The sequence below is a fragment of the Anaerovorax odorimutans DSM 5092 genome, assembly GCF_000426305.1.
GTDB classification, from domain to species: domain Bacteria; phylum Bacillota; class Clostridia; order Peptostreptococcales; family Anaerovoracaceae; genus Anaerovorax; species Anaerovorax odorimutans.
In genome coordinates this window covers 1-40,495 of sequence record NZ_AUFC01000024.1, presented here as the reverse complement: position 1 = coordinate 40,495, position 40,495 = coordinate 1, and the positions used below count along the sequence as shown (strand labels likewise).

Genomic DNA, 40,495 nt, shown 5'->3' with positions numbered 1-40,495 from the left:
TCACTAAACCGAAGTGTTGTTCTAAGATTTCCCGCTCGACTTGCATGTGTTAGGCACGCCGCCAGCGTTCATCCTGAGCCAGGATCAAACTCTTAATTAAAGTTGTATTTAAAAGCCGAAGCTTTAAAATCTGGTTCAGTAAAACGCATCGCGTTTCATTTTCTATCTTCATATTTGGTTATACGAATCTAGAATTATTGTTTTTTAAAGAAATTGTACGTTGACTCATTCGTTTATGAATTCATCTTACCAATCTTTGCTGATTGTTTGTACTTTAGTCTTTTTTGAGAACTACTTAAAGTCCTCTTTGACTAAATTTCTACACTATGGAGTTTTCAAGGTTCTATGGATCATCTAAATTATATATCGAGTTTTAGAAGATCCCGTGTTAAAATAATAATTTAACACTTAGCTTTGAAGCTCTGTTGTTTTCTAACATAGTTCGTGTTTAGCGAACTTTCTTAGTATACAATGTTTCGATATCCTTGTCAACAATTTTTTTAAATTATTTTTAAATTTGTTTTTTATAAGATATTTTGTCGAAACAGCTTATTTAGAATATCAAAATAAACAACATATGTCAACAGTTTTATACAATAAAATTAAAATTATTTTCAAATATATATTTTATTATGAAAAATCCTGATATTTTAACACTCAATAATATTAGTTGAAAAATTTATATAAATAAGAATATCTAATATTTTAATACTTTTAGCAAAGTCAAATAATAATCTGAATTGTTACTTTGTAATCAGAAGTATTTTTAAATTAATTAGATTTCTTAACATATTATTGACGTATTTGCTTCTGTTGACGGAGACGCGCCCCCTTCACTTGTTTAGGAGTAAGCAAGAAAACAAAGGGCATTGCTATTATTAAAATAACAACTAGGATCATCATACTATCAATAATTGAATCCATGGCTCCCTGGCGAGTAATAAGCACATTTATAAGACTCAACGCCTGAGTCTTTGATGATGTATTATCAATACCTGTTGAAATCAGAAGTGACTGCAATTGCTTAATCATTTGACATGCAGGAAAGGAATCATAATTAATAAGATCCTGTAAAATATTCTGATGATAAGCTTGCTTAACCATAATAACATAATTCATAATTGCGATTCCAAGTGAACTTGCAATTTGGCGAACAGTATTCACAACTGCCGAGGCAGTGGATGCCAAAGATTTAGGTACTGCACCCATCGCCGCATTCGATATCGGCATTAAAGCCAGACCAAATCCCAGTGAACGTACAACCAGCATAATCTGCAAATTGCTATAAGACGTATTGAGACTTAAGTTTTTCAAGTTATAAGTAGTTATTATTGCAATAATCACACCAATGATTCCAATACAAAACGCCCCATACTTATCATATATTTTTCCACTGACCGGCATTAGAAATGCCGAAACCATGGCCATAGGCATCATTATGATGCCTGTCTTTAGTGGAGAATAACCTAACAAATTTTCACTATATAAAGGAACAATAAATATGACACCTAACATTGCCATAGTTAATAAAGACATGGACAATATACTAGATATAACGACTTTGTTTTTAAAAACTCTGATATCAATAAGAGGATTTGATATGGAACTCTCCCATACAACAAATGCCGCTAATGTAAATAAGCATATAATAAGAAGAGAAATAATGCTTTGGGACTTCCAGCCCCATTCTGTTCCCTTACTCAAAGCCAATAACAATGAAAAACAAGCAATCGCAATAAGCAGAGTTCCTAACAAATCAAATTTTATTTCCTTATTGATTGTTGTTTCCTTTAAATAGAATGGACAAAGCAAAATGGCAAGTAATCCTATGGGTAAATTGACAAAGAATATCCATTCCCAACTCAGGGTATCCAACAAATATCCTCCTAAGGTAGGTCCCACTGATGGCCCCATAATGGCAGCTAACCCCCATATTCCCATAGCTGTCCCCATCTTTTCACGGGGTGCTAAGGAATATACTATCGCCATACTGACAGGGATAATCAATCCTCCACCAATAGCCTGAATAATTCTGGCAGCAATCATAATGTTAAGGCTCCATGAAATCCCACACAAAGCAGAACCAACAGTAAAAATGAGCAATGAACTAATATAAATCCTGCGATGACCAAATCGTTCACAGAGAAACGCACTAGTAGGAATAACAATACCTGTTGTAAGCATATAAGCAATCAAAATCCATTGCATATCACTACTTGATACACCGAAAACAGACATCATATGTGGGAGAGCAACATTTACGATACTGCTATCAAGAAAGGCCATAAAAGCACCGATAACTACAATTGTAAGTGGAAGAACAGGAATTTTAGTTTGTTCATTCAGCGGTATAGATGAAGTCATATATATATCCTCCTACAAATAGATTTTTATCTTTGCATTCATTCCAGGAAGCAGCTTTTCCTCGTATTTTTCACTAAAGCTAATTTTTATCGGTATTCGCTGAGTAACTTTGATAAATGAATTCCCACTGCTCTGTGTAGACAATAAGGAAGAGACAGAGGTAGAAGCACTACCTATAGATTCAACTTTTCCTTTAAACCATACCTTTGGAAACGAATCTACTGTAAAATAAACTTCCTGTCCTACTTTAACCAATTCAATTTTATCTTCTTCAATATTGGCAGTTATGTATAGTTCATTTGGATTCACCATCATTGCAATAGGACTAGAAGGGCTTGCCATTTCACCAACACTTGCCATTTTCTTAATAATTTGACCGCTGATAGGAGCCCTTATTACTGTCATCTCAATATTTGCACCCGCAGCAAGTAATTCTTCTGACTGTCTGGCTATCATTTCATTCTCTTCTACGCGCTGATTTTCTTCAAAAGTAAGCTCCGTAATTTTTCCATTAATCTGAGGACTTACTTTAACAATTGTAGCATCAACCTTGGCATCCTCGGTTACAATATAATGATTTTTCTGATAGTCAAAATAAACCCATACTGCAGTTAATACTACAATTAATGAGCTAAGAATAATAACTACTTTTTTATTTTTCATTTTATTCCTCACCTCCTAGGCTTTTCATCTCATCACCATCTGTTGAAGACAAATATACCCGTGCAAACATTCCATCCTTTATCAAATGTTCAGGATTCTCAACAGTAATTCGTACTGGATAAGCTTTTGAAGCTGTATTTATTGCATCTGAAATATCTGTAATTTTACCATTGAATATCTTCTCTGGAATGGCAGAAAGTTCAATTTTGTAGTTTTGACCTATTTTTAAAGAATTTATTTTTTTTTCATTAACAAGAATTTCAATTTTAATTTGATCTAGATTTACAATCTTAAAAGCTTGAGTCTGAGCGCTAATTAATTCTCCAATCTCTACATTTGCTTCCGTTACAGTTCCATCCATTGGTGCAATAACAGTACTATCATTGTATACTATTTGCGCTTTGTCTAAATTTGCTTGAGCCAGATTAACTGCACTTTCAGACATTTCCAAAACACTAGCATAGTTATTATCATAATCAGAAATGCTCATAGCACCTTCTAATTTAAGCTCTCTTGCCCTTTTCTCATTTTCCAAAGCATATTTTTTATAAGCGACATTTGCTTTTTCCAGATTAGCTTTGGCAGCATCTACGTTTGCAGCAAGCTCCCGTGAATCTAAATGAAGTAAAACCTGACCTTTTTTTACCTCTGAGCCAATATTTGCTAAAACTTCTGCTACCTTACCCGTTGATTTGCTCACTACACTAACGCTCTCTCCTGCTTCCGCACGTCCACTCAATTCATTTTCCTCACTCCTAGAGTTATCTTTAAAATTTTCTTCTACTGATCCTTGCTTAGAACTAACCATTTTTGCTTCTTCCCTCATTGATATACATCCACTTAGCAAAAATGCCATTAAAAAAATTAGTAATACACAACACCTGAATTTATTCATTTCCTTCACGTCCTTTTATTCCATCAAATAATAAATCAGTAAGATCTCTTGATAAAGACTGTTCTAAAAACTTCTGTTTATGGGTATCTCCTAATAAATGCTGACTTTCTATTGAAAAAAGTATATAAGAGTAAAAAACATTTATTATAACCTCAGGATTTATCTTTCTAAATTCTCCTTTCTCCATTCTGCATAACAAAAATTCCTTTAGAATTTTACAAATAGGTTCGTAACCCCGCTTTAAATAGATATTGCGTAATCCTATGTCATATTGAATCTCAGTAAGAATAATTCGCATAAAGACTTTTGATGCGGAGATGGTTTCAAAGCGGTTTTGAATAATATGCTGCAAAGCTTCCCTTCCATCTAGATTATTGCAATCTTCTATGCATTCTTTTAGTGGTTCAACACCAATTAAAGGCACTACACTATTAACCACCTCATATAAAATCTCCGTTTTATTTTGAAAATGTCTAAAAATGGTGCCTTCAGAAATACCAGCAGCTTTTGCAATTTCTTTTGTAGTTGCTCCATTAAAACCTTTTTTACCAAATACTTCTACTGCTGCCTGAAGAATTGAAAATTTAGTGGGATGAATATTTTGTAACATAATTAACCTCCATATATATACGTATATAATTAATTTTCTATATCAGTAACGATTTGATGTAAGTAAGTACTTACTTACATACTAGCAAAAAAATAAATTCCTGTCAACTTACTATTTATGAGCATTTTATTTATTTTTTATAATTAGACTTTTAATCTAAGAAATTAAGAACACCAAGATCTTTTATCTCAGTTATTGAAATATAATATTGATGCAATTTAAAAAACTATACACTCAAATTTAAGAGATAGATTTAGGAAGTTTTTTTATTGATTTACACCAATTTGCCAATTTGATTACTAATATATTACTAAGATATATGAAATCAAGATTAACGTAAACGAAAAGACTGGTTCATCACCAATCTTTTTGTAAGCCAGAATATAACCAGCTTTAAATATATTTAATTTATGATTTATAACTCGATCTTGATTCGAAGGAATTACAATTGGATTAACAATTAAGAAAGTTAAACAAATATTATTACTATCAAAAATCCAACCGCAGCACCTAAACTTTTATACATACGACCTTTTGTTACTTTTTCCTGGTTTGCTTCACCCACTTGAATCTCTAGCAAAGTAAATGCTCTTGTAAATAAACTACTTTGACCTTCCATATCTGTTTTACCTAAGTCATATCCAATATCTGATATGATCTGTAAATCTTTTTTAGTTAAAGAACTATCCTTATAAACATAATCTACCGCTTCTTGCCAACAGCTTGAAAAATCAAAAGATGAATCAGATTTTAATATTTCACAAGTTTTAGCTAATAATTTATAAGATAATCCTTCATCTGTCTTACCAATTCGCTCAAATACTATTGGAAGAGGATCAAGTTTATACTTCATTTCTGATTGTAATATCTTAAGAGTGGAAATTAACGATTGCAAATGTGTAAGCCTATTTTCATAAGATTTTGCTTTTAATTGACCAGAAACAACACCTATTATAATAATTAATAAGCATAAAATCATCTTTATATAAAACAATTATAATATCCCCCCTCTATATGATTTTTCTTATACGTAACTTTTTATATAATAACATTATTTCTAAAATCCCTTACACTAGAAATCGAACCTACTGCGGGAACATTTGATAAATATATAAATCTTTGAAATACTCCTCTTTTTACAAGATCACCTATCCCTGATGCTAATATATCTTCATAATTATTGCCATGAATTGTTGTTAAAAGGCTTATACCTGCACAAACACTGGCTTCAATAGCATTTATATCTTGCTTTTTACCAATTTCATCAGTTACTATAATGTCAGGAGACATTGAGCGTATAAGCATAAGCATTCCTTGATCTTTGGGGCATCCATCTAATACGTCAGTTCTTGTACCTAAATCATAATTAGAATACCCATTATACATACCTGATATTTCAGAACGTTCATCGCATACTCCAACTTTAAATCCCATGTTACTTAAATTTCTTATTAAATCTCGTAATAATGTTGTCTTTCCGCATTTCGGTGGAGATACAATAACTGTATTATAAATTTGATTTTTATTTTTAACTAAAAATTTCATACAAGGATCTGAAACACCTATTATTTCTCTGCTTCTGCGGATATTTAAAGAAGAAATATCTTTAATAGTTTTTATTTTTCCATTTTCAACTACAGTACGCCCGCAAACGCCTACTCTATGTCCTCCTTCTATTGTAATATATCCATTTGACAATTCTTCTTGGTATGCATATGCAGAATGATTTAAAATATTATTAAAAATTTTATTAATTAATTCCTTATTAATTTTTAAGCCACTTTGGCTTTTTAATTCATATTCCTTGCCTTCAGAAAAAATTTTAATGTCACTTCCTATTTTTATTCGTATTTCTTCTAAATTTTGCAGTACATCATTGGAAAGGCTTCTTATTTGACCTCCTACTTCACCTGGTAATTTCATTAAAATATTATTTAAGTTATCCATGTAATACCTCATCCTCTTTATTTAGCTTTAAAATGTATTGATAATAAATAATATGGTTTGGACAAGATTTTATGACAAATAAAAAAATACTTTATATTAAATTTCAAACATAAACTAGCCATAAAATTCTAGAAATGCATATAATTAAATATAAAGTATTATAGTTTTTAATAATTATTGATCTTTTTATTCTTTAGCCTGCGCTTCTTCTAGTTCTTCCTCAAGTTCTTCTTCTTTTATCGGTATAATATAAAGCTTAACTTTTTCTATTCTCCGGTCTTTTACTGATTCAATTTTAATAACACAATTTTTTAGTTCTATAATTCTCTCTTCAGGTTCATTTTCTTCTGGAATTTCACCTAAAATATCAATTATAAGGCCACCTATTGTTTCATGTTCTTCAGATTCAAGGTTAAGATTTAATTCTTCATTTAAGTCATCAAGATAATATGCTCCGTCAATTAAGTAAGTATTCTCATCTATTTTTTCAAGCTTAGCCTCATAATCGTCATATTCATCATCAATATTACCCATTACTTCTTCTATTAAATCTTCTATAGTTACAATTCCTGCCATGCCACCATATTCATCTATGAGAATAGCTATATGGACTTTCGATGCCTGCATCTCTCTGAATAAATCATCTATATTTTTACTCTCAGGTACTAAATATGGCTTTCTTAGAAGATTTCTAATATCAACATTTTCAAACCCAAGTTTTCTTGCTTGTATTATAAAATCTTTCATATATATGATTCCAATTACATTATCACTGTCTTTTTCATATACAGGAATCCTAGAATATCTTTTTTCCAATAATTCATCAATATAATCTTCCACTTTTTCGTTTATATTAATCATATAAACGTCCGTTCGCGGTGTCATAACTTCATAAGCTAACTTATCATCAAATTCGAAGATACTCTTTATCATTTCTTTGCCGGCTTCTTTAATTAAACCTGTTTCTTGCCCTACTTCTAATATTGACTTAATCTCATCTTCATCGTATTCCTCAGTATTTGACTCTTCAGTCTGTCCAGTTACTTTCATTAAAAATGAAACTGAAACAGATAATAATGCTACGAAAGGTGCTGTAAGTTTGGAAATTAAAATTATAGGCTTTACAGAAATTAAAGCTAATTTTTCAGAATGCTGAAGTGCAATTCTCTTTGGATATAATTCACCAAAAACAAGAGTTATATAAGATAATATAACTGTAACAATTACTATTGCTGCCTGTGTACCATAAGGGATACCAAATTCAGTTAAATATTTACCAATAAGTCCCCCGATAGAAGTAGCTGCTGATGCACTTGCTAAAAACCCTGCCAAAGTTATAGCTACTTGGATTGTAGATAAAAATTTATTAGGTGTATCTAACAAATCTAATAATAGCTTTGCTTTCTTGTTTCCCTCCTGCATCATAACTTTCAGCTTATTCTTATTTGCTGAGACTATAGCCATCTCTGCTGAGGCAAAAAATGCATTAATTAAAATAAGTACTGCTAAAAATAATAATTGTAATACCAATCCCATACTGGGGTCAGGTGTTGTAGGCATTTTATTTTGTTCCTCCTTAGATTTTAAAAGAGCATTTGGGACATTATCCCATTTAATTTATATATTATACCATCTATTTATGTTTTCGTAACATAAATTTTTCAGAAACGGACTTTTTCATTTTAATTTTTACTATTTGTTGTGCATGAGGCGCCGAATCTATTGGATTATTTTCTTCATTTAAGAGTATTTCTATTTTTTGTGAAAAATAATCAGTATATGGTCCAAAAACTTCGATTTGATCTCCCAAACAGATTTTATTTCGTTGTTCTACTGTTGCCATTCCTGTATTTTTGTCATAATCTTTAACAATGCCAACAAAGGTATACTCTCTATTATATGCACTTGTTTGATAGTTCTGATCCTTATTTGTCGGTTTATTATAATAAAATCCTGTTGTAAATTCTCTATGGCTAACTTTTTTTAATTCAGCAAGCCAATCCGGATTAAAAACATAACCTTTTGGATTAGCATAATAGGTATCAATAGCTTTTCTATATACACTAACAATAGTAGCTACATAAAAAACACTCTTCATTCGGCCTTCAATTTTAGCTGAAGCAAGTCCGGACTCAATAATATCAGGAATGTGTTCTATCATACACAAGTCCCTTGAATTTAAAATATAAGTACCTCTTTCATCTTCTTCTATTGGAAAATACTCTCCGGGTCTTTGCTCTTCAACCAATTTATATTGCCATCTGCATGGGTGAGAACATTGACCTCTATTAGCATCCCTTTCTGTCATAAAATTACTTAAAAGACATCTTCCTGAATACGAAATACACATAGCACCTTGAATAAAAGCTTCAAGCTCTAAATCCTCAGGTAATTTTTCCCTAAGATATTTAATTTCTTTGAATGTAAGTTCCCGTGCCAAAACAATTCTCTTTACACCTTGTTTATACCAAAAATCTGCTGTCTTATAATTGGTGGTATTAGCTTGAGTACTCATATGAAGCTCCGCATTTGGAATCATTTCTTTAAGCATCATTATTATACCCGGATCAGATACAATAAAAGCATCAATAGGTATATTTTTAATTTTATTCAAATATGATTGCAATTGTTCAATATCTTCATTATGTGCAAAAATATTTAGTGCCAAATGAGCCTTTTTACCCTTTGAATGTGCATAATCAACACCTTCTTTTATATCTTCAATGCCAAAGTTCCTTGCGCTAGCACGAAGTCCGAACATTTCTCCTGCAAAATATACAGCATCTGCACCATAATCAATAGCAATTTTTAATTTTTCTAAATCTCCTGCCGGAGCCAAAAGTTCAACTTTATTCATTTTTACCTCTTAACATAATAATTTTACGGTTAATCTGCCAGTTTATTTAAATTGACTTATAGCTAACCCATCTCCAACAGGCAATACTGCTGTTGTTACATTATCTAAATTTGTAATATGAGTTAAAAATGCACGCATTCTTCTCATAATAGTTCCATTTCTTCTTGTAGAGAGAAATTCTTCTGATGCTGTAATAGCTTTATATAATACATTATCAGAAATAATAACAGCTTCATTATTAAGCATTTTTATACATTCATCCCAAAACACCTTATATTGTCCTTTTGCTGCATCAATAAAAACCATATCATACGGCTGAATTTTACCTTTTTCATAATCCGAAAATAATTCCGTTAAACTCATTTTTGCATCTCCAAAGATTACATCTATTCTATCTTCAAAGTTAAATTTTTTAATATTTTCCTTCGCAGACTTATACATATCTTCTTTAATTTCTAAAGTAGTAACTTGAACATTACTATCTACAGTTGCAAAACATAAAGCAGAGTATCCAATTGCAGTACCAACTTCCAATATTCTCTTTGGTTTTTTTAAACGTATATAATTTAAAATTAATTCTTCGGCATCTTTTAAAATAATAGGTATATGTTTATCTTCAGCATATTCTCTAAGTATTCTTAAATCCTCATTTAACGGCTTATATAATCCATTTAAGTATTCTGTTACTTGTGGTATTGTGATATACATTTTTTACTCCTTAAATGCATTTTTTATATAGTCATCTTTATCTTTTAAAAATTGATTATAATTATTTGAAAATGCATGTGTACCATCAAGAGATGGTTTTAAAACATAATAAAGATAATCAGTATCTGCAGGATATAAAGCAGCTTTTATGGAATCGATGCTTGGACAACAAATTGGTCCCGGCGGAATTCCATTTATTTTATATGTATTATAAGGAGATTCAACTTTCAAATCAGCATAAGTTAATCTTTCTTTGTGTTCACCTAATGCATATTGTACTGTTGCATCTATTTGCAGAGGCATACCAATCTCTAATCTATTTTTTATTACACTGGAAATAATTTCTTTTTCTCCAGTAACTCTAGTCTCTCTTTCTATCAATGATGCAATAGTAATCACTTCATTAATATTAAGGCCTATTTCCTCTGCTCTATTGTAATATTCTTCTGTAAACAAGCTATCAAATTGTTTTAACATTCTATCAATAATATCATGCTCTGTAGCTGAGGTAAAAACATCATATGTTTCAGGATACAAATATCCTTCTAAGCGATTTTCACCCACAGGAGCATCTTTTAAAAATTTATAATCAAAAATACCTGTTTCTATTTCATTTTTAAAGGTTTCATTATTAATCATTCCTTTTTCAGCAAGCCTATTTTCTATATCGTTAAGAGTATAACCTTCCGGTATGGTAAATCTCATCGTATTAGTATTGCCTTTTACTAAAGAATCCATAATTTCTATCATAGACATATTCGAGGATAAAACATATTCTCCTGCCTTATACCGCCCCTCATAACCTTTTGTTTTTGACTGTAATTTAAAAACTGTAACATTATCAATAATTTTATTTTCTTCTAAGATATTTGCTATATCTTCAGTCCCCGATCCTGAAGGTATCACAATATTTACAGCTTTATTATTACCTGGATTTAAAGCTTTTGACTCAGTATTTAAATAAACAGTAAAAGCAATAAAACCAATTAAAATTAATATTGCTACCGTTAATATAAATTTTACAAAACTTCTACCACCTTTGGATTTTCTCTTTTTTCCCATATTACTTCCTCTAATTTACTTATACTATTTATATAATTAATAAATCAACTAATAAAAATAATGCTTTTCATTTGTATATATTAACATATTTATAAAATTTTTCATTAATTTTTTATGTACTTTTTGATATTTACTCTATATTAAAAAAATCACCTAAAATAAACTTTAAATAAAGTTCTATAATCAAGAGATTTTTTATATTACATCATTTTTTAATAAATCTGCATATTAAAAAATAGCAGAGTATTTTAAAAAAGCAAATACCCTGCTATTTACATTATTTTGCTCTTGATAAATACTCACCGGTTCTAGTATCAATCTGAATTACTTCGCCTTCTTCTATAAAAATCGGTACTTGAATTACTGCACCAGTTTCAACAGTTGCTGCTTTTGTAACATTTGTAGCTGTATCTCCTTTAACACCTGGTTCTGTTTCTATAACCTTTAAGTTTACAAAATTAGGAGCTTCAACTAAAAATGCACTTCCTTTATAGAACTTAATTGTAGCCATATCATTTTCTCTTAAAAATTTCATAGCTTCTTCAACCTGATCTTCCATTAACGGAACTTGATCAAAAGTCTCCTGATCCATGAAATAGTAAAGTTCACCATCATTATATAAGTATTGCATTACTTTTGTTTCAATATGTGCTTTTGGGAATTTATCATTAGGATTAAAAGCTTCTTCTCTAGTAGCTCCTGTTAATATATTCTTATATTTAGTTCTTACAAATGCTGCACCCTTACCTGGCTTAACGTGCTGAAAATCCAAAATTATATGTGGTTCACCATTAATATCAAATGTTACACCTTTTCTAAAATCACTTGCATAAATCATTTATTATCTCTCCATTTCTTTTTTCAAGAATTTCTTTCATTATTTTTTTCTCTAAAAACTACTTAAAGAATAATTAGCTCTTTTTTCGACTTAACCTTGTTTATTATACCAAAACTTGTCACAATTGCCAAGTCCTCAATACGAACACCAAATTTATTAGGAATATAAATTCCTGGCTCAATAGTAACAACCATATTTTCTGCTAAAATTTCATCACTTTTTGAATTTAAAGTAGGTGATTCATGCACTAAAGTTCCAACTCCATGACCTAATCCATGAATAAAATAATCTCCAAAGCCAGCTTCTGTAATTATATCTCTGGCAACTTTATCTACATCAAAGCATTTAACACCGGATTTAATAGCCTTACAAGCTTCCGTTTGTGCCTTTAAAACTACTTCATAAACTTTCTTTTGTTCTTCTGTTACAGAGCCCATAGCAATAGTTCTTGTCATATCTCCACAATATCCATCAACGATCGCTCCTAAATCCATAGTCACGAAATCGCCAAATTCTATGATCTTATCACTAGGCTCACCATGGGGTAAATTTGTCCTCTCACCAGAAACACAAATGGTATCAAAAGCAAGTCCTGTTGCACCATGGGAAAATAAAAATCTTTCTATTTCATCAGCAACAGCTTTTTCTGTCATTCCTATCTTAATAAATTCCAATATATGTTCAAAACAGGCATCACCTATTTCCGCTGCTTTGGAAATACTTTCAATTTCTTTTTCTGTTTTAACCATATTACTCTTATTCAACTTTAATCACTTCTCCTAAAATTGTATATATGTCATTAATAAGCATAGAAAATCTCATTTCTGCTTGCATATATTGTGCAGCAAGAGGATCTTTCATAATAATTTCATAAAGTGATTGCATTTGACCTTTCATGTCTTCACTAATTTCTTCACCTATCATCTGTTTTGATTGAATTTCAAATTGCTTCGCCTGAAAATCATTCAACATCTCCACAAGCTCAGGATTTTTTGATGCAGTTTCTTTTAATTCTTTATAGCTTTTATATTCCTCTGATTCTTTTAATACTTTTGCTAAATTACGAGCCTCGTCATGAACATTCATTATTATACCTCCATAAATATTGGTAGAATTACCGGATTTCTTTTAGTTTTTTCATAAATAAAGTTTTTTAATTCTTCTCTAACTGCATTTTTTAATGCAGTCCAATCTCTTATTCCTTCAACGTAACATTTATCTAGCCTAATACTCACAACTTCTCTTGCAGATTCAATTAAGTCTTCATTTTCTCTTACATAAACAAAACCTCTGGATATTATATCAGGTCCTGAACAGATCATTCCTGAAGCTTTTTCAATTGTTGCGACAACTATAATAAGGCCTGATTCAGATAATAATTTTCTGTCTCTCAATACAATATTTCCTACATCTCCAACGCCTAATCCATCAACTAAAACAGCATTGGATGAAACTGCTTCTTTTGCCTTTACAACACTATTCCTCTTTAAATTTAATATCTGTCCATTATCTAAAATAAATATCCTATTTTTTCTCATACCTAAATCTTCAGCTATTAAAGCATGTTGTCTCAAATGTCTGTATTCTCCATGTACAGGCATAAAAAACTTTGGCTTTATTAAAGAATGAATAAGCTTTAATTCTTCAGCACATGCATGTCCAGATACATGTATATCTGCAATATCCGAATATATAACATCTGCACCTTTTTCAAATAATTTATTTACAATATTTGATACAGTCTTTTCATTACCTGGAACAGGGCTTGATGATAAGATCACCATATCACCTTTTTTTATTTGAACTGCTTTATGATCTGCAGACGCCATTCTGGATAATGCTGACATAGGCTCACCTTGGCTTCCTGTAGTTATAATAACAAGTTCTTTATCAGGTATATTTTTTGTTTTATTTATATCTACAATTACATTTGCAGGGATTTTAAGATAACCTAACTCTATAGCCAAATTTACTACATTAACCATGCTTCTTCCTGATATGGCAACTTTTCTTCCAAACATAACAGCAGTATTTATTATTCTTTGAACTCTATGCACATTGGATGAAAATGTAGCAATTAAAATTCTAGCTTCTGAGCCTCTGAAAATATTCTCAAGCGCTACTCCTACAGTTCTTTCCGATGCCGTGTAACCTTTCCTTTCAGCATTTGTACTATCTGCAAGCATTAATAAAACGCCTTTTTTCCCTATCTCTGCAAGTTTATGAAAGTCTATAGGCTCACCATCTACGGGAGTATAATCAATTTTAAAATCTCCCGTATGAAATATCACACCTGCAGGGGTATTAATTGCAAGTGCAATAGAATCGGCAATAGAATGAGTTGTTCTAATTGTTTGTATATTAAAAACTCCTATTTTTACCGATTGGCCTGCTTTTATAGTATTTAAATTACCTTGAAGACCATGTTCTTTAAGTTTATATCCTACTAATCCTAAGGTTAATCTTGTGCCATAAATAGGTACATTCAATTGTTTCAAAAGATATGGAATAGCACCAATATGATCTTCATGCCCATGTGTCAGTATCATACCTTTTATTTTTTCTTTATTTTTTATTAAATAACTAAAATCTGGTATAACGATATCTATTCCGTACATTTCATCTTCAGGAAAGGACAAGCCACAGTCAATGATCATAATTTCATCATTATATTCCAAAAGGGTCATGTTTTTTCCTATTTCGTTCAAACCACCTATTGGAATTACTTTAACTGGTCCGCCTCCTTTATTGTTTTCCAAAATTTTCAAATTTTAATTTCCTTCCTTCATTATTTTTTTCCGAACTATTTAATTACTAAGTTTAATAATTTATTAGGTACAGCAATTATTTTTACGATCTTTTTATCTTTTATTAATGCTTTAACTTTATCATTATTCATTGCAATATCTGTAAATTCATCTTTATTAAGTCCGTTTGCAATTTCAATTCTTTCTTTTACTTTACCATTAATTTGAATTACAATTTCAACAGTATCCTTTACAAGGGCCCCTTCATCATAGTCTGGCCAAGACACCTTATAAACAGATTCCTTATGTCCTATATGCTGCCACATTTCTTCACAAATATGAGGAGTAAACGGTGATAAAATTAAAATTAATTTTTCCACGCTGTCTTTTAATAATCCTAAATTAATATCTTCTAACTCTTTATATCTATATAATTCATTTACAAATTCCATAATTGAACTTATTGCAGTATTAAAATTAAATCTTCCGCCTACATCTTCTGAGACTTTTTTTATAGTTGTATTCATTACATAAGCAAGTTTTTTATCATCTGTACTTTCAAGTATATAATTGTTTTGTACGTTTGTAATAATATCTGTTAATTCAAAGACTAAACGGTGAACTCTATTTATAAAACGAAAACTCCCTTCAACTCCTGCATCAGACCATTCTAATTCCTTTTCAGGCGGAGAAGCAAAAAGGATAAATAAACGTGCAGTATCTGCACCATATTTATTAATAATCTCCTCAGGGCTTACTACATTACCAACTGATTTAGACATTTTCTTACCATCTTTTAGAACCATGCCCTGAGTAAGTAGATTCTTGAATGGTTCATCTGTTGGAGCAAATCCTATATCATATAAGAATTTAGTAAAAAATCTAGCATAAAGCAAATGTAAAATTGCATGTTCTACACCACCTATATATTGATCTACCGGCATCCAATATTTAGCCTTATCCTTATCAAAAATTTCTTCACTATTTTTTGCATCAGTATATCTTAAGAAATACCAAGATGAATCAAGGAATGTGTCCATTGTATCTGTTTCTCTTTTTGCCTTTTTACCACATTTTGGACATACAGTATCTTGGAAAGTCTTACTTGTAGTAAGAGGAGACTCTCCTTTTCCACTGAATACAACATCCGTAGGAAGCATAACTGGAAGATTTTCTTCCTTCTCAGGAACCCATCCACAATCTTCGCAATAAATCATAGGAATTGGTGTACCCCAATATCTCTGTCTGGATATCAGCCAATCTCTTAATCTAAAATTAATAGATTTTTTGCCTATTTTCTTTTCTTCCAAAAATTCAACTATTTTAATAATAGCTTCTTTATTATTCATTCCATTAAATTGGTCTGAGTTTATCATTGTTCCTTCTGCGACAAAAGCTTCTTTTAAATTATTTATGTCTATCTCAGGATTACCGGGATCAATTACAGGGATAACTTCAATGCCATATTTTATTGCAAAATCAAAGTCTCTCTGATCATGGGCAGGTACAGCCATAACAGCCCCTGTACCATAATCCATAAGTACATAATTTGCAATATAGATAGGAACTTTTTTCCCATTTAAAGGATTTATTGCATATTTACCAATAAATAGTCCTTCTTTTTCTAAATTAGTTGCACTTCTGTCAATATCATTTAAATACTGTAATTTATTCATAAAATCTTTTACTTTATTTTCGTATTCAGTATTTAAAGTTAATTCTTCCACATAAGGATGTTCAGGTGCCAATACCATATAGGTAACACCAAATAATGTATCAGGCCTTGTAGTAAAAACAGTGAGATTTTTATCAAATCCCTCAATTTCAAAATCTACTTCACCACCTACACTTTTACCTATCCAATTTTTTTGCATTAATTTTACTTTATTAGGCCAACCTTCCAGCTTATCAATATCAGTTAAAAGCCTGTCCGCATAATCAGTAATTTTTAAATACCATTGTTCAAGATCTTTTTTGCCAACAGGAGATTTACATCTCTCACAGATGCCATCTACAACCTGTTCATTGGCAAGTACAGTCTGACAAGAAGGACACCAATTTACAGGATTTTTTTTCTTATAAGCAAGACCTTTATTAAAAAATTGAATAAAAATCCATTGCATCCATTTATAATAATCAGGATGGCATGTTGCAACTTCTCTTTCCCAATCATATGAAAGACCCAATTCTTTTAATTGATCTCTCATTTCTTTAATATTATCCCAAGTCCAAATATTAGGATGAATACCATGCTTTATAGCGGCATTTTCCGCTGGTAATCCAAAAGAATCCCATCCCATTGGATGCAATACATTATACCCGTTCATTTTTAAATATCTTGTGGCAACATCACCTATTGAATAGTTTCTAACATGTCCCATGTGTAATTTCCCAGACGGATATGGAAACATTTCCAGAAGATAGTACTTTTTCTTTGTTTCATCATCATCTGTTTTAAATAATTTATTGTCTTCCCAATATTTTTGCCATTTTTTTTCAATTTCGTTGAAATTATAGCGTTCTATCATCTTCTACCTCCAATTCTACTTAAACTCCTAAATCAATGAACTCACAGTCGCTCCATATTTTTTCAATATTATATCTGTCACGTTGCTCTGCAGAAAAGATATTAACAATCACATCACCAAAATCCATTAAAATCCATCCCGAATTCTTTTGACCTTCAATACTTTTTATAAAAATACCTTCTTTTGCAAGTTGTTCTTCTACTTCTTCTTTTAAGGTTCCAATCTGCCTTTCAGAACTACCTGATGCAATTACAAAATAATCTGCAAAGGAAGACTGCTTTGTTATATCAATTACAACAATATCAATTGCTTTTTTTTCTGTAAGCACTGCTGCTGCTTTTAAAGCGATATCTTTATTTATCATTTATCATTTTCCCCTTTCTTGTAATTCTTTTTTTATAAAATCAATAGCTCTAACTGTATCCAAATCTAAATATAATTCTTGACTTTGAACATAATCAGCAACATGTTTTAATGACATTAAACAAGCCTTATCTAAATCAATATAAGCTAATTCCCTAAGTTCTTCTATACCAGGATATGATCGATTTGGTTCAATAGCGTCAGCAATATAAATGATTTTTTCTAATGTAGACATTCCGTCTCTTCCTGTTGTATGATAGCTAACTGCATTTATAATATCCTGGTCTTCAATATTATAATCACGTTTTATAATATTTGCTGCTATCTTCCCATGTGCTAAATTCGCATTTCCCAAATAATATGAATCTAAATTAAATTCACTTACATATGCATTTAAAACATCTTCATTAATTCCACGATAAAAATCATGAACTAAAGCTGCTAATTCTGCTTTATAAACATCTTCTCCATAAAGCTTTGCAAGTTTTTTAGCTTCCTCTGCCACAGCAAAAGTATGAATCCTGCGTTTTTCTGACATATTATTTTCTATATAATCATAAATACAACTTGGAATCATTAATATACTCCTCAACTTCTTTTGAAACTAAATATCGTATGCTCTTTCTGTTTTTGACTCTTTCCTTAATATCAGTGGATGAAATTTCAATTCTCCTATTATTTAATTGTATTATATTAGTATTATATTTTTCCCTTATATGTTCAATACAATTTAATAATTCATCTTCTTTATAACCCGGACGATAACCTACAATAAAAGAAAATTCTGTCAAAAGTTCTTTAGATTTATACCATTTTTCAATGTCTAAAAATGTATCCGTACCCATTATAAAAAATATTTCACTTGAAATTCCAAAGTCATCCCTGCATGATCTCAATGTATTTATAGTATATGAGATATTAGGAGAATCAAGCTCTTTTGAAGAAACTTTAAAGCTGTTATTTCCTTTTATTGCTCTTCGAATCATTTCATATCTATCACGAGATGAAGTAACTTTTTTATTAATTTTAAATGGCTGTATCATAGCAGGCATAAAAATTACCTGATCCAATCCTGCTTCTTCTTTGGCATGCTCTGCTAAGACAAGATGGCCCCAATGAATGGGATCAAATGTTCCACCTAAAATTCCGATTTTTTTCATACAATTTCCTTTTTATATATCTGTTAAATTTTCATTTTTTAATTGAATTCCAAGCTCATTAAGTTGTTCCTTTGCAACAACAGTTGGTGCCTCACTAACCATACAAACAGCATTCTGATTTTTAGGGAAAGCAATAACTTCTCTAATACTGTGCTGCCAAGACAATAACATCACTAGACGATCTAATCCATAAGCTAAGCCACCATGAGGAGGTGTACCATATCTAAAAGCTTCAAGTAAAAATCCAAATTTAATATTTGCTTCTTCTTCAGAAATACCAAGTACTTCAAACATTTTCTTTTGAAGATCCTTATCGTGAATTCTTATGCTTCCACCACCAAGTTCAACACCATTTAATACTATATCATATGCTTTTGCCTTTACTTTTGCAGGATCAGTATCAAGTAGAGGTACATCTTCTAAACGAGGAGAAGTAAACGGATGGTGCATTGCATAAAATCTTTCATCTTCATCATCATATTCATAAAGAGGAAAATCCACAACCCATAATAAATTATACTGGCTATCATCAAGTATTCCAAGTCTTCCTGCTATTTCTCTTCTCAAAAACCCCAAACTATCAAAGACAACTTTCCCTTTATCAGCAACAATTAAAATTAAATCGCCTTTCTTACCGTTAAAGACATCAGTTATTTCCTTCATTTTCTCTGGTGTAAAGAATTTATTAATAGAAGAAGTTGTTTCCTTTTCACCTATTTTAATCCAAGCCATACCCTTAGCACCATAATGTTTAATCTCAGCTTGTAGCTTATCTATTTCTTTCCTGCTAAATTTATCTGCTCCGCCTTCAATATTGATACCTCTCACATCACCACCGGCATCTAAAGCTTTCGTAAATACCTGGAACTCACAATCTTTAACAACACCATTTAATTTTTTAAGTTCAAATCCAAATCTTGTATCAGGTTTATCACTGCCAAAACGTTCCATGGCTTCATCATAAGAATATCTAGGAAATGGTATTGAAATATCTACATTCATAATATCTTTAAAAAGCTTTTGCAAGAATTTTTCCTGTACTTCTATAACATCATCAACATCTACAAATGACATTTCAAGATCTATTTGAGTAAATTCAGGCTGTCTGTCTGCTCTTAAATCTTCGTCCCTGAAACATTTAGCAATCTGAAAATATTTATCTGTTCCGCCAACCATAAGAAGTTGTTTAAATGTCTGAGGAGATTGAGGCAATGCATAAAATTTCCCCTGATTTACTCTGCTTGGTACAAGATAATCTCTTGCACCTTCCGGTGTAGAATTAACTAAAATAGGTGTCTCTACTTCAGTAAATCCTTCACTGTCAAAAAAATCTCTTGCTGCTTTTGTAATTTTATGTCTAAAAGTTAAATTTTGCTGCATTTTATGTTTACGAAGATCCAAGTATCTATACTTTAATCTAAGATTATCTGAAACCTCATCATCATCTTTGATATAAATTGGAGGTGTTTCTGCTTCAGAATATATTACAAGATCATCTGCAAAGACTTCTATATCTCCTGTCTGTAAATCTTTATTTTTTGATTCTCTCTCTTTTACTACACCTTTAACACCTACAACATACTCATTTCTCAGTTTGTCAGCTTTTTGAAAAAGTTCCTGTGGAATGTTATCATTAAAAACAATTTGTACAATTCCCGTTTTATCTCTTAAATCACAAAAAATTAAGCCACCCAAATTTCTTCTTTTTTGAATCCAGCCATTTAGCACTACTCTATCTTCAATATTTCCTGAATTTAATACTCCGCACATATGGGTTCTTTTAAAAATACTACTCATACTAATTATCCTTCTCCTCTTTTTATATAACAAATTTATTTCGTTATTTCTTCTATAATTTTATCTAATGCCACTTGCTTTTGCTCTGAAGTTGCCATTGTTTTTATTGAAACTACGCCTTCATTAAGTTCGTTGTCACCTATTACCAATGTATATTTTGCATTTAATCTATCTGCATATTTAAACTGACCCTTGATATTTCTTCCCATAATATCCATTTCAGCTTTAAATCCGGATTTACGAAGATCTCGCATTAACTTTAATCCAAAGAATTTTGCTTTTTCACCCATAACAGCTACAAAGACATCTACTCCATCAGGTTTTGGTATTTCAATACCTGAACTTTCCAACACAAGAAGCAGTCTTTCAATTCCAAGTCCAAATCCTACACCCGGAATTGGAGGACCTCCAATTTGTTCTATCAGATGATCATATCTGCCTCCGCCGCATACCGTTCCCTGAGCGCCTATTTTGTTTGATACAAATTCAAAAGCTGTTTTAGTATAATAGTCTAGCCCTCTTACGATTCCTGCATCAACAATATAGGATATACTCATTGAATCTAAATTTTTCTTTACATCAGAAAAAGCAGCTTGACATTCCTCACATAGATAATCAAGCATTACTGGAGCACCCTTTATTAAATCCTGACAAACTGAAGATTTGCAATCTAATATACGCATTGGATTCCTATCATATCTTCCTTTGCATGTATCACAAAGTGATTCATACTTTTCTTTTAAAAACTCTCTTAAAGCGTTTCTGTAATTTTCTCTGCATTTTGGACATCCTATACTATTGATTCTTAATTCTAAACCTTCTATTCCTAAACTTTCAAGAAAATCAGACGCAGCTCCAATTACTTCAGCATCTGCCATAGTATTATCTGTGCCAAATATTTCTATACCTAATTGGTGAAACTCTCTTAATCTGCCTGACTGAGGCTTTTCATATCTAAAACATGGAATAATATAAAAATATTTAGATGGCTGAACATCAGCATATAGCTTATGCTCAACAAAAGACCGTACTACTGGTGATGTCCCTTCAGGCTTTAGTGTCAAACTCCTCCCAGCATAATCATCAAATGTATACATTTGTTTTTCAACAATATCAGTAGTATCTCCCACTCCTCTTGCGAAAAGCTCTGTATGTTCAAAGACAGGTGTTCTTAATTCTTTAAAGCCGTATTTTTCGCATATTTTTTTAAACATATCTTCCACATAATGCCATTTATAAATCTGGCTTGGTAATATGTCTTTTGTTCCTTTCGGTGCATTTGTTAACATTATATTCCTCCTAAAACTGAGAAAGCTTATTTATATAACAAATCCTTTTTAACATCTATCTATGTATTAAAAAGACCTTTCTCTTTTCGCTCTAACATTTCATCAATTCTTTCTACATATATTTCATAATTAGAAACATTGGGAACACGCTCTAATCTATTTTCTTCCTGATAATATACTTTTGTAATACCTCCTGCCCCTAACGCAATAATTGTCTGCATTTCTTCCATAATGCGTATATTATATATATTTTCTGCATGAGGTTTCGCATATCCAATATTTTCAAAATTTCCCGTCATTTGTTTTTGCCTATATAGGTAGTACGGCTCAAAACCGGACTCAGAAAGCATCATTCTACTCTGCTCTAACATTTCTCTTACAATTTGGCTTTGTTTATAATTATAGTCACTATCAATCAATTTTAATCTTGAAGCTCTCTTTAATGCTAATGTATGAACAGTTATGTTCTCAGGTTTAAGTTCCAAAACAGATCTTAATGTATTTTTAAAATCATCAACATCTTCTTCAGGCAACCCCGCAATAATATCAGCATTAATAATTTTTATACCAACTTCTCTTGCCACTTTAAAAGCTTCAATAATATCTTCTGGACAATGAGAACGTCCAATAAGTTCAAGAGTTTTTGCTTTCATAGACTGAGGGTTGATACTAATTCTAGAAATTTCGTGTTTTTTTATTATTTCTAATTTTTCCCTTGTAATCGTATCCGGTCTTCCTGCCTCAACTGTAATTTCTTTAGTTTTACTCAAATCAATATTTTCTTTTACGTGCATTAATAACTTATCTAATTGTTCTTTTGAAAGAGTAGTTGGAGTTCCGCCTCCTATATAAACACTTTCAGGATATAAACCCCTACTTTGCATTCTTTTACCTACAAAAGATATTTCATAATGTAACGCTTCTAAATATGAATTAATTTGATTTTCCGATGCTTGATTTGATGTAAATGAACAGTATACACATCTTGTTGGGCAAAAAGGAATACCAATATACAATCCTACTGCATTAGTATTACTTCTACCAAGAATGCATTTTTGAATATTATTAATGTGCATAATCAAGTCTACTTTTTCTTGACTCATTCTATAATATTCTAATAATATTTGCTTAGCTTTTTCTTCACTTCCCTCTCGTACACTTAACTCAGAAGCTAATTTTACAGGTCTTACTCCCGTATGAATACCCCAATCCGGTTTTAATCCTGTGTGAAGACTCAAAGAATCAAAGATGAACTGTTTTATAACATTTCTGCCCTCTGGCTTATTAAAATTTAACGCCAAATCATCAGGTACAGTTATATTAATATAAGATTTATCATTATCTGTAATATCCAAATTTGCAAGGGTTTTTAAATTGTCAATAATAGTTCCATTATTAATAAGAACATAATCTGAAGGTCTTAAAAAAACCTTTATCAGTTCTTCAAATTCATGTATATTTTTTACATAATTTAATTCAATTCTATACAAATGGATTATTCCTCTTTTCAAAACCTATTGTTGTAGGCTCCATATGACCTGGATAAACTTGTGTATCATCAGGCAAAACAAATAATTTATTTCTAATAGAATCCTTAATTTCCTTATAGGATCCACCATATAGATCAGTTCTTCCAATAGATTGTGCAAATAAAGTATCCCCACTAAATAAATAATTATCTACTAAAATGCACATACCACCCTTTGTATGTCCAGGAGTATGATAAAATGTTAATTCCATTTTTCCAACGCTAAGCTTGTCTCCATCATCAACTAATATATTAGGATTAAGTGTAATTGGAACTCCACATGTTTCTGCAGAAAAATTCATGTTTGGATTCCTTAACAATTCAGCTTCATGTTTACATGCAACTAACTTACAATGAGGATGCTCATCTAAATAAGCCGTAACGCCTCCAATATGATCACCATGTCCATGAGTAAGTATAATATATTCAAGTTCAATTTGATTTTCTTTAATAAAATTTACCATAAGTTGATTATATCCGCCCGGGTCAACCATAAATCCTTTTTTCGTTTCTTCATCTGCAACAATATAACAATTTACAGACAATGGACCACTCATAAAATTTTTTAATATCATCTATACCCTCTTTTCCTTATTAATATTTTTGTATATATTTAAAAAGTTTTTTTACTATCCAATAATACTGTTACAGGACCGTCATTATATATTTTTACTAACATATCAGCTTGAAAAATTCCTTCTTCTACTTTAATATTCTTTTTTCTGCATTGATTAACAAATTCTATATATAATTTATTAGCTTTATCCGGTTTTGCTGCCTTTATAAAACTTGGTCTTTTTCCTTTCCTGCAATCACCAAACAATGTAAATTGAGATACTGCTAAAATATCTCCTTTTACATCTTGAACAGATAAATTCATTTTTTCATTTTCATCTTCAAAAATACGAAGTCCTGTTACTTTATCAACAATGTAAGAAACATCTACGATATCATCATTTTCTTCCACTCCGACAAGAACTACAAGACCTTTTTTTATAGCTCCGGTTATATTTCCTTCTACAGTTACATCCGCATTAATTACCCGTTGTACAACTGCTCTCATATTAAACTCCTATTAGATTATATTTAAGTAATTGACCTGTAAACATCTGCAACGCCCTGAACACTTCTAAGTGAACGAAGCACTTTCTCCATTTGACTTACATTGGAAATAGCTAAAGTCATTGTTATATTAACAATTTTATCTTTTGCACTTTTTGCATTAACTCCTGCAATATGAACATCCATATCTTCACATACCCTTGAAATATCTGAAAACATTCCTTTTCTGTCCTCTGCTAAAATATTAATGTCTACATTATAAGACATATTTTCTTTCTGCTTATCCCATTCAACTTCTACTAACCGTTCTTTTTCTCCATCAGGAAGAGAAATTATGTTTATACAGTCTGTTCTATGAATAGATATACCTCTTCCCTTTGTTATAAATCCTATAATGTCATCACCTGGAACAGGATTACAGCATTTTGAAAAACGAATTAGTAAGTTATCAACGCCTTTAACACTTACACCTGCCGCATCTTTATGTCTCTGTTTTTTCTTATTAACAGTAATTTTTTCATTCTTTTCTTTACGTTTTAATTCTGCTTGTTTTTCTTCATGATATAAACCAAGTAACATAAAAACCACTTTGCTGAGAATAATTCCTCCCGAGCTAATGGAAGTATATAAATCCTCAGAAGATGCCAAATTATAATTTTTTGCCACTTTATTAAGCCAATGGCTTCTAATAATTTGCTGAGATTCATAACCTTTTCTGCGGACATACTTTTCCAGCATTTCTTTTCCTTTGTCAACAGAATCTGATTTATTTTCTTTTTTAAGCCATTGTCTTATTTTATTTCTTGCATTACTACTTTGTGCTATTTTTAACCAATCTATACTTGGTCCCTTACTATTTGAAGAAGTTACTATCTCTACAATATTTCCATTTTTAAGAGTATAGTCTATAGGAACCATTTTTCCATTTACTTTAGCTCCAATACACTTTACACCTATAACTGAATGAATTTTAAAAGCAAAATCAAGAGGTGTTGATCCTGCTGGAAGCTCTATCACATCACCTTTAGGGGTAAATACAAATACCTGATTGGAAAAAAGATCAACTTTTAAAGTCTCCATAAATTCTTTAGGATCATTTAAATCTTTTTGCCATTCTAAAGTTTGTCTTAACCAAGCTAGTTTATTTTCTTCTTTATCAGTTTTAATGCCTTCTTTATATTTCCAATGAGCAGCAATACCGTATTCTGCAATTTTGTGCATTTCATAGGTTCTGATTTGTATTTCAAAAGGCTCACCACTATCTCCGATTACAGTGGTATGTAAAGATTGATACCTGTTTGGTTTTGGCATTGCAATATAGTCTTTAAATCTGCCTGGGATAGGTTTCCACATAGTGTGAACAATACCTAAAACGGCGTAACAATCCTTGACTGAGTCTACAATAATTCTCACCGCAGTTAAATCAAATATCTCCTCAAGCTGCTTGTTTTGATATTTCATTTTTCTGTATATACTATAAAAATGCTTATTACGACCTGTTATTTCATAGTTTATATTTAAATCTTCAAGGCTCTCTTTTATTTCGGTAATAACCCTGTTAATATTTTCTTCTCTTTCGTTTTTCTTTATTTTAACTTGAGTTACTAAATCATAATAAGCTGTAGGGTCCAAATGCTTTAATGCAATGTCTTCAAGTTCAAACTTTATAGTATATATACCTAGCCTGCTAGCTAAAGGAGCATAAATTTCCAAAGTTTCCAAACATTTTTCTTTTATTTGGTTTTCATTCATGTAGTTAATTGTCCGAAGATTATGAAGACGATCTGAAAGTTTAATAATTAATACACGAATATCCTTTGACATTGCAAGAAACATTTTACGCAAATTTTCCGCTTGTCTTTCTTCTTTACTCTCAATTACCAATGACCCCAGTTTAGTAACGCCATCCACAAGTAAAGCGACTTCTTCCCCGAAATCGTTTATTAAATCTTCTTGTGTATATGGGGTATCTTCTACAACATCATGAAGTAAGCCAGCCACTATAGTATTTTCATCCATGCCTAAATCTGTTAAAATTTTAGCAACCTCAACAGGATGAATTAAATAAGGCTCACCAGATTTGCGCAGCTGACCTTCATGCATTTGTGCTGCTTTTTCGTATGCTTTTTCAATTAACATAATATCTATATTTTCATTAATTGAAAGAAGATGCTGTAAAAATTGTTCCTTATTTTCCATAAGTAATTTCCTTCTCAAATAAATTTATTAAGCTCTTACTTTTTTCCCTTTATACTTTGATCTACTTGTTAATTGACACATTACATAATAAAGGGGACTGCATATAAATATTGAAGATGCACACCCAGCAGCAACACCAACAATTAAAGGTAATGTAAATTGTCTTATAACGTCACCACCTAAAATAAATAACGGAATAATAGCTAAAGCTGTTGTAAGTGAAGTCATTAACGATCTTACAATAGTCTGATTTATACTTCTGTCTATTAATTTATCTAATTGCGATTTTTTCATTAATCCCAAATTTTCACGTATTCTATCAAATACTACTATAGTATCATTTATTGAATATCCTACTACAGTAAGAAGGGCCGCAATAAATGGGTTATTAACAGGTACATGGAATAATCCGTAAAATGCAATCAATACTAATACGTCATGTAGAACACCTGCAATAGATGCAAGTCCAAATTTCCATTCAAACCTAATAATAATATATATAAGCATGCCAATACTGGCAATAATAACTGATTTAACTGCATTTTTCTTCAATAAATCTCCAATAGACGGACCAAATTGATCAATAGTAAGAACAGACTTTTCATTAATATCAAAAGTCTTATACATATCACTTAATACTTCTTGTCGTTTTTCATTATCAAGTGCTTGTATTGTTCTTATAATTATTTGTTCATTAGATTTACCCGCATGTACAATCTCTGCCTTAATATCATGAGATTTTAAAATATTTTGGACTTCAGCAGTCTTGACATTTTTACCCATATCAAGTTGAAGCATAGTTCCTCCAGTGAAATCAATTCCTAAATTAAATCCTCTTATTCCACCTACTAATAAACCTACTACAACCACAATAATACTAATAGAGAAAAATATCTTTCTATATTTAATAAAAGAAAATTCCTTTTTAAATTTAAATGTTGCTTCATTATTTTCTTTTATTCCAAATAGAATTTTCTTTCCAAACAACTTGCTTTCTGCCATAAGATTTAAATAAACTCTTGTTACGACAACAGCAGTAATAATACTTGCAACAATACCAAGCATTAATGTCATTGCAAATCCTTTTACAGAACTTGTCCCTAATTGATATAAAACAATAGACGCAATTAAAGTAGTAATCTGTGAATCAATTACTGTAGCCATAGCCCTTTTAAAACCTGAATCTACTGAAACTCTTAGAGATTTACCGTTTACCATTTCTTCTTTTATTCTAGAGAATATTATTACATTTGCATCTACTGCCATACCAATAGCCAAAATAATACCAGCTATTCCCGGTAATGTGAGAACGCTTCCCATTGCAGCCATAACCCAAAGAACAATAAGTACATAAAGTAATAACGCAATGTCAGCGGCAATTCCCATAACTCGATACATTAAAATCATAAAAATGAAAATAAGAGCAATACCTATAAGACCTGCAATAATACTCATTTGTAATGCACCAATGCCAATACTTGCAGCCTGTACAGAAGTTGTTACTTCTTCAAGTTCTACAGGCAAAGAACCCCCTCTTATAAGAGCTGCATCTTCTCTTGCCTTTTCTTGTGTATATCCACCTGTAATACTAGCTTCTCCATTGGAAATAATATCATTTACTACAGGTGCAGAAATTATTTGACCATCTAAAATAATCATAATTGCTTTGTCGTCTACACCATCAACTTTTGATACAACTTCACCATTAAGTGCTTTTCTTGTAGCTTCTTCAAAGGCTTTAGTACCTTCCGAATTAAATTTTAATGTAACTGCATATCCACCTTTTTCCTTATCTAAAGAAGTTCCTGCATCTTTAACCATACTTCCATCAAGTACTACAGTATTATCTGCCAATGCAAATTGAAGTTGTGCAGTTCTGCCTATAGCTTTTATTGCAGCATCTGCATCTTCAGCCCCAGGCAATTCTACTCTGATTCTATTTTTGCCTTCTATTGTTACAGTAGGTTCAGATAAACCCATACTGTTTACTCTTTTTTCAATTACAGCTTGTGTTTGATTCATTAATTTTTGTAATTCTTCACCTTTTTTGTCTGTCTGAGCTTCCATGACAACGTATACGCCGCCCTTTAAATCAAGTCCTAGCTTCATATCTTCCGATATAGGCTTAATTTTTCCAACCCCAAATATACTAACATACCAACCAAAGGCAATAATTAAAGCTAATAAAATTGCTATGATTTTTTTCATTTGTTCAGTTCACCCTCTATTCTGCATTTTTTTATTTAATAATTAACATAAAATTCCCATGTTAATTTAACATTACAGATTATTTTACTACTTTTTTGATATTTTCACAAGTAAAATCATATACTACAATAAAAAAATGCTTAACTACGTAAATTTACACCAATCGTTCCGCCAATACTACCGAATAAAACGCAAATTATGTATCTTAAATGAAAAAGTCCTAATTCAATGGTAGTATTAAAAACAGTAGTCAGCATACCTACTATTACAAGTAATAGTATTACTGAATATCCCATCCCATAAAAAAAACCTTTCTTTTTAATGTAGTATCCCATATACAATCCGATAAACATACATGACAAGCATAAAGATATAAGTACATAAATATTTGACCATCTTTCCGGTAATGATCCGAATTTTACTATTAAATTAAATAACAGAGTTAATAAAACAAAAAATATTAGAGAATATACTAGACCTTTTATATTTTTTAATGCTTTTTCCATTATAAGACCTCCTAAACTTTAAAAAACTGGACAATCTTGTCTAAATTAGTTTTTTTATATTATATTTTTTAAAGTTTTTTATATACATGAAAATTAATAATAAATATAAAATTCTCTTTATTGTTTGTACTAAATAATTTAATATAATAGCTTAATCTTTTAATTTGGTTAGTCCCGCACAGGGTTTTCTATATGCAAAAAACCCTGTATGGACTAGACCCTACAGGGATAAAACAGATAATATAATTGCTTATTATTTAAAATCTTTTTCTTCTGCAATTTCTGCTTCTACTTCTACTTCTGTTATTTCATCAGATGGTGACTCAGTCTTCTTTAATTTCTTTGGAAGAGCTTTTTTAGGTACATCATCTTTCATGTCATCAGTAGATTTTGCAGTATTTTTTGCCGGATTTGCATTAACAACCTTAGAGATTGACCATCTCATTACTTCAAACTTTGTTTTATCCGCTCCAACTTGAATAACTAGTGATTCATCTTTTGTTTTGACAACTTTACCACAAATTCCACCAATTGTTATTATATCATCTCCTACTTTTATTGCATTACGCATAGCAGTAACTTGCTTTTCCCTCTTTTTCTGAGGTCTGATAAGTAAGAAATACATAATAAAAATTAATAAAATTAAAGGCACAAATGTCATAAGACTTTGATTATTCATGGCATATCCTCCTCTTTTAGATTATAAATGCATTATATAGTAAATTTTTTTAAATGTAAATGTTTTTTTCTTGATTTCTATTTGTAAATATGTTATTATAAATTTTGTTACGCCGGCGTGATGGAATTGGCAGACGTGCGGGACTCAAAATCCCGTGGTGGCAACACCGTATCGGTTCGACCCCGATCGCCGGCACCAATTTCAAGACTTTTAGAGTTTTAAACGAAAACTTTAAAAGTCTTTTTTTATATAAATATTTTTTCAAGTAAAAAACCCTCAAATAAATTTATCGAGGATTTTTTACTTTACTAAATTATTTTATCGTTAACTTATATACTAAATTTAAACTACTGATTTCCTGACATCTGCTTTTCAGCCATATCAACTAACTTCTTTGTCATATAACCACCTACATAACCATTCTGTCTAGCTGTAAGATTTCCCTTATCAATAGCATCATAATTAGTGATGCCAAGTTCATTAGCAGTTTCAGATTTCATACTGTTTAATGCATTTTTAGCATTTGTCTTCTGAGTTGTCTTCATTAGTAATCACCTCCTTTGTAATCTTAATTTAACCTTTTTAAATTAAAATATTACAAGTAACTATTAGTAACATTACTAATGTTTAGTAATAAAAGAGAATATTGGTGATTACTAATTTTAAGCCTTACTTTTCAAAAATACTACATTAATCTATAAAATCATTAATATATAAAATTAATTAAGATTTCTTAATTAATTCTTTTATAACTCTTGAAATTTGTATAATAACAGTTGGCGCCACCGCACAAACGATTATATATATAAGGTTATTAATACTTAATGGCAATACTTCAAATAAATTTTGCAATGCCGGTATGAAAAGTGCACAAGAAAGCAATCCCATTCCTATTATAAATGCACCTATGCTATATAAGTTAGAAAATAAACCTAATTTAAAAATAGAATATTTGCCCCTTGAGTTAAACCCATGCCACAGTCTTGCCATACATAAAGTGGAAAAAGCCATAGTCCTTGCTGTTTCTGCACTTATCTCAAGCCCTTTATAATAAGCTATTATTGTAAACACAGCTATGAGAAATCCTTGAATTCCTATAGCTATTAAAAAGTCTTTTGTTAAAATTGATTCTTTACTGCTTCTTGGTTTTTCTTTTAATAAATCCGTAGTAGATTTTTCCATTCCAATAGCAATTGCCGGTAAGCTATCAGTTAATAAATTAATAAAAAGCAAATGTACTGCTGTAAATGGCACCGGTAATGCCATAAGTGATGTAAATAAAACTGCTAAAATGCCTGATGTATTTCCTGACAATAAAAACTTTATAGAATTTTTAATATTTGCATATATATTTCTACCATTTGTTACAGATTTAATAATGGTAGCAAAATTATCATCTGTTAAAATCATTGAAGCAGCATCTTTGGATACTTCTGTTCCTGTAATGCCCATTGCAATTCCTATATCAGCTTTTTTCAATGCCGGTGCATCATTAACACCATCTCCTGTCATTGCAACTATATGCCCCAATTTTTGCCACATCTCTACTATTCGTATTTTATGTTCCGGTGAAACTCTTGCATAAACAGATATTTTAGGTAATATTTGAATCAATTCTTCATCGGATATTTTATTTAATTCAACTCCTGTTATTGCCATATCTTCTTCTTTTAAAATTCCTATTTGTTTAGCTATAGAAGATGCAGTAATTTTATGATCACCAGTAATCATTATAGGCTTTATTCCTGCAGTAAAACAATCAGAAACCGCCTTCTTTGACTCCTCTCTAGGAGGATCAATCATAGCAATCAATCCTATAAAGGTATATTGATTTTCACTATCTAAAGTAATATTCAAATCCGGTACTGTTTTTTGGGCAAAAGCTAACACTCTAAGACCATTATTCGACATATTAAAGTTTTCTTGTTTTATTTTCTCTATATCATCATCCGTAATTGGTCTTTCCTTACCATTTTCTAATATTTTATTCATCTTTGTAGCTAAAACATCTACTGCACCTTTTGAAAACATTAAATATTCACCATCTAATTCGTGAACAGTACTCATTATTTTTCTATCAGAATCAAATGGAATTTCAGCTAATCTACTGTATAATCTTAATATCTCTTCGTAATTTTTATTATTATTAAGGTAGTAATCTATTAATGCTGTTTCAGTTGGATCTCCTGTAGGTTTTCCCTCTATCAAACAACTATCATTACATAATACTGATGCGAGAAGTAGCTTTTCAGTTTCATTTTCCGAAAAAGTGAATTTGTTCTTTACAGTCATTTTATTTTGTGTCAAAGTTCCTGTCTTATCTGAACAAATAATAGAAACACACCCTAAACCCTCAACGGCTCTAAGATTTTTAATAATTGCATTTTCTTTTGCCATCTTTGATGTACCAATTGCCAGGGAAATAGTTACTATTGATGATAAAGCTTCCGGAATAGCAGCAACTGCCAAAGCTACAGCAAACATTAGAGAATCAATTATTTCCATACCTCTATATATACTAAGACCTAATATTAAAGCACAGATTATAAGTATGATTATAGAAAGCTTTTTACTAAAATTATCTAAACTTACTTGTAAAGGTGTTTTTCTTTCTGCCGTAAGATTCATCATCGTTGCAATTTTTCCGAGTTCTGTATTCATACCTGTAGATGTAATGACTATAGATGCCCTTCCATAAGTTACTAAAGAACTTGAAAAAACCATATTTTTCTGATCTCCAAGCGCTACATCTTCACTTTCAATGATTTCCTCTGTCTTTGTTACTCCTTCTGATTCTCCGGTTAATGCGCTTTCATTAACTTGTAAAGAGTAGTTTTCAATTATACGCCCATCAGCCGGTACCAAATCACCTGCTTCTAATACTACAATATCTCCTACTACAATATCTTTTGAGTCTATTACTTCTCTTTTTCCGTCTCTAATTACCTTAGCCTTAGGTGATGATAAATCTTTTAAACTTTGTAGTGATTTTTCTGCTTTGAAATGCTGTATTGTGCCTAAAATAGCATTTAATATAATAACAAAAAATATGACTAACGTACTCTCAACATTTCCTGTTAACATGGAAATAATCGCTGCAATAATTAAAATAATTACTAATAGATCACGAAATTGTCCAAAAAAAACTTGTAAAAAACTTTTTTTCTTAGTTTCTTCTAATTGATTTTCCCCATATTTTTCTCTATGTTCAATAACTTGACCTTTTGTAAGCCCATCTTTATTCGATTTTAATTCATTCAGTATTTCGGTTTCTGATTTATTATAGTACATTGCTTTTACTCTCCTTTAAACTTTATCATTCCCAGTTACACCAAAAAAAGACTTTTATTACAATAAAAAATCATAATAAAAGTCTTGCTTTTTAAAGTATTTGCGAGCTAATCTTATTAAGCCGTATTGACGCATAATACCACAACTATTAATTGTAAGCTACTCCCTCTTATAAGTATACGATTATATAATAATACCCTTTAAAACATAATTTAAACACTTAGTTTCTATTTTACATGAAATATTTTCATATTTAAGTATAAATCAATAACTGATATCAGAATTATATAAACATAGAAACTTTAAATATTATTTTATAATTGAATATTTAAAAAAATAAATGCTAACAATACCATTGAGGTGATTAATATGGATTATACAGGTTTCAAAGATTTTCCTTTTCCTAAAAAATTGTCAAAATCAGATGAAAAAATAAAAAACTTTTTCTTCTCACTTTCTGATGATGAACAATTAAAATTACTAAACGGCAGTAAATCTTATGAAATGTTTCATGAGCGAATATCAAAATTTATGACTAAACATTAATAATTATTGAAAAATCAGCTCACTAGTTTTTTTAAAAGTTATGGGTTGATTTTTTTATGCTTCAACTATTTTTCCCAAATCTTCTTTTTCCTCTGAAAGTTCCGTATTTAGAATTGTAACTTGCTCCAATGGTTTTATGTTATCCGATTCTTCGTTATTATTGTCAGACTTAATGTTTTCTTCCAAACTTTCAATAACATCATTCAGGTTTTTACCCTGATTTTGATTAAGTTGCAAAGCTTTATCCTGCAAATCTGAAATTAATTCTCTTTTTTCATCCAAAGCACGTTTTTCATTTGCAATCATATCCTCAACTTTAGTTTCTCCATCAAGGCCTTTACTCTCCAATATATCTATATGGATCTCTCCCATATTAATTTCCGATTCTTTTACACGGGTTTCACCTTCAACCTTGCTTTTTGCAGCAGAAATCTTTTTCGCTTGTTTAATATCTTCCGTCAAATTTGCGAGATTGCTTAAATGTTCAGTTTCAAGCTGATCCTCAGTTTTATTTTCACTGAGATTATTATTATTTGACTTTTTTTCATCATCCTGTGTAACTGCTTCTTTTGTCTGTTTAGCATAGATATCATCAATTTGTTCATTTATAGAATCAAGTAAATCATTATAAATTTTAATTTGATCTTTGATGTCATCCATATCTCCGCCGTTTTCAATTGTTTTATTAACAAGATTATTTTTCTTTTCTATAATAGATTCCTTTTGTTTTGTAAGATCTTGTATCATACTCATCATTTTACCTTGTGGAGTAAGAGATACTCTGTCCTTATTTGAGCTGTTACTATTTACATTATCCAAATTTGAGTTATTATTATCAAATTTTCTGTTTATACTGTTTACATTAAAAAATGTATTGTTTGATTGAAAACAATTATTGTATATACGCATTAATCTTTCCTCCCAACAAAATGCAATATATAATAAATTATATATTATACTTTTCATTAATTCTAAATACCTCTATTATATTTATCGACTTATTTTAAAAAAACTTTAGTATTTATGGAAATATTATCTAGTTCTTCTTAATTACATAAAATATTTTATACTATTAATTAAAGCTTACTAACATTATTTATTATATATTTAGGTAACATAGTTGTATAATTATTGCTATTTTTCTGAAATACGATATAATCAAAATATAATTTTTATAGAAAGGTAATCCCATGACTCTTCAACAACTGAAATATATTATAAAAATAGTAGAATTCAGATCAATTACAGAAGCGGCAAAGCAACTTTTCATTACACAGCCCAGTCTTTCAAATGCTGTAAAAGAACTTGAAAATGAACTTTGTATAGAAATATTCAACCGCTCTTCTAAAGGAATTACTCTCACTATTGATGGTGCAGAATTTCTTTCTTATGCTCGCCAAGTAGTTGAACAATCTGAACTTCTTGAACAACGTTATAAAGGAAAAAAGCCATCTCGACAGCTATGTTCTGTTTCTACACAGCATTATGCTTTCTCTGTAAATGCTTTTGTTGAACTTGTTAAAGAAAGCAACGCAGATGAATATGAATTTACACTACGTGAAACACGTACTTACGATATTATTGAAGATGTAAAAAATATGAGAAGTGAAATTGGAATCATGTATATTAATGACTTCAATGAAAAAGTAATTACTAAACTTCTAAAAGAAAATCGCCTTGAGTTTCATCCGCTCTTTGAAGCTGATCCTCACGTTTTTATAAGTGCCACAAATCCTCTTGCAAAAAAAGAACAAGTAACGCTTAAAGATTTAGAAGATTTTCCTTGTCTTTCATTTGAGCAAGGAGAATTCAATTCATTTTATTTCTCCGAAGAAATTTTAAGTACTGTTTATCATAAAAAAAGTATCCATGTCAGTGACCGGGCAACACTCTTCAATTTACTTATAGGTCTTAACGGATATACCATTTGTACAGGAGTATTAAGTTCAGATTTAAACGGTAATGATATTATTTCTGTACCACTTATAACTGAAGAGAAAATGAAAATTGGTTGGATCGTTAATTCAAAAGCAAATTTAAGTAACGCTGCTAAAAGCTATATTGAACATTTAAAAACATTAATTTCAAAATATGGATTTGTTATAATGGAATAGAAAAAGCACGCTCTGTTATTTTGATATGATACTCCTAAAGAAGACACAATAAATAACCAAAAGCTAATTTAGAAGTATCATATTATATTTTTCAGAACGTGCTTTTTTATGCAGTAATTTTTTCTATATTAATAAGGCTTGATATTGCATTGCTAATTTTTTCTGCAATATAAGAATTATTCATTGTATAAAGATGAATTCCATCAATACCTTGTGCAATAAGATCAACAATTTGATCAATAGCATATGCAATTCCTGCATCACGCATAGCAATTGGATTATGCTCGTATTTTTCCATTATCTTTATAAATTTTTCAGGAAGATTTACACCGCATAAAGTAACCATCCTTTCAATTTGTTTCTTGTTTGTTACCGGCATAATTCCTGCTTGAATAGGAACATTTATTCCTGCAATTTTTGTTCTTTCCAAAAAAGAATAAAAGTAACTGTTATTAAAAAAAAGCTGAGAAATAAGCTGATCTGTCCCTGCATCAACTTTAATTTTTAAATTTTGAATATCAGAAATTATCCCTCCTGAATCCATATGCCCCTCCGGATAACAAGCTCCTATTATATTAAAATTACCATTTTCTTTTATAAATGCAATCAAATCACTTGCATGTTTGAAATCATTTTTAGGCATAACCTCAGGATTAAGATCACCTCTTAGCGCTAGAATATTCTCAATCCCTTTTGTTTCAAGATTTCTGATGATATCGAGAATATTTTCTTTTGTAAAATTAATGCAGGGTAAATGAGCAACACTCTCTACACCATACTTGTTCTTTATATCTGCTGCAATACTAATTGTAGAATCGGATCCATTTCCGCCTGCACCATAAGTAACGCTTATAAAATCAGGAGAAAGTCCATTTAATTCTTGTAAAGTATTATAAACTATATCAATGGAAGAAGTTTTTTTTGGTGGGAAAACTTCAAAGGATAATACTGTCTTACGATTAAACAGATCTCTTGTTTTCATTATAATTCACCTCTCATTATAATTCATCTCTCACTATTTTGGCTGCTTTAACAAGGTTTTCAAGGCTCTTAACTGTTTCATGATTTCCTCTTGTTTTAAGACCACAGTCAGGGTTTACCCATAGTTTTTCTTTTGATATTTTATTAAGCATTTTATGCAGAATATTTACAATTTCTTCTGTTGATGGAATTCTAGGTGAATGAATATCATAAACGCCAGGTCCCACTTCAGTCTTAAACATACATTCATTCAAAGAATCAATAATAGTAAGATCTGAACGTGATGCTTCAAATGTAATAGCATCAGCATCCATATTGTCAATATCTTTAATAATATCACTAAACTCACTATAACACATATGGGTATGAATCTGGGTTTCTGCGTTTACGCCACTATGAACAAGTCTAAATGCAGGAATTGCCCAATCAAGATACTCAGTATGCCAATCCGATTTTCGTAAAGGCAGCTTCTCTCTAAGTGCAGCTTCATCAATTTGAATAATTTTTATTCCATTTGCTTCAAGATCAAGGACTTCGTCACGAATGGCAAGTGCCAGTTGTAATGCACACTCTCTTAATGAAATATCTTCCCTCGGAAAAGACCAATTTAATATTGTCACAGGTCCTGTAAGCATACCTTTAACATATTTTTTTGTAATACTTTGAGCATATTTTGAATACTCAACTGTCATAGCTTTTTTTCTTGAAATATCTCCCCATATAATAGGAGGCTTTACACATCTTGTTCCATAAGATTGTACCCATGCTTTTTCTGTAAATAAATATCCCTCAAGATTTTCTCCGAAATATTCAACCATGTCATTTCGCTCAAATTCACCGTGAACAAGAACATCAAGTCCAATTTCCTCCTGTAGTTTAATACATTCTGAAATTTTATCTTTATTAAAATCTTTATATTGTTTTTCAGAGATCTCTCCTTTTTTATAGGCTAATCTGTTTGCTCTTACTTCTTTAGTTTGAGGAAAAGAACCAATTGTGGTTGTAGGAAGAAGCGGTAAATTAAAAATACTTTTTTGTAATTTTTCTCTTTTATAAAAATCAGGACTTCTTATAAAGTCATCCTCTGAAAGTGACCTTACCTTTTCTTTTACAAAATCATTTTTGCCATGTCTTACTTCCTCAAACAATTTAATATTTCTTACATATTCATTATTATTAAAAGGTGTTTTACAAGTCAACAGCATTTTTAAATCTTCAAGTTCATTCAATTTTTCCGCAGCAAAAGAAAAATATTTTACGTATGAATTATCCAATTTTTTTTCATTTTCAACGGTAAATGGCACATGAAGAAGGGAACATGATGTATTTAAAACTATATTCTTGGCATATGATTTTAATTCATTAACCAACGATAAAGTTTTCTTATAATTATTACGCCAAATATTTTTACCATTTATGACACCTGCAAATAAGACTTTATCTTCCGGAAACTTATTAGCTTTTATAAGAGAAAATGTTTTTTTACCTTCAACAAAATCAAGTCCAATACCGTCAAAATTAAGATTAATCACTTCATTATAACAATCACGAATATCACCAAAATATGATTGTACAAGTATTTTTGCATTCCCTTTTGACTTTAGAATTTCATTATATAATTTTTTAAAAAATAAAATATCTTCACTTGATAAATCTGTTACTAAAATCGGCTCATCAATCTGAATCCATTCAACACCTGCTTCATTTAGCTTTTTAATAAGATCACAATATGCATTTATAATATCTTCTGTAAAGTCATAAGCAGTTTTTTCTCCGCTGAACTTTGCAAGTTTTAAAAATGTAAAAGCCCCTATTACAACAGGTTTCGTTATAATATCCAGTTCTTTTGCTTCTATAAATTCATTAACTATTTTATTGTAATTAAGATTAATCTTTGTGTCATCATCAATTTCAGGTACCATGTAGTGGTAATTTGTATTAAACCATTTCTTCATTGCAAGTGCTTTAACATCACCATTTTCACCTTGATATCCCCTCGCCATTGCAAAATATTCAGAAAGGCTATCAAGTCGAAGTTCTTTATATCTTTTTGGAATAGTATTTAACATAACTATGGTATCAAGCATTCCATCATAAAAAGAAAAATCATTTGAAGGAATTAAGTCAAGGTTACTGTCTTTTTGTAATAGCCAATGTTTCTTGCGGAGTTCTTTTGCCGTAGAAAGTAGTTCTTTCGCTGTTTTTTCTCCCTTGAAATAACTCTCCGATGTAAATTTAAGTTCCCTAAGAAATCCTATTCTTGGGAATCCGACTATTGATGTTTTCATTGTAATATATCCTTTCAAATTAAATTATATTAAATATAATACAAAATGCTCATCATAGGGTAACTCATATTTTTTATATTATGCCATAGGAATTTCCTATGATCACAAATAAAGATTCTACTTACAAATAAACCATATAATTATAGTTTTATTTGTAAGTACTCTAATAAAATTATTTCATACATTCTATAAAACAATATATTTTTATTGTTTATCAATATTTTTTTATTGACTTATAGTTATTTTCAATTTACAATTAAGAATAAAGAGATATAAAAATATATTAAAATTTTAGAAAAGGGCAAATTATAATGAAAAAAATTATTTTTACTATTATACTTATTATTTTTTCTTTAATGATATTTTCATCATGCTCATCAGAAAATCAAACTGATGAACTTTCTAAAACGCTTGGAATTAATCTTGATGAAGGAACTATAATAGAAAATTTAGATACTCATGGTGGATTTCATGGAGACGGATATACTTATATTAAAATAAGTTTTAAAGATGATTTAGGAAAAATAATTACAGATGAAATAAAAAATAATGAAGATTGGTGTAGTCTTCCTTTTACAGATAATTTACATACTGCTGTATACGGAAAAGAAACCAATTCCAGTTCTATTGGTCCTATTGTGACAAAAAATGAAGGACAAATACTTTTCCCTTCAATTAAAAATGGATATTATTTTTTCTTTAACAGGCAAAATGGAAACAGTAATCCAAAAGATGATTCCAATTTTTTTAACCAGTATTCATATAATTTTACAATTGCATTATATGATCCTAATGAGAATGTTTTATACTATTACGAGCTAGATACTTAGAATAAAGACATATCAAATAAAAAACTATATGGTATTATATCTAGTATATAGTTTTTATATTTGTGTCATTAGTACAATATAGATACAAGAATAATTAAACTGAAGTAATACAAATAAGTCATTGTTTCATGAACTTCCCATTATGAATAGAGAATTATCCGATTCTGCGCAAAAAAATGCCTCTGAATTTTAGCAAACTTAGAGGGGCAGGGTTGGATAATTCCATAGCACGAAAACGCGGAGCTATATGTAATTGCTATGGGGATTGTAACTGTTCGTTTCTACACAATTTAAGAATATTATGGGTAAAAATCAAGAAAGCAATATATATACCTATACTAAAATGTTAAAATAGGCATAGCAAAGCTAACCTCGCAAGGAAGCTTGAAAAAATTTATTCGGTTTGCCAAAATGGCGGTGAAAGTCCACTTTTGA

General features: G+C 30.4%; 35 protein-coding genes, 1 tRNA gene and 1 rRNA gene. 4 read left to right on the top strand and 33 right to left on the bottom strand.

Features of this window, described 5'->3' with window-relative positions:
* The 28 genes from K292_RS0109675 to yajC form a co-directional block, all read right to left on the bottom strand.
* Positions 1-100 (bottom strand): 16S ribosomal RNA (locus K292_RS0109675); the annotation flags it as partial.
* A gap of 692 nt (positions 101-792) precedes the next feature.
* Positions 793-2,364, bottom strand: coding sequence for a DHA2 family efflux MFS transporter permease subunit (locus K292_RS16675; protein ID WP_037372947.1), 1,572 nt, complete (start codon positions 2,362-2,364; stop codon positions 793-795).
* A gap of 12 nt (positions 2,365-2,376) precedes the next feature.
* Positions 2,377-3,027, bottom strand: coding sequence for an HlyD family secretion protein (locus K292_RS0109665; protein WP_027399679.1), 651 nt, complete (start codon positions 3,025-3,027; stop codon positions 2,377-2,379).
* A gap of 1 nt (position 3,028) precedes the next feature.
* Positions 3,029-3,922 (bottom strand): efflux RND transporter periplasmic adaptor subunit, encoded by an 894-nt coding sequence (locus K292_RS16670; RefSeq protein WP_051280596.1) that lies wholly within the window; start codon positions 3,920-3,922, stop codon positions 3,029-3,031.
* Complete coding sequence (locus K292_RS17890; RefSeq protein ID WP_027399678.1) at positions 3,915-4,532, bottom strand: TetR/AcrR family transcriptional regulator; 618 nt, start codon at positions 4,530-4,532, stop codon at positions 3,915-3,917. The genes K292_RS16670 and K292_RS17890 overlap by 8 nt, the downstream gene beginning before the upstream one ends.
* A 469-nt stretch (positions 4,533-5,001) precedes the next feature.
* Positions 5,002-5,526 carry a stage III sporulation protein AB gene (locus K292_RS0109650; RefSeq protein ID WP_027399677.1) on the bottom strand — a complete coding sequence of 175 codons (525 nt, stop codon included), beginning with the start codon at positions 5,524-5,526 and terminating at the stop codon, positions 5,002-5,004.
* Positions 5,527-5,570: 44 nt separating this feature from the next.
* A complete protein-coding gene (gene spoIIIAA, locus K292_RS0109645; RefSeq protein ID WP_037372946.1) occupies positions 5,571-6,479 on the bottom strand; it encodes a stage III sporulation protein AA in 909 nt (302 codons plus the stop codon).
* Between the two features lie 186 nt (positions 6,480-6,665).
* Positions 6,666-8,039, bottom strand: a complete 1,374-nt coding sequence (locus K292_RS16660) for a hemolysin family protein (protein WP_051280594.1) — start codon at positions 8,037-8,039, stop codon at positions 6,666-6,668.
* A gap of 73 nt (positions 8,040-8,112) precedes the next feature.
* On the bottom strand, positions 8,113-9,336 hold the full coding sequence (locus tag K292_RS0109635; RefSeq protein ID WP_027399675.1) for a peptidase U32 family protein: 1,224 nt from the start codon (positions 9,334-9,336) through the stop codon (positions 8,113-8,115).
* A gap of 42 nt (positions 9,337-9,378) precedes the next feature.
* Positions 9,379-10,044, bottom strand: coding sequence for an O-methyltransferase (locus K292_RS0109630; RefSeq protein ID WP_027399674.1), 666 nt, complete (start codon positions 10,042-10,044; stop codon positions 9,379-9,381).
* A 3-nt stretch (positions 10,045-10,047) separates the two neighbouring features.
* Positions 10,048-11,106 carry an endolytic transglycosylase MltG gene (gene mltG / locus K292_RS0109625; protein WP_027399673.1) on the bottom strand — a complete coding sequence of 353 codons (1,059 nt, stop codon included), beginning with the start codon at positions 11,104-11,106 and terminating at the stop codon, positions 10,048-10,050.
* Positions 11,107-11,383: 277 nt separating this feature from the next.
* Positions 11,384-11,944 (bottom strand): elongation factor P, encoded by a 561-nt coding sequence (gene efp / locus K292_RS0109620; protein WP_027399672.1) that lies wholly within the window; start codon positions 11,942-11,944, stop codon positions 11,384-11,386.
* A 62-nt stretch (positions 11,945-12,006) separates the two neighbouring features.
* A complete protein-coding gene (locus tag K292_RS16655) occupies positions 12,007-12,708 on the bottom strand; it encodes a M24 family metallopeptidase (protein WP_051280592.1) in 702 nt (233 codons plus the stop codon).
* On the bottom strand, positions 12,701-13,030 hold the full coding sequence (locus K292_RS16650) for a YlbF family regulator (protein ID WP_037372945.1): 330 nt from the start codon (positions 13,028-13,030) through the stop codon (positions 12,701-12,703). Before K292_RS16650 ends, K292_RS16655 begins: the two co-directional genes overlap by 8 nt.
* A 2-nt stretch (positions 13,031-13,032) precedes the next feature.
* A complete protein-coding gene (locus tag K292_RS0109610; protein ID WP_281168544.1) occupies positions 13,033-14,712 on the bottom strand; it encodes a ribonuclease J in 1,680 nt (559 codons plus the stop codon).
* 35 nt (positions 14,713-14,747) lie between these two features.
* Positions 14,748-17,216, bottom strand: coding sequence for a leucine--tRNA ligase (leuS, locus tag K292_RS0109605; protein ID WP_408605248.1), 2,469 nt, complete (start codon positions 17,214-17,216; stop codon positions 14,748-14,750).
* 22 nt (positions 17,217-17,238) lie between these two features.
* A complete protein-coding gene (rsfS, locus tag K292_RS0109600) occupies positions 17,239-17,583 on the bottom strand; it encodes a ribosome silencing factor (RefSeq protein WP_027399669.1) in 345 nt (114 codons plus the stop codon).
* Positions 17,584-17,586: 3 nt separating this feature from the next.
* On the bottom strand, positions 17,587-18,159 hold the full coding sequence (yqeK, locus tag K292_RS0109595; protein ID WP_027399668.1) for a bis(5'-nucleosyl)-tetraphosphatase (symmetrical) YqeK: 573 nt from the start codon (positions 18,157-18,159) through the stop codon (positions 17,587-17,589).
* The gene (gene nadD / locus K292_RS0109590) at positions 18,137-18,742 is read right to left on the bottom strand and encodes a nicotinate-nucleotide adenylyltransferase (RefSeq protein ID WP_027399667.1); all 606 of its coding nucleotides are present in this window, start codon (positions 18,740-18,742) and stop codon (positions 18,137-18,139) included. The genes yqeK and nadD overlap by 23 nt, the downstream gene beginning before the upstream one ends.
* Positions 18,743-18,754: 12 nt before the next feature.
* Positions 18,755-20,539, bottom strand: coding sequence for an aspartate--tRNA ligase (gene aspS / locus K292_RS0109585; protein WP_027399666.1), 1,785 nt, complete (start codon positions 20,537-20,539; stop codon positions 18,755-18,757).
* 35 nt (positions 20,540-20,574) lie between these two features.
* Positions 20,575-21,828: a histidine--tRNA ligase gene (gene hisS / locus K292_RS0109580; protein WP_027399665.1), complete on the bottom strand. Its 1,254-nt coding sequence runs from the start codon at positions 21,826-21,828 to the stop codon at positions 20,575-20,577.
* A 59-nt stretch (positions 21,829-21,887) separates the two neighbouring features.
* Positions 21,888-23,318: a coproporphyrinogen dehydrogenase HemZ gene (gene hemZ / locus K292_RS0109575; protein WP_051280588.1), complete on the bottom strand. Its 1,431-nt coding sequence runs from the start codon at positions 23,316-23,318 to the stop codon at positions 21,888-21,890.
* On the bottom strand, positions 23,311-23,931 hold the full coding sequence (locus K292_RS0109570; RefSeq protein ID WP_027399663.1) for an MBL fold metallo-hydrolase: 621 nt from the start codon (positions 23,929-23,931) through the stop codon (positions 23,311-23,313). The genes hemZ and K292_RS0109570 overlap by 8 nt, the downstream gene beginning before the upstream one ends.
* A gap of 38 nt (positions 23,932-23,969) precedes the next feature.
* Complete coding sequence (gene dtd, locus K292_RS0109565; protein WP_027399662.1) at positions 23,970-24,419, bottom strand: D-aminoacyl-tRNA deacylase; 450 nt, start codon at positions 24,417-24,419, stop codon at positions 23,970-23,972.
* 23 nt (positions 24,420-24,442) lie between these two features.
* Positions 24,443-26,617, bottom strand: coding sequence for a RelA/SpoT family protein (locus K292_RS0109560; protein WP_037372944.1), 2,175 nt, complete (start codon positions 26,615-26,617; stop codon positions 24,443-24,445).
* A gap of 27 nt (positions 26,618-26,644) precedes the next feature.
* Positions 26,645-28,825: a protein translocase subunit SecDF gene (locus tag K292_RS0109555; protein WP_027399660.1), complete on the bottom strand. Its 2,181-nt coding sequence runs from the start codon at positions 28,823-28,825 to the stop codon at positions 26,645-26,647.
* Positions 28,826-28,965: 140 nt separating this feature from the next.
* Positions 28,966-29,331 carry a TIGR04086 family membrane protein gene (locus K292_RS0109550; RefSeq protein ID WP_027399659.1) on the bottom strand — a complete coding sequence of 122 codons (366 nt, stop codon included), beginning with the start codon at positions 29,329-29,331 and terminating at the stop codon, positions 28,966-28,968.
* Positions 29,332-29,584: 253 nt separating this feature from the next.
* Positions 29,585-30,010: a preprotein translocase subunit YajC gene (gene yajC / locus K292_RS18285; protein ID WP_084145959.1), complete on the bottom strand. Its 426-nt coding sequence runs from the start codon at positions 30,008-30,010 to the stop codon at positions 29,585-29,587.
* Positions 30,011-30,121: 111 nt separating this feature from the next.
* Here yajC and K292_RS0109540 point away from each other — a divergent pair.
* Positions 30,122-30,208 (top strand) — tRNA-Leu (locus K292_RS0109540).
* Positions 30,209-30,357: 149 nt separating this feature from the next.
* Here K292_RS0109540 and K292_RS0109535 read toward each other — a convergent pair.
* Positions 30,358-30,555 carry an alpha/beta-type small acid-soluble spore protein gene (locus K292_RS0109535; protein WP_027399658.1) on the bottom strand — a complete coding sequence of 66 codons (198 nt, stop codon included), beginning with the start codon at positions 30,553-30,555 and terminating at the stop codon, positions 30,358-30,360.
* 178 nt (positions 30,556-30,733) lie between these two features.
* Positions 30,734-33,301 (bottom strand): calcium-translocating P-type ATPase, PMCA-type, encoded by a 2,568-nt coding sequence (locus K292_RS0109530; RefSeq protein ID WP_037372943.1) that lies wholly within the window; start codon positions 33,299-33,301, stop codon positions 30,734-30,736.
* A 369-nt stretch (positions 33,302-33,670) separates the two neighbouring features.
* On the opposite strand from K292_RS0109530, the gene K292_RS18625 reads away from it, so the two are divergent.
* Positions 33,671-33,847 carry a hypothetical protein gene (locus K292_RS18625; RefSeq protein ID WP_156900511.1) on the top strand — a complete coding sequence of 59 codons (177 nt, stop codon included), beginning with the start codon at positions 33,671-33,673 and terminating at the stop codon, positions 33,845-33,847.
* Positions 33,848-33,901: 54 nt separating this feature from the next.
* Here K292_RS18625 and K292_RS16640 read toward each other — a convergent pair whose 3' ends face one another.
* On the bottom strand, positions 33,902-34,756 hold the full coding sequence (locus K292_RS16640) for a hypothetical protein (RefSeq protein ID WP_051280586.1): 855 nt from the start codon (positions 34,754-34,756) through the stop codon (positions 33,902-33,904).
* A gap of 281 nt (positions 34,757-35,037) precedes the next feature.
* Here K292_RS16640 and K292_RS0109515 point away from each other — a divergent pair, with 281 nt between their 5' ends.
* The gene (locus K292_RS0109515; RefSeq protein ID WP_027399656.1) at positions 35,038-35,961 is read left to right on the top strand and encodes a LysR family transcriptional regulator; all 924 of its coding nucleotides are present in this window, start codon (positions 35,038-35,040) and stop codon (positions 35,959-35,961) included.
* Between the two features lie 106 nt (positions 35,962-36,067).
* Here the strand turns inward: K292_RS0109515 and metF are convergent, their stop codons facing one another.
* Together metF and metE are read right to left on the bottom strand one after the other, a co-directional pair.
* Positions 36,068-36,943 (bottom strand): methylenetetrahydrofolate reductase [NAD(P)H], encoded by an 876-nt coding sequence (gene metF, locus K292_RS0109510; RefSeq protein ID WP_027399655.1) that lies wholly within the window; start codon positions 36,941-36,943, stop codon positions 36,068-36,070.
* A 16-nt stretch (positions 36,944-36,959) separates the two neighbouring features.
* Entirely contained in the window at positions 36,960-39,230 is a 2,271-nt protein-coding gene (gene metE, locus K292_RS0109505; RefSeq protein WP_027399654.1) for a 5-methyltetrahydropteroyltriglutamate--homocysteine S-methyltransferase, read from the bottom strand.
* Positions 39,231-39,541: 311 nt separating this feature from the next.
* On the opposite strand from metE, the gene K292_RS0109500 reads away from it, so the two are divergent.
* A complete protein-coding gene (locus K292_RS0109500) occupies positions 39,542-40,060 on the top strand; it encodes a hypothetical protein (protein WP_027399653.1) in 519 nt (172 codons plus the stop codon).
* The last annotated feature ends 435 nt before the right edge of the window (positions 40,061-40,495 follow it).

Bases quoted from the DNA above. Each gene is read 5' to 3' on its own strand.
- K292_RS16675 (WP_037372947.1), bottom strand. From the start codon at position 2,364: ATGACTTCATCTATACCGCTGAATGAACAAACTAAAATTCCTGTTCTT.
- K292_RS0109665 (WP_027399679.1), bottom strand. From the start codon at position 3,027: ATGAAAAATAAAAAAGTAGTTATTATTCTTAGCTCATTAATTGTAGTA.
- K292_RS16670 (WP_051280596.1), bottom strand. From the start codon at position 3,922: ATGAATAAATTCAGGTGTTGTGTATTACTAATTTTTTTAATGGCATTT.
- K292_RS17890 (WP_027399678.1), bottom strand. From the start codon at position 4,532: ATGTTACAAAATATTCATCCCACTAAATTTTCAATTCTTCAGGCAGCA.
- spoIIIAA (WP_037372946.1), bottom strand. From the start codon at position 6,479: ATGGATAACTTAAATAATATTTTAATGAAATTACCAGGTGAAGTAGGA.
- K292_RS16660 (WP_051280594.1), bottom strand. From the start codon at position 8,039: ATGCCTACAACACCTGACCCCAGTATGGGATTGGTATTACAATTATTA.
- K292_RS0109635 (WP_027399675.1), bottom strand. From the start codon at position 9,336: ATGAATAAAGTTGAACTTTTGGCTCCGGCAGGAGATTTAGAAAAATTA.
- K292_RS0109630 (WP_027399674.1), bottom strand. From the start codon at position 10,044: ATGTATATCACAATACCACAAGTAACAGAATACTTAAATGGATTATAT.
- mltG (WP_027399673.1), bottom strand. From the start codon at position 11,106: ATGGGAAAAAAGAGAAAATCCAAAGGTGGTAGAAGTTTTGTAAAATTT.
- efp (WP_027399672.1), bottom strand. From the start codon at position 11,944: ATGATTTATGCAAGTGATTTTAGAAAAGGTGTAACATTTGATATTAAT.
- K292_RS16650 (WP_037372945.1), bottom strand. From the start codon at position 13,030: ATGAATGTTCATGACGAGGCTCGTAATTTAGCAAAAGTATTAAAAGAA.
- rsfS (WP_027399669.1), bottom strand. From the start codon at position 17,583: ATGATAAATAAAGATATCGCTTTAAAAGCAGCAGCAGTGCTTACAGAA.
- yqeK (WP_027399668.1), bottom strand. From the start codon at position 18,159: ATGATTCCAAGTTGTATTTATGATTATATAGAAAATAATATGTCAGAA.
- nadD (WP_027399667.1), bottom strand. From the start codon at position 18,742: ATGAAAAAAATCGGAATTTTAGGTGGAACATTTGATCCCATTCATTGG.
- aspS (WP_027399666.1), bottom strand. From the start codon at position 20,539: ATGAGTAGTATTTTTAAAAGAACCCATATGTGCGGAGTATTAAATTCA.
- hisS (WP_027399665.1), bottom strand. From the start codon at position 21,828: ATGTTAACAAATGCACCGAAAGGAACAAAAGACATATTACCAAGCCAG.
- K292_RS0109570 (WP_027399663.1), bottom strand. From the start codon at position 23,931: ATGATATTAAAAAATTTTATGAGTGGTCCATTGTCTGTAAATTGTTAT.
- dtd (WP_027399662.1), bottom strand. From the start codon at position 24,419: ATGAGAGCAGTTGTACAACGGGTAATTAATGCGGATGTAACTGTAGAA.
- K292_RS0109560 (WP_037372944.1), bottom strand. From the start codon at position 26,617: ATGGAAAATAAGGAACAATTTTTACAGCATCTTCTTTCAATTAATGAA.
- K292_RS0109555 (WP_027399660.1), bottom strand. From the start codon at position 28,825: ATGAAAAAAATCATAGCAATTTTATTAGCTTTAATTATTGCCTTTGGT.
- K292_RS0109550 (WP_027399659.1), bottom strand. From the start codon at position 29,331: ATGGAAAAAGCATTAAAAAATATAAAAGGTCTAGTATATTCTCTAATA.
- yajC (WP_084145959.1), bottom strand. From the start codon at position 30,010: ATGAATAATCAAAGTCTTATGACATTTGTGCCTTTAATTTTATTAATT.
- K292_RS0109535 (WP_027399658.1), bottom strand. From the start codon at position 30,555: ATGAAGACAACTCAGAAGACAAATGCTAAAAATGCATTAAACAGTATG.
- K292_RS0109530 (WP_037372943.1), bottom strand. From the start codon at position 33,301: ATGTACTATAATAAATCAGAAACCGAAATACTGAATGAATTAAAATCG.
- K292_RS18625 (WP_156900511.1), top strand. From the start codon at position 33,671: ATGGATTATACAGGTTTCAAAGATTTTCCTTTTCCTAAAAAATTGTCA.
- K292_RS16640 (WP_051280586.1), bottom strand. From the start codon at position 34,756: ATGCGTATATACAATAATTGTTTTCAATCAAACAATACATTTTTTAAT.
- K292_RS0109515 (WP_027399656.1), top strand. From the start codon at position 35,038: ATGACTCTTCAACAACTGAAATATATTATAAAAATAGTAGAATTCAGA.
- metF (WP_027399655.1), bottom strand. From the start codon at position 36,943: ATGAAAACAAGAGATCTGTTTAATCGTAAGACAGTATTATCCTTTGAA.
- metE (WP_027399654.1), bottom strand. From the start codon at position 39,230: ATGAAAACATCAATAGTCGGATTCCCAAGAATAGGATTTCTTAGGGAA.
- K292_RS0109500 (WP_027399653.1), top strand. From the start codon at position 39,542: ATGAAAAAAATTATTTTTACTATTATACTTATTATTTTTTCTTTAATG.